Below are 54905 nucleotides of genomic sequence, written 5' to 3'. Positions count from 1 at the left end.
TACGTCACGGTCGGCTGATAGGTGACCTGCGGCGCGCACGGCGCGGCGTAGCCGCACGGGCCGCAGGCGGTGGCGCCGCAGGCCGCGGCCGGCGCGCTGCCGGCGACGGCGAGGCCGGCAATGGCGACAAGTCCTGAAACTACTCCACGCATAACTCTCTCCTGTTGATCTGTTCTTGCTTGGTCTGGCTGTTGATGGTGAGTTGCTGGCTAGCGGCGGTAGGCCGGCGGCCGATTGGGATAGCCGCGAGGATCACCATCGGGCGGAGCCAGGATGACGGCAGGCGGATACATCGGCACCGCCGGCTCCGGCGGCTGCATCTGGGATTGGGCGCCCCACGAGCGGGAATAGCTCTCGGCCGGCTTCGGCAGCTTGCGATCGGCCGGCGGCTCGATCTCCATCCGGCCATAGCCGGGCCTTGCTCCGAGGGTTGGATAGTAATGGCCAACATATGGCTCGGGCTCGACCGGCCGGCCGCCATAGATCGTCGGCTGCATGTAGTTGCCCCTGCCAAGACCGTACTGGCCTTCGACGACGGCGTAGGACGCATCGATGCCGTTGATGACGACGGGCACGCCGGGCCGCTGCGGAATGACGATCTCGAAGCCTTCGCTGGCGAGCGCGGCGGAAGACGCTCCAATCAGAATCACAAGAGCCGTTGTAGTACGCATGAATTCACGCCCCGGTTGTCATCCTACCAATACCGCAACGCGCGCCCCGATGGGTTAAACGCGCACATCAATCTGCTGGTAAGACTAACGCGGGAGCCACCATTCCGGGTTAAAGCCCGGGTGGGGTTCGAGTGCGAGGGTTAATGGCTGATCATCAGCCGATGAGCGACAATATTGCCAGCATCAACCCCGCTGCCCTGTCCGCAAGACTAACAGCCTTCGGGTCGGAGCAAGCCGGACCGCAACCGCGGCTCCGGCCTCCGAAGGCACCGGGCCTCATGTCGTTCCAAAACATTCCCGTCGCGGCGGGAACGACGGGGCCGGCTTGCGCTTAGCAGGTGGGGCGCAACGATGGAGTATTCCATGACACGATTTGCTATTCTCGGGGCTGCGGTACTCGCAACGGCGCTCGCCGGCCCGGCCATGGCGCGCGACGTGCACCACCGGCATATGAACCACCAGCAGGAAGGAATGATGCAGCACCGGCACATGGCCCGCCAGGACGGGGCCATGATGCAGCAGCGCACCGATACCGGATGGAACAACAACGGCTGGGATCGCCGCAACAGCGATCGCCGCAACAGCGGCTTCTGGCCGGCTGACGTCGCCGCTGGAGCGGTCGGCACCGCTGCCGGCATCGCAGGCGCAGCCATCGGAACCGCCGGCGCCATCGCGACCGCGCCGTTCCGCACCGCGGATGCCTATGCGTACAGTCCCGGCCCCTCTTACGGCCAACCGAGCTATGATCGCGGCCCGAACGGCTATTATGGCGACTGGAACAGTTACGCGACCCGCAACGGCCTGGTCTGCCGCCCCGGCACCATGTTCAAGGGCAGCGACGGGCTGATGCACATCTGCCAGTAAAGATCGAGCCGGAGCGGCTTCGACGATCGGCTCCGACAGGGGCGGCCCAACGGCCGCCCTTTTTGCTGGGCTGATGGCAGAAGCGGCGCTCACGCGGGGAGTAGCCGGACTGCATCAACTCTGGTAGGAACACCGCGCTTCGCGAGACCTCGTCGCAAACTGACGACGAGATCTCCGCCACCAGCATTCGCCGGCTTAGCTCAGCGGTAGAGCAGCGGTTTTGTAAACCGAAGGTCGGGGGTTCAATCCCCTCAGCCGGCACCAGCTTCCGTGAAGTTGGGATTTGCTGCGGCAATGGCTGTCACCGGCTTTAGGCGTCAATTCGCCCTCGTCCTGACCGCGGGTCTGGCGATGCCGGTCGCCGACGGCGGCCTGGGCGCAGTCCACTCTGGATCCGGCAACGGCCCGCCGCCCTCGCCGGTCGCTCCGATGAGTTGGCCGGGCACCTGATCCGTGACCAGCACCCAGCCTTGCGTCGCGCAGAACAGCCCGAGCAGACAGCCCTTGACCGCCAGCATCTTCGGGCCCTCGCGCCAGATCGAGACGGCATAGGTCTTGCCGTCCTCGGCGTTGTAGACCTCGCCGCTGTGGCGGCCGTCGGCGTTCAGCTTCAGGCCGAGCAGCATCTGGTGGCCCAGCAGCAGACGGCCGCGCCTGGCCGGATCGGGATTCAGCCGGTCGCGGAACGGCTGCCCCTTGGCATCCGCCGTCTCCTTCATCCACACGATGTAGCCGCAGACGCGGTCGGCCATCGCGCCACAGCGCTCGACGCGGACGCGGGCGCGGCCGTCCTCGGTCAACCATGTGCCGAACGGATCGCCGACGGGAGCGGCGTGACCGCGGCCCTCCGCCATCGACAGCAGCAGGCCGACGACGATGCGTAAGCCGACGCGCAGAACGAATCTCAATGTCATGTCCAGGGACCTCACTGTCTCCATGGCCTCGAGCCACGCGCTCGTACGGCCGGGTTGACGTCGCCGCTGACTGCCCGAGATCTGGCCGTGCCCTCGATGCCAAAGCGCGCACACGAAGGCGCCCCGATGCGGGGCCATCTGCCCGCGCGACGCGATCGTTCGCACGGCCCGCTCACTGGAGCTGCGCGACCAGGGCCTCGGCGCCCTTGCCGATTCCGGCCTCGGCGGCCGCGAGCGCACCAACGCTGGCCTTGATGTCGTAGGGCGAGGGATATTGCTTGCTGACGAAGGCGCTCAGCAGTCGCCCGCTCGCGGCATCGAAGATCTCGGCCGCGTAGAATACCGAGCCGGTCAGCAGTCCCTCACCGTCGCGTGCACTCTGCACGCCGTTGTAGAAGGCTCCCGCGAGATCAAAGCGCGAGGCGGTGCCGAGCACCGGCGTGTTGGCGACGGCGCCGGTCAGGGTGAGCCGCACGCGCAGCGTATTCGGCCCCCGCTGATGGACGATCTGGAAGCGCGCCGAGAGACTTTCCAGGAAACGCCGCTGCATGTAGGCGGCGAGCGCAGCCTTGTCCCGGTCGGACATGTCGCCGAACTGATGATCCGCGCCGCGATAGATCACGACCGGATCGAGCGTCACCTTGTCGTAGCTGCGCCAGTCGGTGGCAGTCCCGTAGCGGTAAGGCACCCGGCCCGATGGATCGGATGTGTTGGGCGCCAGATAGCGCGCCGACGCCACCCCGGAATAGGCCACCGGCGTCACCGTGTTGCATCCGGCACAGAGGCTCGCGGCGATCGCCGCGAAGCCAGACATCGGAAATCGACTCCTCATCCCCTCCTCCACGATTGCGGCGCCGTTGCCAGCGCGTCCACATGGCCACCTCAATAAACCGACCAGACGGTTTGTAAATACGAAATCGAATGAAAAGAATTGTTCACACGTCGATGCGGTCGGCACGGGACCTCCAGGAGGCATCGGCGGACGGAAGTCGGACGGCAAGCCAGCCCGACTTCGCTCAGATCGAACCGTCCAATGATGGAGATGGCGCCGAGCTCGAGCGTGTCATCGCTCCCCGGTCGTCCCGACCTGCCGGAATGTGGTCCATTGTTGGTCGTCGAGCAGGCGGGCAAACAGACGGTCCAGATCCGGCTGCTCCAGCGGCGAGACGCGCAGCATCGTCATCAAGGCAAGCCCACGTGCCGCCGCCCATCGCAGGACCGCGAGATCAGCGTCATCGGCCTCGCCGCGGATCTCGGCTACTCTCTCGGCATCCTTGGCACGGGCATCGGCCAGCAATCCCGGCTCCTGGGCGAGCGCCCCGAGCATGGCCTGAGCCACCGAATATTGCTGGGCGATCAGCTCCCGCGAGATCGCGATCTGCGTCGCGAGTTCGGGCTGATCAGCCGCTTTGCCGGCTCCAGCCCTGTACCTGCTGGCGAATTCGTCGAAATGCAGGAATTGCTGTTCCAGCAGAGCCTTGAGCACCGCTTCCTTGTTGGGAAACTGGTGCATCAGGCCGCCCTTGCTCAGCCCGCTCTCGCGGGCGATGGCGTCGAGCGTCAGCCGCCCCGGACCATCGCGGGCGATGATGGTGAGGGCGGCGGTGAGCGCGGCCTTGCGCGACCGCTCGGAGCGTGAAGGGTTGTCCATCGAAGTCTGCGAAGTGCCCGGACAGTGCACGAAGGTTGCGAGCAGATGATGCCCCGAAGACCGGGGCGGCTCGGCCATAGGGGCGAGCCGCGCTCCTCTGTCAAGAAGAGCTCCGGAAAAACGCCGCTTAGGAACCATCTGTGCGGGATTGGATTTCCGGTATCGCCTTTCGCGGGTGGGGGACGAAACGAGTTCAGACTGTGGCAACATTGTTGTCACATCTCACCTAGAACTCCTGCTTATCCCCAGAAGTCACTGGTCTTCAACTTGATTTCGTCAGCCGCTTTTGTTGCAATTGAGGCATCGGGGGACAAGCGTCATGACGTGGAAGGAAGAGCGTGATGCGCTGATCGCGCAGACCATGGCCTTTGTGCAGTCTGTGACCGGCAAGCCGGCCGACTTCGCCCAGTTCGAGCTGCCTACCGTTCCGGTCGGCACCCCCGTCACACCGCAGCAGGCCGGGGCCGGTCGCCCGACGCACGCCGCTGTCGAGCACGTGATCGCCAACACCGTTGAAACCGAGGCACGTCGCGGCGGCAACGTGCAAGTCGCAATCCCCAATGCCGTGGGGGAGCCTGCAAGGCCGAGAGCGCCCGACGCCATTGCATCCGAGGCTTCGTTCGCCGCCCCGAGCCCGGTCCCTGCGGAGCGTTTCACCAGCATCGCCTCGCAGCTCGATCTCCAGCGCGACATGCAGGCGGAGATTCGCGCCCGCGTCGCGCGCTTCCGGGCCCATCAGGAGCGCTTCAATCGGGAGCGTCAGGAATATTTCAGCGCGACACTCGCGCGCCTGAAAGCATCGGCCGGACGGAGCGCCCTCCCTGAGGACTAAAGGCGACCGCGCCGAGGATCTATGGCCGAGGGTACACAAACATATCCGCAATCGACACGCCGGCTCACAGCCAGGCGCACAGCAGCGCCACATTGGCGACGAAGGCGAGCAGCAGCCCAAAGGCGAGCGTCAGCTGGATCCGCCCGCAGAAGATGTGGAGATCGGTTCCCATGGGCTTAACCATCTGGCGATTCTAGCCCCGGAGTCCCACGGATTCTTTTTTCAAAAATTTAGGACTCGTTTACGACTCGGCCGCCCGAAAAGGCCCCTTTCCTGCCCCAGGCGCGCCAGTGTCTCGCTGCACGTGCCGTTCATTCTCGGTTCATCCTTCGCTTCTCTGGAGCTGTTTGGAATGCCCTACGCGCTGTTTTGCAACGACGCCAAGTTGAGCAAGGCCTATCCGACCGAGGGGGATGTCTGGCGGCTGGCGCGGCAGAGCGGGCTGGTGGTGGACGTGATGATCAATGCGCGATCGACCGCGCATCTGCAGCTCGACAATGATTACGAGATCCGGCCCTGCGCCGCCGAGCCCGAGGAAGATCCCTGGCAGAACCGTGCCGAAGCCGAGCAGGAGTTCAACATCCCGTTCGCATCCTGAGCGGCTGCGGCGGAAGCGCGCCGCGGGTGATACTTCTCGGGTGATACTTATAGTCTCCGTGCGCTGCTGTCCCCGAGCCTCGCCGTGCCTGGACGGAAGCCGCCGGCAGAAGACATTCACGTCTTCATGCCAGTCCGGTCCCGCGGACGACTTGCCTTCATCAAGGATTTTTCGACAGACAGACCCGCGATCAGCGGGCAGCCGGAGCTGCCCGCTGGAAGGTCGCCATGAAGCCCGTTCTCAGGGCGTCGCCGTCGCCAGCGATGCCGTTTCGGCCGGAAGGGCGACACAGGCACGCTTGCGGCTGACACCGCGGATCGCACCGGTCACCTTCAGCACCTTGCCCGACGGGCAGGACGCGGTTTGCACCAGCGCCACCTCGTAGGGGGCCAGCATCAACGGTTCGGTCTTCAGAACGGTCTGGGCGGAGCACGGCAAAACAGCCGCCGACAACAACAGCACGGACACCAAGATACGCATGTGGGATGATCCATCAAACCGGCGCACCGATAATATCAACTGATGGCGAAAGTTTCACGAAGGTTTGAAAATTTTTTCGCACTGCGTGAGCGATCCCGAAACCATCGCCAGCCAACCACCGGACAGCAACACGCCCGCACCAGACGGCGCGGGCGTGTTGGAATTGAGGCGTGATCCGCTTCCAGCCGAACGCCGCCGGCCGCGGGCTCGGCGATCTCGCTTAGTACTTGCTGGCGGCTGGTCCGCCCCAGCCGAAGCGGTAATTCACGCCGACCTTGACCGTATGCTCGTCGCTGTTGAAGCGGCTGCCCACAACCGGAGCCGGCCCACCCGTGAAGGTCGTATTGCCGAAATTGTAGTACTGGTACTCAGCCTTGGCCGACCAGTTCGGCGCGAACATGTATTCGAGGCCGGCGCCGACGGTGTAGCCGTCCTTGCTATTGCCGGACGTGGTGAAGCCCGTCGGCACGCCGGCGACGCTCACCCCGAGATTGTTGCCGTCCCGCCAGGCATAACCGCCCTTGGCATAGAGCAACGCCGGTCCCCAGGTGTAGCCGAGACGGCCGGTGACCGAGCCGAGCTGGTTGGCGCCGGTCGAGGTCACGACCGCAGCCCCCGGGAAGCCGAAATTGGTCGTATTGCGATCCATCCAGCTGTACTGGGCTTCGATGCCGAGCACCCAGTTCGGGGCGAACTGGTAGTCGAAGCCGCCCTGCACGCCGCCCAGGAAGCGGCCGTTGTTGCCTTCCAGGCTGTTATTGCCCGCGAAGGCGCCGCCGAGGTGACCACCGAGATAGAAGCCGGTCCAGTTGTAGATCGCCTGAGGCGGCGTGTAGACCGGCGCCTTGGTGTAGGTGCGCGGAGGCATATCGGCGGCGAAAGCCGGGGCAGCCAATGTGGTCAAAGCCACTGCACTGAACAAAAACCGCTTCATGGGACGTCCCCGTTATTCGTTTGCGACATCTATCGAACATCATGGCCGCATTTGGGTTGCCCGGTGGCGGTGACGCAGCTGTGATTGCCGCTGCGGTGTCACCAGAGGGCAACAAAGGCCTTTTGTTCCATAGGCTTCCCGAATATTTCGTGAAGCTGACGCCTCGCCCGATATTTGGTCGCCGCGAGGCGACAAAGCGTTCGGTCCATCCCTGATTTGTGATCGGGCAAGCGGCTTGGCAAGGCGCTGCGACGACGTGGCAATCCTTCGAAAACGCCGGGACCTGAAAACGCCGCGGTCTAGCGCGTGAGGCCCGCCAGCTCCGGGAATGGCGCGTAAGTCGACCCGGCACAGAGCTCGCCGGCATCCTCGACCAGACGGTCGAACCGGCCGTCGACGAACACCGCCGCGCGCTCCTGCGCCGGACGGTAGCTGCCGTCGGACTCGCGCGCCGCATAACGGAGGCAGCTCACATAGCGCAGCCGGCCACCGACCGTCCGTTGCACCGGCTCCGCCATGACGCCGTCGCGCACCCCGACCGGATTGTTCAGGTAGGTCCTGAGATAGGACAGGATCTCGCTGCGGTGGTTGGCTGGAAACGGCTGGCTGCCGACACCACGATCGCCGGTGTAGGAGATGCCGCGATTGTCCTCGCTCATGAACGCGGCGGGACCTCCGCTGGCGCACCCCGCCAACAGCAGCGCCAGCGCGGTTGCTGGCCACCAGCTCATTCTCCCCATCCCCAGGCGCCCAACTCTTGAAAGCCAATCCCGCGGCCGTTCTAGCTCAAAGCCAGAGGCCGGGAAATCCGTCCCGGCTCACGCCTTCGTCAAGCCGCTGCCGCCGGAGCGCTCTGGCGCGCTCCGGCGGTCAACGACCAGATCGGCTCTGCGTGGCCTTGGCCGGATCAGCCGCGGCGGGTCGCCGGCGTCACGCGCTTGAAGCTCACCTTGTTGTGATGGCTGAGATGCGCCACGTGGCGATGCTTGTGGCGGACAAGCGAGGCATGCGGCTTGGTCTTCGTCTTGCCGACGGTGGGCTTCATCTCGTTCGCCTTGTCGCCGGCCTGCGTCGCGCCCGGCTTGGTGGCGTTGGTCTTGGCCGCATCGGTCTTGCTCACATCGGTCTTCGCGGTGCCAGTGGTCTGGCTGGACTTCGCGGACGTATCGGTTTTTGCAGCACCAGCAGCGAATGCGGGCGCAGTCAGGATCGACGCGGCGAGCAGCGCAACAGACATTGACTTCAGCATGGTCGTCTCCGTGATGTGAAGATCTGGAGGCACCATCCAGTCTGGATGGGCTCGTGATCATGGAGACGACGATAGGGAACCGGCACTGAACCCACCCTGAAGTAAAGCGCTGTTTTCGGTTCATGGACATGAAGGGATAGTCATCGAGGTGACTGGTCTGTCATCATGTCGTCCGTATAATGCACCGATCGCGGCGCAAAATCCGCGCAAATGGCCGGGAATATTTCGCAGCTGCGGGAGTTCTTCCCCGTACGCAGTCACCTGTTGGATCGACAACTCGGGAGATACGAATGAAAAAGTCTGCGCTCAGGATTGCCACGCTGGCTCTGTTCTCGATGGCCGTGGCCTCCGGGCCGCTGCTTCTGTCGAAGGCCTATGCCGCGGGCAGCGATACCCCGTCGTCGCCGCCGGCGTCGGATTCGGGCAAGAAGAAGAAGGACAAGAGCTCGAGCATCGAAGATCCGAAGTTCCTGGCGGCCTATCGCACGGCCTATACCTCGATCTATGATCGCGGCGACTACGCCACCGCGATCCAGCAGCTCAAGGCGCTGAACCGCGAGGACGTCGCCGACGTTGCCAATCTGATCGGCTACTCCTATCGCAAGCTCGGCAACTACCAGGCCTCCAAGCAGTACTACGAGCAGGCCCTGGCGGATGATCCGAACCACGTGCGCACCTGGCAGTACTACGGCCTGTGGCAGCTCGAACAGGGCAACCGCGAGCAGGCCAAGTACCACCTCGACAAGGTCGCGCAGCTCGCCGGCACCAACAGCCCCGAATATCGCTCGCTGGCCGACGCGCTCGAGAAGCAGCCGGGCACCGGCCTCGTCTACTGACGACGCGATCGGACCAGCTCCGATCTCGACAGTGGCGCGACCCGAAAGGGTTGCGCCATTTTCGTTTGTCCGCTGTCGTTGATCCGTTATGGATGAAACCTCGTGCAGACCATTTTCATCAGATTTTTGAATGGGAGATTGCCTCGTGGAGTCCTGGCTTGGCGCAGCACTCGATTACATCAGGGATTGGCTGGCCTTTCAGGTCGCGGTCTCCGAGCAACCCGGCTGCATTATTGCGATCGCCCATCGCGGTGAGATCGTCCTGGAGGCGGCCTTCGGGCACGCCAATCTCGACAGCGGCGAGAAGCTGACGCCGCGGCACCGCTTCCGCATCGCTTCGCACACCAAGGCGTTCACCGCCGCCGCCATCATGCGCCTGCGCGAGCAGAAGCGGTTGAAGCTCGACGACACCGTCGGACAGTACGTCAAGGATCTGCATCCGGATGTCGCCGCGGCCACACTGAACCAGCTGCTGTCGCACACGGCAGGCCTGATCCGTGACGGCAAGGATTCCGGCCAGTTCACGGATGGCCGGTCCTATCTCGACAAGGACGAACTGCTGGCCGAGCTGAAGCAGCCGCCGGCGATCGACCCCAACAGCCGGTTCAAATATTCCAACCATGGCTACGGCCTGCTCGGCCTGGTCATCGAGGCGATCGCCGGCGAGTCGTACCCGGCCTGGCTCCAGCGCGAGGTCATGACGCCGCTGGCCTTGCGAGAAAGCGCGCCCGACATGACGCTGCTCGGCAAGAGTGTCCCGTTCGCGCGCGGCCATTCACGCGTCGTCCCCGTGGGCCGCCGCGTCGTGATTCCCGGCGACAATCCGACCAACGCGATCATGCCGGCAGCGGGCATCGTCGCGACCGCGGCCGACACCGCCCGCTTCTTCGCCCAGCTTGCCCCGAACGCGAAGAAGAGCCTGCTGTCGGTCGCGAGCCGGCGCGAGATGGTGCGCCGGCAATGGCGCGTGCCCCAGGACGTCGAAGAGGCCTATTACGGCCTGGCGCTCATGAGCGGGACAACGGCCGGCTTCGACTGGTTCGGCCATGGCGGCGGCTTCCAGGGCTACATCTCGCGGACGTCGGTCATTCCCGCCCGCGACATCACGATCACCGTGCTGACCAATGCCGTCGACGGCTGGGCACCCGGCTGGGCCAATGGCGTCAAGTTCATCCTGCAGGCCTTCGCCACCCACGGCGCGCCGTCGCGCAAGACGCGCGACTGGACCGGCCGCTGGTGGACGCTGTGGGGCGCCGTCGATCTCGTCCCGTTTGGTGACAAGGTCATGGTCGCCAATCCGGTATTCATCAACCCGTTCCTCGATGCCGCTCGCATCGACGTGACCGGGCGCGACACCGGACGCATCGTGCACGCCGCCGGCTATGCCAGCCATGGTGAGGCGGTGCGGCGCGTGCGCACCAAGTCCGGCGTCAGCGAGATCTGGCTGGCCGGCGCGCGGGTGCGGCCGGAGCGCGTGGTGAAGGCCGAGATGGAGCGGAAATATCCCAAGGGCCGGCGCAAGAAAGACTCATAGCCCGGGTGTCGCTGCACTCATCGGGCCTCCTCCCTGCCCTCCTTCATCAACGCCTCGGCCTCGCCGCGGAAGGCTTTGCGCGCATCGTCGCGGGAATAGAACATGTGGCCGCCCGGATAGACCACGAGCTTGACCCGCGGCGGCCGCGCGAAGGCCGGCAATTGGTCGAGCAGGATCTTCGAGCCGTAATATGGCGTGGCGAGATCGAACAGGCCGTGGCCGACCAGGAGTTTGAGCTTGGGATCGAGCGCGAGGATCTGCCGGAGCTCGCCGGTGGACTCCGGCGGGTTGGTGCCCTTTCCGAAATCCCATGACCGGTTCACCGCCCCGCTCAACAGCTCATAGGAGCCGTCGGGGTGCCAGTTCAGCTTGCGTGTCGTCAGCTCGACCGCGGCGCTGGTCAACGGCGCGGTGAGCACGTCCCCGGATGGATCGGAGCTGCGCGAGCGGCTCGAATCCGGATAGGGATCGATGCCCAGCACCGAGCCGTCATAGCGCCCGGTGATGCGGCCGTTCTTGCGGTCGAACTCACGGCGAAACTCCGAGACGTCGAAGCGGCCGGCCAGCCTGCGGCTGACCACCTGGTCGATGCCGGTCAGGGTCGCGACCCTGTCGGCGAGCCGATTGGTGGCTTCCGTATCGGCCTCGCCCTTGACGAGATCGAGCAGGAAGTCGCCGCTGGCGTAACGCTCGACGTCGGCAAGATCGGCGCGGGTCACCGGCCCCTTCATCTGCTTCGCGACGGCCGCATAGCTCGGCAGGCTCGCGACATATTGCATCAGGCTCGAGCCGGAATAGTCGCGAAAGTCCATCAGCGGCGACAGCAGGATCAGGCCGCTGATGCCGATGCCCTGGTCATGCTGCAGGTTGTTGACGATCTTCGGACCGCGAATGCCGCCATAGCTCTCGGCCGTGATGAATTTGGGCGATGCGAGACGGTCGTGCTTCTCCAGCCAGCGACGCACCACGAGCGACAGCGAACGCACGTCGCCGTCGACCGAGAAGAACCGTTTGCGCACCTCGTCGCCGGTTGCGACGAAACGGCTGTAGCCGGTCCCGACGGGATCGATGAACACAAGATCGGTAAAGTCGAGCCAGGTGTCTGCATTCGGCATCAGCTCCAGCTTCGACGACGGCGTCACGCTGGCCGCATCGATTCCGATCCGCCACGGACCGGCATTGCCGAGCTGCAGATAGGCGGACGAGGCACCCGGCCCGCCGTTGAAGAAGAAGGTCACCGGGCGGCTGGCGCGGTCGGCGCCATCGAGCTGATACGAAGTGTAGGCGATGTCGGCCTGCGGCTCGCTCTTGTCGTCGAACAGGCGGACCGAACCGGCAGTCGCCGTGAACGACAGCGTGCGGCCGGGCAGTTCGAGCTTCTGTGTCGTGGTAGAGTCCGGCGGCAGCTTGTGCTGCTCGGCGGTCGATGCTGAGCCGGGCGGGCTGGCGGCGCGATTTCCGGCCGAGCCGGTGCGATGCGAGCCCGGCGCTGCCGCGTCGTGCGCCGCCGGTGGCGCATCCTCGGCGTGCAGGGCCGGGCCGGCGAGCAGTGCCGTCACGGCGAAAGCCATCAGTCTCGGCCACGCGACGGATGATCTCATCCCTGCCATCAGCTCACTCCCCTAGGCGCTTGGCGCAACACGCCACCTCTGCAAGGGCATGAACCGCGGCTTGGAAGCAAGCTCAAGCAACTCTTCCGTGATCCAAGTCACATCCGCACCAGTGCCTGTTCCCCTCAGGTGTGTTATGGGCTCGAACCTCTCCATCGCCTCCGACGTCCCATCACTGGGACACCCAGCAGGTTTGGGGCAAGAGGCCGCCGCCGATTGCGATCACGGAGTTCATCATGAAGTTGCCGACGCTCATCATCGCAGCCCTCTCCGGGCTCGCCGGACCGGCCGTGATCGGATCGCCGGCAGCCTGGGCCGGTCCGCCGGCGGCGCTGGTCGAGGACGTCCAGGGTGATGTGGCCGGCGCCGAGCTGATGGACTATGTCGCGCCCGGCCAGGTGATCAAGCTCGGCCCGGATGGCGCCGTGGTGATGAGCTACCTCAAATCGTGCCGGCGCGAGACGGTCAACGGCGCCGGCAGTGTCACCGTCGGCCCCGGCGAAAGCACGGTCGACGGCGCGACGCTCAAGAGCGACATCGTCAATTGCGACGCCAGCCATGCACAGGCCACCTCGCGCGAGACCAGCGAGGTCGCGGCCACGATCGTGCGCAGCGTTGGACCGGACAGCGCGCCGGTGGCGCAGGCGATCATCTACAGCGCGTCACCCATCTTCGAGGCCAAAGGGCGCGGCACGCTGACCGTCGAACGCCTCGACCAGCCCGGCGAGCGCCAGCAGGTCGAGCTCTCGGGCCGGCAATACAAGGGACGATTCTACGATTTCGCCGGCACCAGTCACCCGCTCACGCCCGGCGGCACCTATGTCGCGAGCTTCAGCAACTTGCGCATCGTGTTCAAGGTCGACGCACAGGCCAAGGCGGGCCCCGGCCCGGCGGTCGGGCGATTGATCCGGTTCAACTGAGACCGAAGGCTCTCGTCGGTGGCGATCGGACGCCGGACGCGCGACGCGCTTGCCGTCATCGCCATCGCGCTGGCGTGCGCGGGCCTGTTCGTGTCGCCCCTCTTCGAGCGCGGCCGCGGCCTGTCGCTGGATGCGCTGACATGGCTGCGCTTCGAGACCTTCGGCAACCGTCACGATGCAGCAGCGAGTCCGGCGGTGGTGATCGCGGTCGACGAGGAGAGCTATCAGGCGCCCCCCTTCAAGGGCGCGCCGCTGTTGACCTGGACCGGCGAGATCGGGCGCGTGCTGACGGCCGTCCTCGACGGCGGCGCCAAGGTGGTCGGTTTCGACATCGTGTTCCAGACTTCGATCGAGCAGTCGGAGATTCCGCTCGGCGACAGCACTCTCGGCGAGAAGACGCGCGGCTTCGATCGCGACTTCCTGCGTGCGCTCGCGGCCGCGGCCGCCGGCGGCAAGGTGGTGCTGGGCGAGATCTTTGCCGAGCCGCCGATCCTGCCCGCGCCCGGCCAGCGCATCGCGGTGCGTCAGCAGCAGAACCTTCGTCCGCTCAACACCTATACCGACAACGACGATGTCGTCCGCCGCCATCCGCTGACGCTGTCGGTCGACGGCAAGGCCGTTCCGAGCATGGCGCTGGAATTGGCGGGGCGCGCAACCGGCACCGCGCCGGTCATTGTCGCCGATGGCGTCACACTCGGTGCGTACAAGGTGCCCGGCAGCGTGCCGAGCACCATGACCCTGAATTTCGCCGGCGGCGCCCAGGACATTCCGACCTATTCGTTTGCCGACTTGCGCGCCTGCGCGCTCAAGGGCGACAAGGACTATTTTCGCCGCGAGTTCGCCGGCAAGGTCGTCCTGCTCGGCACCGTCGGGATCGAGGATCGGCGGCTCACCTCGAAGCGCTTCGCAACCCGCGCCGAGGGCGCGCGGCGGCCGCGCTGCGTTCTGGACGAGCGCAGGATCTCCGAGACGTTCGCCCGCAGCACCATTGCCGGCGTCTACATCCACGCCACGGCGGTGAACAATCTGGTTCGGCAGGACGCGGTCACCGAGCTCGGACGCCCAGCGATCTTCGCCATCGCCGCAACCATCGCCCTGCTGGCTGCGCTGCTCGCCCGATTGCTGCGCCCCGCCTCTGCAGCGGCAATCCTGGCAGGGCTCGCGCTGCTCTACACCGCGCTCGCCACCATCCTCTTCGACCATGCCTACGGGCTGCCCTTGACGGAGCCGCTCGCAGCCGGTGTGCTCGCGCTGGCTGCGACCACCGGCTATCGTTTCATGGTCACCGACAAGGACCGCAGGCTGCTGCAGAAGAGCTTTGCCTATTACCTCGCACCGCACGAGATCGACCGCATGCTCGCCTCGCGCCGGCTGCCGCAGCTCGGCGGCGAGACCCGCGAGGTCACCGTGTTCTTCTCCGACATCGAGGGCTTCTCGTGCCTCGCCGAGCAGATGACGCCGGAGCAGCTCATGGCGCTCACCAACGAATATCTCTCGGCCATGACCGACGTCATCGAAAGCCACGACGGCTATGTCGACAAATACATCGGCGACTCCGTGGTCGCCGTGTTCGGCGCTCCGCTCGACGATCCCGACCATGCGCGCAGCGCGGCGCGTGCGGCGCTCGACTGCAAGGCGAAGCTCGCCGAGCTCAACCATTCGTCGACGGCGTTCCAGGGCATCAAGGTGGCACAGCGCATCGGCATCAACAGCGGCGCCGCGCTGGTCGGCAATTTCGGCTCGCAACGCCGCTTCAACTACTCCGTCATGAGCGACGCCGTGAACGTGGCCTCGCGGCTGGAGGGCGCCAACAAATTCTACGGCACCACGATCATCGCCTCCGAGAGCACGGTGGCGCTGGCCGGCACCGAGTTTGCCTGGCGCGAGCTCGACACCATCCGGGTCAAGGGCCGCGAGCAGTCACTGAAGATCTACGAGCTGCATGGCCGCGCAGCCGAGCTCACGCCGGAGGAACAGGCCCTCCTCACCAGCTATGCCACAGGCCTTGCGCATTGGCGCGCCGGCGAGCTGCCGCAAGCGGTCGACTGCTTCGCGCAAAGCGCACTGAGCGATCGGCCAAGCCACTTCTTCGCCGAGCGCGTGAAAGCAAGCTTGGCGACCGGGTCCCTGGCCTGGGACCCCGTGCGCAGCCTGCAGGAAAAATGACGCCACGATGACTTCCGTGCGTGCGCGCACGTCCGGGCCATATCAGCCTCATCCCGGCCCCATTGCCCCAGGATACCGGCCGCGATGGACAAGCACGGGCAAGGTCGGCTAGACGACACGGCGCCTGTCACCGGCCAACTGACCAGCGAGCCCTGCGACGCATGACCACGTCCAAGCGATATGAGCGGATCGCCTTCGTCGCGAGTCCGAGTGCCGAAGCCCAGGCCGCCCTGACGCAGCTCTCCGCGCTGTACGGCAACTCCGATCCGGACCTGGCGGACGTCGTGGTCGCGCTCGGCGGCGATGGCCTGATGCTGCAGACGCTGCACGACCACATGCGCTCGGGCAAGCCGATCTACGGCATGCATCGCGGCACGGTCGGCTTCCTGATGAACGAGTTCAGCACGATCGATCTGCACGGACGGCTCGAAGCGGCCCAGGAATCGGTGATCCATCCGCTGCTGATGCGGGCGACCGATGCCGCGGGCGTCGTTCACATCCACCACGCCATCAACGAGGTCTACCTGTTCCGCCAGACGGCACAGACGGCGCGGCTGCGCATCCTGATCGATGAGCGCGAGCGCATGCCGGAGCTGATCGCCGACGGCGTGCTCGTCGCCACGCCCGCAGGCTCCACCGCCTATAACCTCTCGGTGCAGGGCCCGATCCTGCCGATCAACGCCGCGCTGCTGGCGCTGACGCCGATCAGCGCGTTCCGGCCGCGTCGCTGGCGCGGCGCCCTGCTGCCGAACACGGCCTATGTGATCATCGAGGTGCTCGAAGGCGACAAGCGGCCGGTCGCGGCGGTGGCCGACCATGACGAGGTCCGCAACGTCCAGCGGGTCGAGGTGCTCTCCGACAAGACGATCTCGATGCGGATGCTGTTCGACGCCGGCCACAGCCTGGAAGAGCGGATCCTGAGCGAGCAGTTCGGCTACTGACATCGGGCGGTTTTCCGCGCCTTTTTGCTCCGTGGCCGCCCTGGGCAACGCTTTGTTAACCCGCGGCTCCGTATGGTTAATGTGGGTATACCGCCATCACCGGTGATCCCTTCGGGCCGGCCAAATGTACCGCATCGACTTCAACAAGCTGCGCTTTCTCGTCTGCGACGACAACCCGCACATGCGCCGCATCCTGCGCACGCTGCTGCATTCGTTCGGCGCCCGTGAGGTCAACGAGGCCGAGGACGGCGCGACCGCGCTCGAGATGTACACTCATTTCTCGCCAGATATCGTCATCACCGACTGGGCAATGCCGATCTTCGACGGCCTCGAGCTCGCGCAGATGATCCGGCAGCCGGAAGCCAAGGGCAATCCCTACGCGCCGATCATCATGCTGACGGGACATTCGGAGAAGCGCCGCGTCACCGTCGCGCGCGACGCCGGCGTCACGGAATTCCTCGCCAAGCCGATCTCGGCCAAGGGCCTGTATCAGCGCATCCTCAACGTGGTCGCCAATCCGCGGCCCTTCATCAAGACCAAGACCTATTTCGGCCCGGACCGGCGCCGCAACACCAACACCGCCTATATCGGGCCGGAGCGCCGGATCGGCGGCGAGGCGGAGATCTTCCAGCAGCCGTCACTTCTGGATAAAGCGCGCTCCGCAGTTTAGGGGCGCGGCAGTGAGCCCGCGTTAACGCAATCGGGGGATCGGCGCCCAGCGCGCCAAGGTCCTCGGCTATGAATCGGGGAAGTGAGTCGATTGCGTTGGTCGGCATCATCAGGGGATATCGAGATGGCGAAAGACAAGGCCCCGGCGGTCCAGGTCAAGACCTACGCCTCGCATCACGTCATCACCCAGCCCAATCCGCTGAAGAAGGTGCTGCGCCGCGCCGAGGAGAAGGATCTCGACGATCCGATCGCACGCGCGGAAGCCGCGCTGGCCGGACTGTCCGGCGAGTTCAAATCGTGGATGGACACCGAGGCCAATCGTCTGACCAAGGCCTATGCAGCAGTGCTCAAGACCGGCTTCGACGACGACGCCTGCGAGGAGATGTTTCGCGCCGCCCACGACATCAAGGGCGACGCAGCGACCTTCGGCTATCCCGCCGCTGCCGAGGTTGCCGATAGCCTGTGCCGGATCATCGAGCACGCGCCCGACCTCGAAAAGGTCCCCGCCGAGCTGTTCGAGCATCACGTCAACGCCATCCAGGCGATCGTGCATGATCATACGAAGTATGACAGCGCGACGGTCGCAGGCGAATTGAGCCGCCGGCTGCGCCGCGTGGCGGACGACTATCTGATCCAGGTCAACCGCAACCGGCCTGAGCATCTCGAAGCGATCCTGGCGCCGAGCCTCGTGCCGAGCGATCAGCCATAGGCCGGCAGGCCGCTCACTATCCATGCATTCCATCGCAGGATCGTTGGCCACCATCCATCCTGGCGTCATTCCGGGGCATCGCGCAGCGATGAGCCCGGAATCCATCGCCATAAAATGGAATGTGAGGCGCGCGAGCGGTGACAGCTTGCCTCGGCACGTTGCCCTGTGGTTATGGATTCCGGGCTCGCGCTTCGCGCGCCCCGGAATGACGGGCGGAGAGATGTCGGCCTTGATCTGCTGAGGAATCCGCGGGCGAACAGGCGAGCTGCGCTAGGCCGCGATCAGTCCGAACTCCAGCCCGGCGACGAAATCCTCGGCCATCACCTCGTCGCAGAACTCGCGGGCCTCGTCGCGTGCGGATTCGGTGGCGAAGCGGCGCAGCAGGATCAAGAGCGGCGCGGCCGCGTCGCGGTCGGTGGCGCAATGGGTGAGCACGCGCTCCACCATCTTGCGACGCAGAATCGCTGCTCCGCTCAGGGTGTCGGCAAAGCCGTTCTCGCGGCAGACTTCGAGCGCGATGCTGAACGCGTCGAAGGTAGTGTCGGGAATGCCGGCCTTGCGCAGCAGCCCCTGCAGGCTGGCGCGACCGCGATCGTTGAGCAGCGCCGACACCCGCGCCCGCGGCATGTCGGCGAGCTCCGATAGCGCGATCTCGAACAATTCGACGTTGCCGGAGAGAAGCGCGCGCAGGATCAGGCCCGCGGTGAGTTGCGAGGTTGCGCGCAGATGCTGGACCAGCCCGCGCAGCTCCTCGCCGCGCGAGCGCGCCGCGATGGTGATGGTCGAGCGGTCGCGCGCCTCATTGGTGATGCGCCCTGCCCTGTCGGCGCTGAGCCAGTTCCTGGCGACTACGAACTGCGCCAGTGTCTCGGAGAGCTTGTCGACCAGCGCCGCCCGCGTCGCGGCCGGCAGATCGTCCAGCACCAGCATCGCTTCGCGGATGGCGGCGAGGTGGCCATGGCGCTCGACGATGCGGTCCCAGGAGAACGGCGCGAGCTCGGCATAGGCATTCTCGATCAGCTCGAGCGCGGCGGCGGCGCTGCCGACCTCGGCGATCGCGGCGCACACCGGCGCGGGCAGGCCGACGCGGCGCGCGATCGCGCATTGCGTGTCGGAGTTGCCGGTCGCGACGATGTCGACGAGGTCGGCGTCGATCAAGAGCGGCGAATGTTCGAGGATGATGGCGGCCACGGAAGCCTGGTCGGTGGCGAGCGCCTGGACGATGGCGGCCGGCGCCTCCTCCGAGCGGGCGAACACCTCCGCCATCGCCTGCCGCACCAGCGGCGACGGATCGTCCAGCAGCATGAGGAGCGCGCCCTCCGCGGCGCCGCGATCCTCATCGCAAAGATCCGACAACAGCCACGCCCGCGCGAGCGCCCTGGTGGCCTCTGCCCGCTCACCGGCGGGTGCGGTTCTGACCCAACTGAGAAACTGCCGAACGATCATGGTCTTTCCGGCTTACGCAACTTGCAGACAAAGGCCACGAGGGCCTCAACAGCACCGAAAATAAACCACGACGCTTAACAAAGCGTTCACCATAAGTGGCTGGTTTTGTTGATGTTTTGTTAAGGCGGCAGGTTGTTTACATACTATGGCACCACTCAACGCCGCATTTGGCCGTAATCCGACGGGGGAAATGCGGCCGCCGCCAGCGGCGCGAGCCGCGGCGGGACTTCAAAATAGTTCTTTTTGATCAATGGTTCAGCGACGAGCGCGACCGCCTTCGCCGGCGCATCAGCCCGAGAAGGTGCCGTGCGGATCGCTGAACAGGTCGAGCCTGCGCTGACCATTGCCGCTGGCATCGATACTGCCGCTCTCCGACGGGGTCGCGCTGGCAACCGATGAATGGCCCCACAACTCGCGCACGGTCGGCGAGACCGCCTGGCTCGACTGGCCGTCAACCTGGAATAGCGAACGAAACATCGGATCTGCCGGCCGGTTGACCGCCGACGCATCGGCCGTCGTCGAGGAGCCGGACCGGGATGAACCGCGCGCATCCGGAAACATCGACAGGAAGGTTGCGGTGTCGGTGGTCGGCAGCGCGCCGCCGCCGGCCGCATTGGCTGCGACATTCGTCCCACCATAGAGTGCAAGCGCGCCCCGGGTGGCCGAGGAATTGGCGGCGCCTGCATAGCGCGTGTTCAGGACCGCATAGACCTGGGACACGCTGCGGGCTTGTCCGTCGCGATCGTAGAAGATCGGCCGGTTGGCCGCGGCGGCGCTGGGAAACATCCGCGCAGCCGACGCATTCGGCGTCTCCTGGGTGCTGGTGATCAGCTTCGCGGCGCCGCCGACACCCATGAAGTGCGCCATGTAGAGCTCGGCATCGGTGGGCCGACGGCCGATCTTGCCGGCGAGCTGGAAGCTGTTCGATTGCGTGAGCGCAGCGGCCATCGCGGACGACGCCTGCGGGTCGTCGCGCAGCTTCATGATCGCCTGCCGCATGGCGGGATCGCTGACGGTGTAGTCGCCCGCCGGTGTCCGGGTGATTGCGTCGGCATATTGGCCATAGCCGAGATCAGCGCCGGCTTCCTTCACCGTGCCGAGCCAGGTCTGGTCGATGAACTGGTAGAGCCCGCGCGCTGATGACGTCGAGGCGCCGGCGGTCGGATTGAAGTCGGACTCCATCTTGGCGGTCGACAGCAGATATTCGAAGCTGGTGCCGACGCTGTCAGCGGCCTGCTTGATCGCGCCGGCGACCTTCGCCCGGACGCCATCGAGGAAACCGGTGGACGAGGAGTTGGATGCGTCGACCGACATGGGAAGACCCGCTGTTTGCAGATTCGCTGGCAGACGAACGCGCCGGAAACGTCCGGCAAAATGCGGCGGGTATGGTTAATGGCGAGTTAATTCGCTGGGTCCGGCCGGGCCAATGAACGACCGGACAGACCCGGAGGCAGGTCGCTGGCCTACTTGCGATAGACCTCGGCCGGATCGAACAGCCGGTCAGCATCGACGAAGACGAGCCGCGCACCGCTGCCGTCATCCGATCGCTCGACCTTGCGATAGAAGCAGGAATGGCGGCCGGTGTGGCACGCCGCGCCGGCCTGCTCGACGCGCAGCCAGACCGCGTCCTGGTCGCAATCGGTGCGCATCTCGACCACGCGCTGGGTCTGGCCCGAGCTCTCCCCCTTGCGCCACAACGCATTGCGCGAGCGGCTGAAATACCAGGCTTCGCCGGTCGCCACCGTCTTGCGCAGGGCCTCCTCGTTCATGTGGGCGACCATCAGCACGTCGCCGCTCACGGCATCGGTCGTCACACAGGTGACGAGGCCGGCCGCGTCGAACTTGGGCAGGAAGGCCAAGCCCTCCTCGCGCTCAACTGAGGATGAAGACACGAAACTCTCTGCTCAACGGGTTGGCAGGCCTACCGTTGCGGCGACCGCACCATGGACAGGAAGCGCGACTGCTCGGCCGGATTGTCCCTGAACATGCCGGTGAAGCGGCTGGTGAAGGTGATGGCGCCGTGCTTGGCGACGCCCCGCACCGACATGCAGGTGTGCTCGGCCTCGATCATGACGGCGACTCCGCGCGGCTTCAGCACCTCGTCGATCGCAGCCGCGATCTGGGCGGTGAGATGCTCCTGGGTCTGCAGGCGGCGGGCGAAGATGTCGGTCAGGCGCGCCAGCTTGGACAGGCCGACCACCCGCTCGACCGGCGTATAGGCGATATGCGCGCGGCCGTAGAAGGGCATCATGTGATGCTCGCATTGCGACGTGAACTCGATGTCGCGAATCAGCACGAAGTCGTCATAGCCGGCGGTCTCGCCGAAGGTGCGGTCGAGCACCTCGGCCGGGCACTGGTGATAGCCCTGGTACAATTCATCATAGGCCTCGACGACCCGGCGCGGCGTGTCGACCAGCCCCTCGCGGGTCGGATCCTCGCCGATGTAATTCAGGAGCGTGTAAACCGCGGCCTCGGCTTCCGCGCGCGACGGCCGTGGCCGATCCGGCCGCACGGCGGCGGCGAGAAAATCGGCAGGATCGAGCTCTGCAGCGCGGGGGTCAGTCAGCTTGGCGTCTAACGGCTTGCCCTCGGGCTTGTTCGCGCGCAACGTCTTGATCAAAGTGTCCATCTCAACTCCGTTCGACCGGTCGGCGGTCCGACCGGAGTGTCACCGGCACAGCATCACCTTGAGGGCGTCACCTGCAGAGGTGCCACACGCAGGCTGGCGCCTCTCGCGCCGGACGCCTGTGGATGTGGCTGGAATTCCTGCCAATCGTTTCCATATACTCGCAATATAGGGCGATGAAACCCGGCCGCCAAGGCCGCCACGCCGGTAATTCCGGGACGTCAGGCACATGCTGAACGACATCTACAACAAGCGCATCATCGAGCTGGCCGGCAACATTCCGCGGCTCGGACGGCTGGACCGCCCGGACGCCACCGCCACCGCCCATTCCAAGCTGTGCGGCTCGACCGTCAAGGTCGACCTCAAGATGGACGGGCCCGTGGTGACCGACTTCGCCCACGACGTGAAGGCCTGCGCCCTCGGCCAGGCCTCCTCCTCGATCATGGCCCGCCACGTCATCGGTTCCAGCGCCGCGGAGCTGCGCGAGCTGCGGGAGACGGTGAGAAGGATGCTGAAGGAGAACGGTGCGCCGCCGGAAGGCAAATGGGCCGACATCGCCCTGCTCGAGCCGGTGCGCGACTACAAGGCCCGCCACGCCTCCACGATGCTGACGTTCGATGCCGTGGTGGACGCGATCGGCCAGATCGAGGCCAAAGCCAACGGCGAGCAGCCGGCCGCGGCCCAGGGCTGAGGCGGCATCATTCCCCCGCACGTCGAAATCACATAGCCAGCTCGCACGAGGGTGACGGCACCGGTCGCCCCTTTCGGACGCTGGCGCCGGTTCGCCAGCGACGTCGCTGCCTATTGCGGCGGCGTCGCCGCCACCGTCGCCGCCGGAAGCGCTTCGGCGGTGCGGGAGAGTTGCTTGTCGAGCGCGGCCGGGAAGCGGTCCTGCTGCTTGTCCCTGGCCTGCGGCTTCGGCGCGAGCTCGGCGACGGGCACCGCCCCCTTTGGCGGCAGCACCTCGGCGACCAGATCCGTGGTCACGATATTGGTGAGGCGCAGCTCGGCGCGCGACAGCTCATGCAGGTCCTCCCAGGGCGGCACGTTCAGCGCCAGCGACAGCAGATCGCCCGCTCCGCCCATGTCGAAGGTGTATTTGGCGAGACGCCCGATGTCGCGCTCGACGATCATCAGGTCCTGCGCCGTATAGCTCGCCGCCTTGGCGTCGTCCGCTCGGTCTCCCATCCAGATCTGGTGAACGCGGACATGGGCGGTGTCCGGAACATAACGCGTGGTTCCAGCCAGCAGCAGGAACACGCACATCGACTCGCAATAGGCCTCGGGCACCACGCGCGGCCGGTCACCCGCGCGGCTCGGACGCTGGGTCATGCCGACCGTGGTGCGCATCTTCAGCCCACGGAACCGGCGACCCAGGGTTATGGCGTCGTTGACCGAACCACCGCTGGAGTCGAGCACCAGGGTGGCGCCCGTCAGGTCCCGATCCCTCGCGAAATCCTCGAAATCCTTCGGCGTGTCGCCGGTAACGATCCCGACCACGCTGACCCAGCCGCAATTCGGCTCGCAGGCGACCCAACCGAACCGCATCGGGAGTTTGCGCTCTTCGAGCGCGCCGCCGGCGCGCGCCGTGTTGGACATAACGGTGATCGCCCCACCGACCACCAAACCAAGCGCTGCCACACCGAGTAGCATCCAGCGCAATTCATGCGACCGCAGCAATCTCACGCGCAATCCGTCCCCCTCGTATAGCTCGGTACGCAGTTCCTCGGTTTTCTTGCGGAAAGACCTGACAAGCTGGCCTCAAATCCGTTATTAGTCTGTCACATCCTTGTCGGGAAACGTATCCGGGCAATCACCGACCGTCCAGCTGCGGCGTGCTGCGGCGCCGCTGAAAACTGGCCATTGTTGCATCACATCACCACAAATGAACGAGAGCAGGGTTCCCTGCCGAGGAACCGGTCAGAAGCTCGCACATCCATCTGGCATTTCGCTCATGAAGCACTCATGCTCCGACATCGGCTGCCATTCTGCGCACATCGGGTCGCTGCTGGGGCGACTCCCGCGCCGCGCGGCTCACGCGCTGATCTGGCTTTATCGCCACACATTGTCGCCGCTGGTCGGCTACAATTGCCGGCACCTGCCGACGTGCTCGGTCTATGCTGATGAAGCCATCGAGCGCTTCGGGCTCTGGGCAGGCGGCTGGATGACGCTCGCCCGGCTGCTGCGCTGCCAGCCCTTTGGCACCTCCGGCATCGACAACGTCCCAACGACGGCTCCTGCGCGCGCCCGCTGGTACCTGCCTTGGCGCTATGCGCGATGGCGCGGCGTCAACGGGCCGAACTGAGGTGCAGCGCAACAAGCACCGAATCGATCGATCGACCTCGCAGATGGCGCTGGCGAAATCCCACGCCAGGACTATGCTTCTGCAATGCGACGGCGCTGTCAGCAGGAACCGCGCCGCTTGGACTGGCATTGATGTGACGCTTCCTTCGGGAGGAAACAACGATGCGCTGGACAATCAGCCCCAGAAGCCACCGAGCGCGCAAGAGTGTCGGTCCCGATCATGCCGGCCATCATGACGCACGCCAGGTGGACCTGCTCTGCATCATCGCTTTGTTGATCGTCATTGTCGGTGCCTGGCGCTATCTCACGGACAGCACCGCCCTGCCCCCGCCGACGACGTCCTACATCGTGCCCAGCCAGAGCGTGCACTGGTGAGATTCGCCCCTACCATCTCGGCCAGAAGATGAAATCGTCGCGCCGCGGCGGCGGATAGAGAGGAACCGGCTCCGGCGCCCGCGGCACGCGCCGGGCGCGCGGCGGCGGCTGGTAATCCGTCTCTGGAAGGACGCTCGCTTCGGCCGAGACTGTCGCGTCGGCCGGAGGCGATCTCACCGCGAGCAGGACATTCGATTCACGCGTGCGCCAGCGATAGCCGATCCCGAACTCCAGCGGCTGCGCGCGCTCGAACAGCTTCGCATAGCTCCTCTGATACATGTCCGGAAACTTGTCGATCGGCCCGGCGTAGCGTCCGAACGGCAGGAAACGCCAAGCCCGCGCTTCGTAGCTTGCGAGCGGGATGCCGGAATCGTCCTGGATGATGGTGGCGCTGTTCTTCAGCAGCCAGCTACGGACCCGCCCGAAGCCGTTCTCATGCAACAGATAGGACGCGCTCTTCAGGAGACTGTCGCCCGGCCCCAGCGGCTCGCAGAACTTGAGCAACCCGCTCGCCTTCACGCCGGAATCGGAGAGATCGCTGGAGAAGTAGTAGAGCGTCTTGGCGACCCCGTCGGCGCCGGCAAACAGGATGCGCGCGCCCTTGGTCGCATTGCGCGTCGGCGCCTCGTCGTTGCCGTGCAATCCGCCGTTCTCGTCCAACCAGATCAGACTGGCCTCGCGGATCGTCTTGCCGGTGCGCGCCAGGAAGACGTAGAGGATCGGCAAGGTCCCTTCGAGCTCGCCTTCGCGCAAGTCGACCTTCATGTCCTTGGTGATGAAGAAGGAGAAGCTCAGGACCGATTGCAACGAGCGTTCGACATAGGACAGCGCCGGGCCGATGCTGCCTCGGGGCAATCTGGTCAGGTCCGGGATCGGGCCCGTCGGCTCGAGTGCCGCCAGGACATAGGTCGTTGCCTTCGGATGAAAGGCATCGGCATAGAGAAAATCCGGCCCCGAGAAGAAATAGAACATCGACGGCCGCGGCGCGGCCAGATTGGCATCCGCCCAGGCCCTGATCTTCGACAATTGTCGCTGCTCGAGCTGATTGAAGGCGTTGTCGAAGAACGCCGCGTGCCGCCGCCACGCCGGATCCTGCACGAAGGGCAGGAGCGGCGAGCCCGCTGCTGGCGGCATGCCCGCCAGCACCCGCGCCGTATCGTCCGGCGTGGTGGTCTGAGCCCGAGCCTCGAAGCTCATGGCAAGGATCAGACATGCGACGGCGAACCAGACTCTCGAGACCAACAGCATTTCAATCCGAACCCGATGCGAGCGTTGCGGCGATACGGCGCGATCGCGCGTGAGCGAACCAATAGATCACCAATCCCGACGCCATTGCGCCTGCGCCGAGCCCTGCCTGCAAGGGCCGCGTCGTGATGAGATAGTACATCATGAAGAAGGTCACGCTGAGGAAGATCAACGGCGTGACCGGATAGCCCCAAGCGCGGTAGGGTCGCGTGAGTTCGGGCTGCGCGATGCGCAGCTTGATCAGTCCGAGCACAGCGAGAAACGAGCAGGACAACAGCGAGAACTGGACGACGTCCAGCACCGCCTCGAAGCTTTCCGTGAACAGCATCAGGGTGGCGACCGTGAGCTGGAACAGCACGGCATAGGCCGGCGCCCCATTACGCGAGCGCCGCGCAAACACCGACAGCGCCGGAATGTCCTCGCCCATCGTCATCAGCACGCGCGGGCCGATCCACATCATCGCGGCAATGGAAGGAACCAGTCCGACGCAGATCATCGCGGCCACGAAGCGCCCGCCGGTCTCGCCGAAGATATGACTGCCCGCGATGCTCGCGACCTGGAGCTGGCCTGCGAGCGCGTCCATCGGTGCAGCCCGCAGGAAAACAGCGTTGAGCGCGATGTAGAGTACCAGAACGATCACCGTGCCCAGCAGCAGCGCGCGCGGCAAGGTCCGCTCCGGCGCATGCAGTTCGCCGATGATGTAGGTCGCCGCGTTCCAGCCGGAAAACGCGTACATCACGAACACCAGTCCGGTTGCGAACGCCGCACTCGTCACGTGGCCGATATCGGCCGCGGTCGGCAGGAAAGTGACCGACTGCGGGGCGGCAATGGTGTAGCCTGCGATGAGAAAGGCGGTGATGAGCGCGAGCTTCAGCATGGTCGACAACAGCTGGAAGCGGCTCGACTGCCTGATGCCGCCGAGCTGCACCGCTGTCACGAGCCAGACTGCACCCGTGGCGAGCAGCATCGGCGGAGCACTGGTGATGACGGCCCGACCATATTCGCCGAACGCCATGGCCGCGAGCGCCACCGGCGCCGCGAAGCCCACCGTCGCCGAGACCCACCCGGCCATGAAGCCGATCGCCGGATGGAACGCCCGTGTGAGGAAATTGTATTCGCCGCTCGAGCGCGGAAACATCGTGCCGAGTTCGGCATAGGACAGCGCCCCGCAGATCGACACCAGTCCCCCGACCGCCCACAGCGCCAGAATGGAGAAGCCGGACGGGATGTCCCGGACCTGGAAGCCGAGGCTGGTGAAGACGCCGACTCCGATCATGTCGGCGATGACGATCGCGGTCGCGACCGGCAAGGACACGGATGGAACCCGGTCGCCGTCTGTCCGGCCCCGGCCGGGATCGTCCGCCTCGGATGCAGCCATCTCGTCGAGGGACGCCCGGCGCCCCTTCCTCTGCCTCAGCCCAGGTTCCCGCCGAAGCATTCAAACATCGTTAACGGGCGTTAAATATGACCTTCCTCAAGGGTATTTTTGAACCGATTTCGGCCGGGCTGGGCTGCGGCATTGCATCGGGCCGCCGGCCGTCCCACAATCGCGACACGTTCGCGTGGTGTGTCCCGGTACGCCCGGGGTCGACCGGACACGATCCTTAACGCGACCTCAATTTCGGCGGCGCAGGTTGAACGAAATCCGCTGGTTGAAGAGCCGTGTTGCGGCTCGAACGCGTCTTTGGGGACGGATGATCGGGGAAGACGAGAAAGTGGTGACGTCTGTGCGCAGGGGCTCGTGCCTCTGGTGGCGCGCGGCATCGGCGCTGGCAATCTGCCTTTCCTTCACGCATTGCGGCAAGGCGCCCAATCCCGAGGCGTTGGCCGCCAACGCATCGACGGCCCAGGGGCTGACCTTCGACGATCGTTTTCCGGCACCTGAATTCAGCGACCGCTTCCCGTCCGCGCAGGAGAGCTTCCGGCTTCACACGCCCTCCGACTTCGCTCCGAAGCCGGCGCCCTCACAGATCGCATCGCTGGAGCCGCAACGGTCGGAACGGCGGCAGCGTGAGGATCTGACGACCCTCGTCAGCATGCAGTCGTCGGCCTTTCCCTATTTCGGTAACAATCCGGCATCCGACGCGCCATTCCTGAACGTCAGCAACGGTGAGCGCCGCGGCCACCGCAGCTTGTCCGGCCGCGTCTACTGGCAGGACCAGACCTACAACGACAGCCGTGTGCTGGTGCACGTCCCCGAACAATTCGATGTGCGCAAGCCGGGCGTGATCGTCGTGTTCTTCCACGGCAACGGCGCCACGCTGGAGCGCGACGTGCGCGACCGCCAGTTGGTGCCGCAGCAGATCACCGCGGCCGGCGTCAACGCGGTGCTGCTCGCGCCGCAGATGGCCGTCGACGCCGCCGATTCGAGCGCCGGCAAGTTCTGGCAGCCCGGCGGCTTCAAGCGCTTCATGGACGAGGCTGCGGCCAGCCTCGCCCGCCTGACCGGCAATCCGGCCGCCGCGAAGACGTTCGCCGGCATGCCCATCGTGATCGTCGGCTACAGCGGTGGCTTTCTCCCCACGGCCTGGAGCCTCGAGGTCGGCGGCATCGGCGACCGCGTGCGCGGCGTCGTGTTGCTCGATGCGGTCTACGGCCAGCTCGACAAGTTCGCCAACTGGGTCGAGCGCAACCGCTCCGGCTTTTTCATCAGCTCCTACACGCGCTACACTGCGCGGCATGATCAGGAACTGATGGCGATGCTGCGCAATCGCGGCATCGAAGTCTCCGAGGACATGGACCGGCCGCTGCGCCCGGGCAGCGTCGTCTTCGTCGAGACCGACGAGGGCATCACCCATCGCGACTACGTCACGCAGGCATGGACCCGCAACCCGATCAAGGATGTGCTGGTCAAGATGGCGGCCGCCCAGCCGCCGATCCGGATCGCGGCCGGAGCCCAGGACATGTCGAACCGCGTGTCGAGCCGCTGAGACAGAGGCCGCCGCAATGCCTCAGGACTTCGGAAGCTTCTCGACGAAGCCGTTGAAGCAGGCGAGCCGCTCATCCTCTTCCTTGGTGAACTTGCAGTCGCCGACCACCTTGGCCTTCATCGCCTTCGGCTTGGCTGCCGGCGGAATGACGGCGTCGTAGCAGTTCAGGCGCTCCTTGGTTCCGTCGTCGATCTCCAGGCAGGCCTGGAGCTTGGCGGCCGCCGATTGCGGCTTGGCCGGCGCGGCGGCGGCGGTCTTCGTCCCCTTCGGCTTGACCTGCACCAGCGGACGGTCACCGACCATCGGCGCGCTCTGGGCCAGCGCAGGGGTGCACAGCAGCACTGCGGCCAGGCTCAACATCATCTTCTTCATGCCATATCTCTCTCATCCGACCCGTGGGCACGCGAGGACGTCCGTCGATGCTACTCGCCGGCCGTGGCAGAATCCACGCCCCAGCAGCCCCCCACGACATCGGCCTTTAATCCGGTCGGGCCGGCTTTGCCAAGCGCCAACCCGCTGCTCAGGCCGGAACCGCGGTCCGCGCGCGCTGGCGGCTGACCAGAATTGCCAGCAACGCCAGGGTCAGGAACATCAGTGCGACGTAGCCGGAGGCTCCGAGCAGGTCGCGTGCAAACAGGCTGCCGCCGATCGCGGAGCCGATGGCCTGGCCGATATAGAGCACGGAGGTGTTGAGCGACACCGAGGCCGAGGCAAGCGGCGGCGCGGCTGCCACCAGCCGAACCTGCTGCATCGAATTGGTGGACGCAAACCCCAACCCCCAGATGGCGACCGCCACCGCCATGAGGCCGTAGGTGCCCGCCGCCAGCGTCCAGGCCGACACACCGGCGAACATCAGGCAGGTGAACAAGAGCGATGTCCGGTAGGCCCCCCAGCCATCGACGATCCGGGTTGCGATGACGACGCCGAGAAAGCCGCAGGCGCCGTAGATCGCGAACACCAGCCCGATCTGGTTGGAGTCCGCGCCAGTCAGGCGCTTCAACAGCGGTCCCATGAAGGTGAAGATCACGAACTGCCCCGACATCTGCAGGGTCGTGACCAGGAGCAGCAGAACCACCAGACGGTTACGGCCGAGCTCGGTCCAGGTCTTCAACGCAACCGGCGCGCCCTTCAGGCCGGATGGCAGGCGCCATGTCAGCAGAACAAAGCTGACCGCGCCGGCCGCACCGACGGCGAGATAGGCAGCCCGCCAACCAGAATGACTGCCGATGAAGGTGATCATGGGCAGCCCCACGGCGGCCGCCAGCGACCAGCCCAGGAAGACATAGGCGATGGTGCTGCCGCGTCTCTCGACCGGGCTGATCAGCGCCGCCGTCCCGGCGGCCTGCGGTGTATAGAGCGCGCCGACCGCGAGCATCACCAAGCGCAGCACCAGCAGGCTCGCATAATCGGGCGCAAACGCCGAGGCGAGATTGCCGAGCGTGAGGACCATGAGCGTCGCTGCGAGCAGACGGCGGCGATCGAAGCGGCTCGTCAGCCAGGCGGTCAAGGGCGAGCAGATGCAGAGCACCACCGCGCCGAAGGTGATCAGGAGTCCCGCCGTCTGAACGCCGACAGCGAGATCCGCGGCGAGCTCGGACAGCAGGCCGGCGGGCGCGAGCACCGAGCAGCCGGTGACGAGATTGCCGAGCATGAGCGCGGTCGGCGCAAAGCGCCCGGAAGCGAAAGTGGATGTCATCGCGCCTCAATAGCAGAGAATTTCATGCATTTGCATGAAAATGTCTCATGCCGCCCATGACTTTCTCTCGTCCTCCCTCCTTCGTCCTGGCCGCCCTTCTCGTCAGGGCGCGGGGGCGGACTGCGCCGCCGAGGCCTGCGGCGAGGGAATCTGCGTCCACGGAACCGGCGTACTCGTCGGACGGGCGATGGCCTTGGACGGCGGGCAGCTCTCGGTCAGCATCTTCAGAGCAGATTGCAGGCCTTCGCTGCTCACCGGAAATGTCGAGACATTGCGGCGCGCGACATTCAACAGGGAATCGCTCAGCTCGGCCGACGGCATCGAGGACAGCGTTTTCACCTGGCTTGCATTCAGGAACACGCCCCAGGTCTCGCGATCGCCCGACCGCCGCGGCGGCGAGAGGAAATTGAGCCGCATATCTCCGCTCGCCATCGCCAGCGGACCCGGCGGCGAGCCGGCCGGCGCGATGCGCTCGACGTCGAGCTCGAAGCGGTCCTGATCGAAGCAGACCATCTGCAAGCGCGTGGTCTGGAACGTGCTCTCACCGTCCTTGCGTGCGAGAATGGTCTTGTAGGCAATCCCACGGCTGGCGGTCTCGAACATCCAGGAGCTTTCGACCCGCTGCCGCCTGTCGAGCGCAAACCGCGCGATCTCCTCCCGCGTCAGGATGCGCATGCTCTCGAACGGAACGGACCGCGCCACCGTGAGCAGAGCGGGATCCGCGCCGAGCTTGGTGATGTAGTCGAGCACCATCTTGTCGGCCCGCGCCATCGCCTGCTGCATCGCCTGCGCCCGCATCTCGCGGGTCGGCACGCCGCCGGTGAAATTCAGGATGACGCGCGGCGAATGCACCGCGAGCGTCGCATCCGCTGCGATGTCACGCGTGGGCGCGCCGAGCAGCATGTAGGGACAGGCCGAATTGCACATCGCCCCCCGCGTCCAGACCTCGCCATGCAGCTCGCGCCCGGACAGCTTCAGCTTGGTACAAGCTTCGCCCTCCTGAGGCTCGAAGCCACACTCGCGCAAGGTGGTGCGTCCCACCCGCACGGCGGCCTTGCGCTCGCGCAGCATGTCGCCGATGGCGAGCGCCTGCTGCAGATTGCCGCCTGGAGAATTGAAGTAGATCGGCAGTCTGCGCTCCCCGATCTGCTTCATGAACTTGCGAAAGCGCGCCGCGGCGCCGCCATCGATCTTGCCTTCGGCGGCGATCCAGCTGTCACAACCATGTCCACAGGCGTCCGAGGAGCCCTTGACGAGAGCGAACGCAATCGGCGTCGAGCCGTCGGCCACCCGCGGCGACGCGGCGCGGCGCGCGGCCGGCCTGGACTCCGTTGCAGGCCTGGCCGGGGCAGCCGGCCTCGCATGTGCCGCGGGCTTTGGCTGGGTCGCCGGCTTTGGCATCGCCGGAACGGCCGCGAGCGACGACAGGCTCGACAACACGAACACGATCAGCGCGGCCCCAACATGAATGCCGCCGCGCCGACACACAGACAGCGGCGCCTCTCCTGCAGACTCCATCGCCAAACGCGTCCCCACGCCCCGAACACTTGAAGTTGTATCATACCGGCCCGCGGCGGCAATCTCCGCATCGCCGCACCAGCCGCAATTGGGCGGTTTTCCCGTCCCTCTCCCGGTTGCAGCCTGAAAATCCCCTGCTATACCCCTTGCTCCCGCTTACCTGCGCTCGTTCGCAGGAGTGAGCTCAAGGAGTGACCCATGTCCGATCCGAAATCGCCTGATTCCAAGTCCGACCAGCAAAAGTCCAATTTCCAATACAGCCTCAGCAACCTGAAGCCCGCCGCCCCGGTCGAGAAGATCACCATCAGCTTCCCCGACGGCGCCCGGCGTGAATATCCCCGGGGCACCACCGGCTTCGACATCGCCAAGGGCATCTCGCCCTCGCTCGCCAAGCGCACCGTCGCCATGGCGCTGAACGGCGATCTCGTCGACCTCAACGATCCGATCAATGAGGACGCCAGGCTCGAGCTCGTCGACCGCGACGATCCGCGCGCGCTGGAATTGATCCGGCACGATTGCGCGCATGTGCTGGCCGAGGCCGTGCAGGCGCTGTGGCCGGGCACCCAGGTCACCATCGGCCCTGTCATCGAGAACGGCTTCTACTACGACTTCTTCCGCAACGAGCCGTTCACGCCCGAAGACTTCGCCGCGATCGAGAAGAAGATGCGCGAGATCATCGGCCGCGACAAACCCTTCACCAAGGAGGTGTGGGACCGCGAGAAGACCAAGCAGGTGTTCCGCGACAAGGGCGAGGCCTTCAAAGTCGAGCTGGTCGACGCCATTCCCGGCGAGGAGCCGATCAAGATCTACTACCAGGGCGACTGGTTCGACCTCTGCCGTGGCCCGCACATGACCTCGACCGGCAAGATCGGCAACGCCTTCAAGCTGATGAAGGTGGCGGGCGCGTATTGGCGCGGTGACTCCAACAATCCGATGCTGACCCGCATCTACGGCACGGCGTTCGCCAAGCAGGAGCAGCTCGACGCCTACCTCAAGCAGATCGAGGAGGCCGAAAAGCGCGACCACCGCAAGCTCGGCCGCGAGCTCGACCTGTTCCACTTCCAGGAGGAAGGCCCGGGCGTCGTGTTCTGGCATCCGAAAGGCTGGAGCATCTTCCAGGCGCTGATCGCCTACATGCGCCGGCGCCTCGCCGGCGACTATGACGAGGTGAACGCGCCGCAGATCCTCGACAAGTCGCTGTGGGAGACCTCCGGCCACTGGAACTGGTATCGCGAGAACATGTTCGCGGCGCAGTCCGCCGGCGACGAGGCCGAGGACAAGCGCTGGTTCGCGCTGAAGCCGATGAACTGTCCGGGTCACGTACAGATCTTCAAGCATGGCCTGAAGAGCTACCGCGACCTGCCGCTGCGGCTCGCCGAATTCGGCGTCGTGCACCGCTACGAGGCCTCCGGCGCGATGCACGGCCTGATGCGCGTGCGCGGCTTCACCCAGGACGACGCGCATGTGTTCTGCACCGAGGACCAGCTCGCCGACGAGTGCCTGAAGATCAACGACCTGATTCTGTCGACCTACTCGGATTTCGGCTTCGAGGGTGAACTGACGGTGAAGCTCTCGACCCGCCCGGAGAAGCGCGTCGGCACCGACGAGATGTGGGATCACGCCGAGCGCGTGATGGCGACCGTGCTGAACGAGATCAAGGCGCAGAGCAACCACATCCGCACCGAGATCAATCCGGGCGAAGGCGCGTTCTACGGGCCGAAGTTCGAATATGTGCTGCGCGATGCCATCGGCCGCGACTGGCAGTGCGGCACCACGCAGGTCGACTTCAACCTGCCGGAGCGGTTCGGCGCGTTCTACATCGACGCCGACGGCGCCAAGAAGGCGCCGGTGATGGTCCATCGCGCGATCTGCGGCTCGATGGAGCGCTTCATCGGCATCCTGATCGAGCACTATGCCGGCAGCTTCCCGCTGTGGCTGGCGCCGACCCAGGTCGTCGTCACCACCATCACCTCGGAAGGCGACGAATACGCCAAGCAGGTGCTGGCGGCGCTGCGCCGCGCCGGGCTCAGATGCGAGATCGACCTGCGCAACGAGAAAATCAACTACAAGGTCCGCGAGCACTCGCTGCAGAAGATCCCGGCCCTGCTCGTCGTCGGCAAAAAGGAGGCCGAGACGCATTCGGTCTCCGTTCGCCGGCTCGGCCGCGACGGCCAGACGGTGATGCCGACCGCGGAGGCCATCGCCGCCCTGGTCGACGAGGCGACGCCGCCGGACGTGCGGCGCCGTCAGCGCGAGGCGGCGTGACGTCGTAGCGCGTGGCCCGCACGAGCGCAGCGACATGCGGTGTCGCCGCGACAGCGCGTGAGATCCCGGATGTCGCTCCCGCCGTCGCCCTAACGGGCTCCGGCGCGCGCTCATCCGGGCTACGCGGCTACGCCGATAGACTGGCGACAGCATCCGCCGAACCTCTGTCTCGACCCGCGGCCTGCAGCGCCACGTCGGCGCATTCGGCCATGTAGAGAAACATCGTCGCGAGCATCCGCTCGATCGCCTCGCGCCCCAGCGGCAGAATGGTGATGGCGTCGGTGCTGCGGATGAGCAGGCGCTTCTCCTCTGCGTCTCGCAGCAGCGTCAGCACGTGCTTGCGCGACACCGAAAAGCGGGTCGCCAGACCGTTGATTGAGAACGGCACGGGGCCGTCGGGCGGGAATGGCTGGTCCGGCCCGGCGCCTTGGGCCAGGCTGAACAGGATCACCATGCCCGCGGTCCGTTCGGCAAACGGCTCGAGCTCCGGCGCTCCGTCGAGGATCCGGACGCCGGCGATGAAGCGACGGCCGAGCTCGAGCACGAAGCTCTTCACGAAGGCCGGATCGTTCAACGCAGCCCGGTAACCCACGGCGGCCGGCAGCACCGCTCTCATGGCGTCGAACTGTACGCCCCAGCGCTCGCGATGCAGCGCGATCAGCTTGTCGGTCGGGACCAGCGGCCGCCGCCGGCGGTCCAGATTCGAGGCCGACGCCACCAGCCCGGTCGCCCGCATCAGCGCCAGCATGGCCTCGCAGCGGCCGCCGCTGCACAGGTCGAGCCTGGCACACATCTCCTTCATGGCGCCGACGGTGAGACCGAGCTCGCCGTCGCGCTGCTCGGCAAAATGCAGATACAGCGCGACGTGCGGAAACAGCGCCCGCGCCCGGTCGCTCAGCAGCGCATTGAGGATGCGATCGCCCCGATACAGCCTGATCGCCGATGCCGTCGACGCGCGCATCGCCCGTGCGAAACCAGCCGTCCCGCGCAGCCGCGCGACGGCGTCAGGTGACGGAATCAGTGCGGTCATCGGCACGTCAGATCTTGCACTCGAGGCAACTCCCGGCGGATCTCTTAGCACTATGTTTTTACCGGCCCGCCCAAGGTTCGACAATTCGCTGGGAATATCGTGCTTAGGACAGATGGCCGCATCGGATATGCCCGATCCGCGTCGTCCCGCGCGAAGTCTTCGCCGAAACCCGCAAAGGCTGCAGCACCGGGTGCCGTAGAACCGATCAAAACGCCGTGCCGTGGTCTCGTTGCAGGCGGAGGCGCATGCTATCTGTCGCGCGTGCAACGAACGAGACCCACCGACGTGACCGACGCGATTGAACTGCTGAAGACCCGCCGCTCCGTGAAGCCGCGCGAGATGAGCGGCCCCGGCCCCTCGCCCGCCGAGCTCGACACCATCCTGACCATCGGCGCCCGCGTGCCGGACCACGGCAAGCTCGCGCCATGGCGCTTCATCGTGTTCGAGGGCGACGGCCGCCGCCGCGCCGGCGAGGTCATCGCGGCCGTGTTCGCCAGGAAGAACCCGCAGGCGAGCGCCGCCGAGCTGGAGGTCGAGAAGAATCGCCTCATGGGGGCGCCGCTGGTGATCGGCCTCGTCAGCTTCACCCGGCCGCATCCCAAGGTGCCGGCCTATGAGCAGGAGCTCTCCGCCGGCGCGAGCGCGATGAACATCCTGACCGCGGCCACCGCACTTGGCTATGGCGGCTGCTGGCTGTCCGGCTGGTTCATGTTCGACCGCGACGTGATGGACGGTCTCGGCCTCAAGCCGGAGGAGAAGCTCGCCGGGCTCATTCATATCGGCAAGCCGACCAAGCCGAGCGAGGACCGGCCGCGTCCGGCGCTCGCGGACATCGTGACGCGGTTCTGACGAAGGCACGCGCGAGACCGGCGCGACCTTCAGGACCAAACGCCCGGCGATCGCTCGGCTCATTGGCGCGCCACGCTCCATCCGCCAAACATTGCGAGCGCAAACAATCCAGGATTCCTCCGCGGAGGCCGTCTGGATTGCTTCGCTGCGCCGCGCAATGACGCGCGGCGATGCCTCAGCCCCCAACTAATTGGCACTCCGAAGCCGCGTGCAACATTCCGTAGGCTTCCCTCTAATCCTCACGCCGCCTGCGATGATCTCGTGCCGAACTGCGCCAGCAGGCCCGCGATCTCCGAGGCCGGCTTGGCCGCGCTGAACAGAAAGCCCTGGACCTGGTTGCAGCCCTCGGCGCGCAGCCACTCGAGCTGATCCGATGTCTCGACGCCCTCGGCGGTGGTGATGATGTTGAGGCTCTTGCCGAGGCCAGAGATGGCGCGGACGATGGCGAGGCAGTCGGAGCGCTGCGCGAGATCCTTCACGAAGGAGCGGTCGATCTTGATCTTGTCGAACGGGAAGCTGCGCAGATAGCTGAGGCTGGAATAGCCGGTGCCGAAATCATCCATCGAGATGCGGATGCCGAGCTGGCGAAGCTGATGCAGCGTCGCCAGATTGGCCTCGGTCTCGGCCAGCAGGATAGACTCGGTGATCTCCAGCTCGAGCCGCTCCGGCGCCAGCGCCGACTGCGCCAGCGCCTGGACCACGACCTGCACGAGGTTGCGGCTGCGGAACTGCACCGCAGAGAGATTCACCGCGACCTTGATGCCGTCGGGCCATCGCGCCGCCTCGTGACAGGCCTCGCGCAGTACCCACTCGCCGAGCGGCACGATCAGGCCGATGTCCTCGGCCACGGGAATGAAATCGGCGGGCGAGATCATGCCCTTGTCGGGATGACGCCAGCGCAGCAGGCATTCGAATGCGGAGATCGCGCCTGTCGCGACGTCGACCAGCGGCTGGTAGTGCAGCTCGAACTCGCCCTGGGCGAAGGCACGGCGCAGATCGTGCTCCATGTCGCGGCGCTTCTGCGCCTGGCGGTCCATCTCCTTTTCGAAGAACCGATGCACGCGGCCGCCGTCCTGCTTGGCGCGGTACAGCGCCATGTCGGCGTTCTTCATCAGCTCCTCGCAGCTCGCGCCGTCGCCCGGCGACAGCGCGATGCCGATGGAGGCACCGATCACGAGCTCGTTGCCGTCGATGTCATAGGGCGCGCTGAGCGCCGCGATCAGGCGGGCGGCACACTCGCTGGCGTCGTTGGCGCCGCAGCTCTGACTGATGATCACCGCGAACTCGTCGCCGCCCAGCCGCGCCGCCAGCTTGCCGCCATGCATCTGCTGTGTCAGGCGGCCCGCGACCGCCTGTAGCAGCCGGTCGCCCATCGGATGACCGAAGGAGTCGTTGACCGTCTTGAACAGATCGAGGTCGATGCACATCACCGCGATGCGGCGGTCGGCCGCCCCGGCGCCGTCGAGCTCCTGCGCGAGGCGCTGCTGGAAGAATTCGCGGTTCGGCAGGCCGGTCAGCCCGTCGTGGTGCGCCATGTAGGCGATGCGCGCCTCGGCGCGACGACGCTCGGTGATGTCGACGATCGCGACCAGCACGCCGTCGCGGCCATCGAAGGTGATCTCGCGGCCGTAGGTCAGCACCTCGATCTCGCTGCCATCGGCCTTGCGATGGCGCCAGTCGCGGTGAAACAGATCACCGTCGGCCAGCCGCAGCAGCGCGTCATCGAGGCTTTCCCATTCGCCCGGCGGCCAGAGATCCCAGACATTCATGCACAGCAGATCCGCCCGGCCGTAGCCATAGTGTCCGACCATCGCATCGTTGACATTGAGGATCTGCGCGGTCTTCGCATCGAGGATGCACATCGGCACCGGGTTGGCGTCGAACAGCAGCCGGAACGAGGCCTCGCGCCGCTTCAGCGCGGTCACGTCGGCAATGGTCAATGAAATGATGTCGCCAAAGGCGTGGGCGCCGAGCCTGAGACTGCGCGCCTCGCTGTCGAGCTCGAACTGGTCGCTCCGCGCGTGCGTGACGACATCGAACAGCCGCGCCATCACCTCGGGCGTGCACAGCATGTTGCCGCCCTGCTTCAGCCGATGCCATTGCAGCGTCGCCGACGGCAGCCTGAGCAGGTCGGCCGCCGCGCGATTGTGATGAACCACCTGAAAATCGCAGGGCATGCCGACGCTGTCGCGGATGGTCGCGAGCGAGACCACGCCGTCATCCGTCGTCGAGAAGATCGCATCGAGCAGATTATATTGCGCGTCGCGCTCGTTGACGTAGGTCCCGACCAGCGTACTGCCCCACCGCGAGTTGGTCGGCAGCGCCAGCACGTCATAGCTGCGGACCATGCCGTCGCGGACGCAATGCGCATGAGCGAGATAGGGCTGGCCGCTGGCGAGCGCGCAATTGGCCGCCTCCACCAGCACGGTGGCGCAATCCGGCGACACGGCTTCGACCGCGACGTCCCAGCGCTCGTCCTGCAGCCATTGCTGGACGTAGCGGCCGCTGCGCGAAATCTGCAGGCCACCGTCCTCGTTGTTGAGCACCGCGATATGATCGGCGAGACGGCCGAGGCTGCCCAGCATGACGTCCTCGTAGCGCGGCAGGCGCTGGCCCGGCTTCAATGCCGCCTGCCATTTGCGCCTGAGCACCGGGATGTCGTCAAACAGATCGCTGCTGATCGTAGTCAGCGCCTTGGTCGTCGCGGCACGCATCATTCCCACTCAATCGCCACCCTGTCGGTCCCGACGGTATCTGAAGCAGACACGGCTTTAACGAGCTGTAAATGCATTGGCTTCGCGCCTTGCGCGCAGCGATTGTGACAGTTTTAAGTGGTTCCATGGTTATCGCGCATTAGCGACTGTGACACCGGTCGTGAGGTCGACGGCGATCGTCCGATGATGTTGCTCGCCCGCTGTAGTGTCGCTCTCGTCGTCCCCTGCACATGATGCGACCTCGCGATCCCGCGGCGGAATCCGCCCGGGTTGATGCATCGTTCTCTACCCTCGATGATGTGAGGGCGCAGGGAAGGCCGGACCTCGACCGAGGCCCGTGGCCCGCCTGCGAAAAAAATGCAGGCGGCAGGTACCACAGGTCAGCCGGAAACCCGGCCCTCCCTGCGCGATGGCTGAACGGCTGCTTCGCGTTCTCCCTGGTGCGCCGGGCTTTCTGGCCACCATCCCCACGCGAAGCGAAGCCTCAACGTGAGTTGACATCAGCATCGGGATATCAGGACCGCGCGACTTGACCGTGCGTAAAGGATCGTTCGTCGGCGCGAGCAACCCGCGCTGCAATCCACCACGCCCACCGCTCCCCGCCTCGCGTTTCGTGACGACCGCGATACGCCCCTCATCTCGAGGCGGGATGCGCGGAAAGATCGACCTGATTTGCCCGACGACACAAGAACTAATAACTGCGACAAAGTAACCCGACGGGCAGATGTGCACGACTTAGCGAGTCGTGTCGCGCACCACTGCTTCGACAATCACCGCTGTCGTCCCGGCCTTGAGCCGGGACCCATAGCCACCGGCCGCGGTGATGCGGGCCACTGACAGCTACGTCCCCCGATAGCATCCGCGGTATGGGTCCCGGCGTCCGCCGGGACGACACCCGTGGTCAGGCGCGCTCCTGCCAAAAACGCTTTTCTTGCATCAGTCCTCCTCCAGACGGATGCCTGCGTCGCTGAGCGCCCGCATGATCCGCTCGATGTCCTCCGGCTCGACCGTGCTGCCCGGGCAAAGCGCGTTGAGTTCATCGAACGTGATCCAGCCCTTGCGCTCGCCGATGGCGATGGCATTGCGGATGCTGTCGGATATCTTCATGCGGCTCTCCCCGGAGATTGGCTCTCATGGATGGTGGGGAGAGTCGGTTTGCCCCTGCGAACTTTCGCGCGTCCTACCGCGCGAGCACCTCGACCTCGCCGTCGACGCCGTTGACGACGCTGAAGGAGCGTTCGAACACCTTGCCTTCGTTCTTGGCGATCGCGCGGTAGTCGCCTTCGGACAGCACGACCTTGGGGAAGGCGCCGATCGATTCCTTGATCACGTCGCCGCCGGGGTTGATGACCGACCAGGCGGTGTTGGCGAGCGCCTCGCCGCCCTTGTCGGAGACGAGCTTCAAGGTGATGACCGCGGCGCGGTGCGTCACCGTGACGTCGGTGAGCTTGCCAGCCTGGACGCGGATGTCGGAGCGCACCACCGAGTTGGCGTCGCCATAGTTGGAGACGATGTAATAGGTGCCCTCCGGCAGCATCAGCATGTCGCCGGCGGCGACGTTCGGCACCAGCGGCGCCCGCTCGCGGCCGTCGAACTGGCTGCCCTTGTAGATGGCAAACGAGATCTGGTTCTGCGGGATCTTGCTGGTGCCGACCCTGCCCTCGAGGCGCAGGCCCCCGGCCGGCAGCACGAAAGATTCGCGATCGGTCTCCGTCTTCAGGTTCACCGACCTGACCGCGCTGACGAGGCCGAGCGCGACATGCACGACATAGGTGCCGGGCGGCAGCACGATGTTCGGCGTCGGGCCGCGATCCTCGCGCAGCATCTTGAAGGCGCCGGATTCGTCCGGCCGGTCGGCGAACACGCGCCAGACCAGACCGCCATTGATGTTCGGCAGGTCCTTTCCGAACCGCGCCGACAGCGACAGCACGCCCTGATTGGGAGCCGCGGCGGGTGGAGCAGCAACCGGCGGGATCGCAGCCGGCGCGCCGGGTGGGATCGCGGCGACGGGCGGTCCCGGCAGCACCTGCGGGGCCGGTGGCGGAATGGGACCGGCGGCGGGGCCGGAGGGTGGCGCCAGGCTCACCGCCGCCCCGGGATCGGGCACCGAAGCCGGCGGAATCGGCGGTGGCCGGTCGCTGAACAGTTGCGCCGCGGCCGGCAGCGTCACGAGCCCGGTCAGCGGCCACGACAAGGCGAGCACAAGCCATAGCCGCCCGCTGCGCCGGAATCTGGTGAACCCGCGACCTGTCGTCATCGTCTTGCTTTTGAACAAAAACGCGGCAAATTCAAGCCTCTACTCAACTGTCCCGGAGGAACCCCGTAAGCAGCGCGCGACTTGGTCGCATTCTCCGGCGGAGAGTTCAAATCAGCGGCATCCGGCGCTCCCGTCGACCCGGCATAAAGGATGCTTCTGGTAGGCTGGTGCTAGGCTGTCATGCGTCATGAGTCCGTTGCCGACTCGTTGCACACAGTTTGCGTAGGCGTGGAGATCTCGGTGCTGGACATTCTGAAAGGACGCCGTGCGAACGGAACCGAAGGTTCCGATGTCGGTCTCGGCACGATCCGCAAGCCGGTCATCGGCCTTGCGCTTGGCGGCGGCGCGGCGCGCGGTTTTGCCCATATCGGCGTGATCCGGACCCTGATGGCGCACGGAATCGTGCCCGATGTCGTGGTCGGCACCTCGATCGGCGCCGTGGTCGGCGGCGCCTATGCGGCCGGCCAGCTCGATACGCTGGAGGAATGGGCGCGCAGCCTGCAGATGCGCAACATCCTCGGCTATCTCGACATCCGCCTCAACGGCTCCGGCCTGATCGGCGGCGAGAAGCTCGCCGCCCAACTCGAAGCCTCGCTCGGCCGCGTCACCATCGAGGAGCTGCCGATGAAGGTGGCGACGGTGGCGACGGAGATCCGCACCGGGCACGAGATCTGGCTGACCCATGGCAGCCTCGTCGACGCGATGCGCGCCTCCTACGCCCTGCCCGGCATCTTCGCGCCGGTCCTGATCGGCGACCGCTGGCTGGTCGACGGCGCCATGGTCAATCCGGTGCCGGTGTCGGCGGCGCGCGCGCTCGGCGCCGAGATCGTGATCGCCGCCAACCTGTCGAGCGACGTGTTCACGCATTCGACGACGATCTACTCGCATGGCCAGCCGGTCGAGGTGCCGGAGACAGTGATGGAGAGCGCGCCGCCGAAGCGGCGCTTCCGCAGGCTGTTCTCGCCGGAGCGCGCGGTGAAGCGGCAGTTCTTCGGCGAGGGTGGCCGGCCGGGCATCTCGTCGGTGATGGTCGACGCCTTCAACATCATGCAGGACCGCATCACCCGCGCGCGCCTCGCGGGCGATCCGCCGGACCTTCTGATCTCGCCGCGCGTCGGCCAGATCGGCTGGTTCGACTTTCATCGCGCGGCCGACCTCATCGCGTTCGGCACCAGGGCGGCCGAACGTGCGCTGGATTCCATCCAGGAAGCGATCGGCGCGGTGACGCCGACCGGCGGCGGAGCGACTACGCCGTCTTGATGTACTGGCGCAGTGCTTCCTGCTCGGCCTCGTATTCCTGGACGCGCCACTTCACGACGTCGCCGATCGAGATCAGGCCGGCCACGACGCCGCCCTCGATCACCGGCAGATGGCGGAACTTGCCGTTGGTCATCATTTCCATGATCGAGGCGACGGTATCCGCAGGCTTGCAGCTCACCACCCGCCGCGTCATCACGTTCGACACCGGCTCGGTCAGCGCGGCGGCGCCGCGCTCGCCGAGCGCGCGGACGATGTCGCGCTCCGAGAGGATGCCCTCCATCCGGGAACCCGACATCACCAGCACCGCGCCGATCTTGCGGTCGGCGAGCCGCTTGGCGGCTTCGGCGAGTGTGGTCTGGGACTCGACGCTCTCGACCTGATGGCCCTTGGTGTCGAGGATCGCACGTACTGTCATTGCTCGTCTCCTTGAGGGGCCGGTGTGCCTTCTTGAGCGAGGCGTCGTTGCGGCCGATGCTTCCAGCGATCGTCAGTCAAGCGAGTCTTCAATCAACAGTCTGACAATGCAACGGATCCAATCCTTCTGATCGCGCTTTGGTTGCATTGCACTCCGCAAGCTGGCCTGCGCGGCACAAATCGCCTGCTTTCGTTCATCCGGAATCGTGCCCCGGTTGCAGTGGACACAAATGATGAATGAAATCACCTGCGCTCGCAAGCGCAGGATCGCGGCACCTAACGGTCGACCACGTCGGACGGCAACGCAGGCGCAGCATCGTCACGCACATGCGGGGTGGGATCGAACAGCGCAAACAGGATCAGTCCGGCGATGAATCCGCCGATATGAGCCTGCCAGGCGACGTCGGCGCCCTCGGCGCCGGGCGTGATGCCGCCGATGCCGAACACGATGTTGACGCCGAACCACACTGCCAGAAAGCCGAGCACCCGCGGATTGCGCAGCGCACGCGTCAGCGACAGCGCCGGAACCCTGGCCGCCGCCTCGGCATCGCCGCGGGTGAACGACAGGAAGCTGCCGCTCACGAAGGCAAAGCGCATCGCCGCCGCCATGGTGCCGGACACCGAGGCCGAGGCGCCGATCATCGGCGCCAGCGCGTGCTCGTGGGTGAGCAGATGCGCCAGCGCACCGGCCGCCGCCGTCACCGCCATGAACAGATAGAACCTGACCGCACCGAAGCGGCGCGCGAGCGCGCTGCCGAACGGCAGCAGCCACAGCACGTTGAAACCGATATGCGCCAGATTGGCGTGCAGAAGCGAGTAGCTGAAAAAGGTCCAGATCTTGGCCGGCGTGCCGCCGGGAAACGCCCCGTCCATCAGGGTCTGGTCGTATCGTTTCGGGACGAAGGCGAACAGGTCGACGATCCAGCCGTTCCACTCGTCCGGCAGCAGCACACGCAGATGGATCACCGCGATCAGCAGGATGTAGGCGGTCAGTGCGCCCGGCAGATTGAGGATCGGCTCCCGCGCCTGCTGGAGCGGCGGATCCTGCGTGAGGTCTGACGAGGGGGAATCCAACGGAACGCACGCCTTCGACGAGAGGAACAGATCCGTCAGATAGGCGGCTTTGGCCGGCCTGTGCAAGCGCATGGCGGCAGAGTTGATGTGCAGCCCCGGGCCGCGGAGGCGAAAGGACAGCCGATCCGCCAAAAGAAAGAGGGAGGGTTCTGAGAAAACCCTCCCTCCGAGACCTGCCGGCCTTTGCCGCGTCCGGAGCGCCCGGGGTCGTTTTCCCCACCCCGCCCCGTCGCGACGACCAGACTTGTTTGACGCCGCCTGCGTGTAACTCACCGTATCGCGGCGGACCTTCCACCTTCCGGCCGCGATCTGATGAACGCATTGTTAACGATCGCTCGGCGGCCGCCAAGCTCATCGTTAATTTAACCTTAACGCGCGGAAGGCCGGGGGAAAGCCGGCACGATCGCACCATCGGCATGGACGCTGCACCACCCCTCCTGCGAAAACAAACCAGGGAGGCGCCTGGACGAAAGCGGGACAGCAATGTCCTCCGTGACGTCGAGGGCGCGAGGGATCACCGAGATGAAACATCCGTCCAATCGCGAGCTCTTCGCCTATTGGAACGACAGGCGCGGCCATGCCAAGGCGCCGGAGCGCTGCGACTTCGAGCCGTCGGCCGTGCGCGAGCTGCTCGGCGACATCTTCGTCTTGTCCTGCGATGCCGACAGCGGCTTTCCGTTCCGCATGGCGGGCACGCGGCTGTGCGCCCTGCTCGGCGGCGACGTCAAGGACAGGAGCTTTCCGGCGCAGTTCGCGCCCGCCAGCCGCCGCGAGATCGAGGAGATCACCGCGGTGGTCTGCGAAGAGACGCTGCCGGCGATCGCCGGCGTGACGGCGCAGGCGCCGGATCGCACGACCGCGCATTTCGAACTCCTGCTGCTGCCGTTCGCCGCCCGCGCGCATGAGCCGATCAGCCTGACCGGCCTGCTCGCCCCGTTCGAGACGCCGCAAGGCGCGCTCGGTCCGCTGGAGATGGTGTCATGGCGCTACATCCATCCGCCCGCCGGACCGATCGTGCCGCGCGCGTTGCGCAAGCTCGCGCTCGCCCGCGGCCTGATGGTGTATGAGGGACTGCGCTGAGTGCAGCGCCGATCTCGTGGCCCGGATGAGCGCCAGCCGGAGCCCGAAGGGCGCAGGCGAAAGCGACATCCGGGACAGACCATCCTTACATCGCGTGCCCGCGTCGAAGCTGTCGCACGCCGACGGTGAATCGCCGGCGGACAGACGTCCCCGCATGTCGCTGCGCTCATGCGGGCTACGGGATCTGGGCTGCCGTCCCGCCTCCTCAATGTGAGCCGGTCAGCGGCGTGATCGGACTGCCGTCGGGAGCAAACGCGGCGACCTGATCCGAGATGACGAACGACGTGAGATCGCGCCCGACCACGAGCGGGCCCTCATAGCTCGTCCGCGTGCGCGCGATCAGCGCCTCTTCGGGCACGTCCTGGACCGGCTTCACGGTGGCGAACACGATGTGCGAGTAGACCGCCAGCTTCGGCTTCGCCTCGGTGAAGATCTTGCCGGCCTCCTCCGGCGAGGTGTGGTGGTCCTCGATCGCACGATAGTTCGGATAGGTCTTGATCAGTTCGGGATCGATCACCGCCACCTCGTGGATCAGAAGATCGGCGCCCTCCGCCGCCTTCTCCACCCGCGGATCGGGCTTGGTGTCGCCGGACAGCACGACCTTCTTGCCGTCGAATTCGACGACATAGCCGAGCGCCGGCTTGATCTTCTCGCCGTGATTGACCTCGATGGCGCTCACCCTGACGCCGTTGCGCTCGTAGACGACGCCGGGCCCAATGTCGGCCGCGGCGAAGGCGACGCCTTCCGGCGGATAGTGCTCGTCATCGATGCGGATGCGGATGTCCTCGGAGAAGGCCTTGGTGAGATTCTCCGTCATCGCCACTGTCCCCTTCGGTCCGAACACGACCATCGGCCCCTTGCGCGAGGCCCAGGGCGTGCCGATCCAGCCGCTCAGCCACATGTCCGGCAGTCCCACCACGTGATCGGAATGCAGATGGGTGAGGAAATGCGCGGTGATGCTGCCGAGCGGGATGCTCTTCTGGAACAGGCGGATCGTGGAGCCGCGTCCGAGGTCGAACAGCAGCCGCTCAGGCCCGGCCTCGATCAGGGTCGAGGCGCTGAAGCTCGACAGCCGCGGCGTCGGCGTGCCTGTCCCGAGCAGGGTCACCTTCATCTCGGCTGCCGCGGCCGGCGGCGATCCAGCCACCACGCAGACCACGACCGCCACGACGGCTCCCAACAAGCTCCGCATGAACGTCTCTCCCATCTCCGTTGGCGTCATTGGCGCGATGTCGCGCCTGCCCATTCTATCAGCTCGTCATGGCCCGCGGCAGAGTGCTGCAGGAGCACAACGTAACGCTGAATTAACCGTGAAGGACTTAGTTTCAACACTGGATCATCCGGCACGCTAAGAGCCGGCTTTGAGTGGCGAAACATGGCGTTGCCGAACAAAAAACTCTCTCTTCCGGCCGCCGAGGAGCGCCGCCGTTTCCAGCGGGTCAAGGTCCACCTGCTCGGCCGCTACATGCTGCCCGACCGGCGCGAGTTTCCCTGCCAGGTGATCAACATGTCGCCGGGCGGGCTGGCGCTGCTCGCGCCCGGCATCGGCAATGTCGGCGACCGCGTGATCGCCTATCTCGACCATATCGGCCGCGTCGAGGGCAAGATCACCCGCATCATCGACAATGGCTTCGCCATGACGATCGGCGCCACCGCGCGCAAGCGCGACAAGCTCGCCGCGCAGCTGACCTGGCTCGCCAACCGCGACATCCTCAATCTGCCGGAGGATCGCCGCCACGACCGTATCATTCCGCGCAACCCGATCGCGGTGCTGACGCTCGAGGACGGCACCAAGATGACCTGCCGCATCATCGACATGTCGCTGTCGGGCGCGGCGATTGCGGCCGAGACCAGGCCGCCGCTGAAATCGCAGGTCATGCTCGGCCGCGTCCAGGCGCGCGTGGTGCGAAATCTCGAAGGCGGCTTCGCGATCGAGTTCACGCACGCCCAGCTCGCCGAAACGCTCGAAGACAGCGTTACCGCGCGGTAAAGCCGCAAGCCTCTGAAATCCCGCAACTTCACGGAGCACACGGCGTCCGCCACCACGGGCGCCGTGTGGCGTTCGGCCAGCGCACAGGTGATCCGGCGCAGTTAATAGTTGACGGGAAAAGCGCAGGGGACCCTGCAACGGCAGCGGTTCCCGGCTTAATGCAGCGCATTCGATTCAACCGCGAATGATTCAAATTTTAGCTAGATTCGATTCAAGTGAAAGTCGAATAAGCCCTTTGTTTTACTTGGATTTGCGTCAAATCCATCGTGGCGATTTAGCGGCAGCGAAAAATCTTTGTGAGACACATGGTCCCAACGAAAACGGGGGCCAAAATGGTCAAGCGGACGGGACAGGCAACGGGGTGGGCGGTCGCAGCCTTCCTGATGGCGATGGGCGGGATGGCGCATGCCGGTGATGACCGGGTGCTCTATGCGAGCCTGGGCGACACCGCACGGGCGCCGATCGGCTGGGTCGAGTTCTGCACCGAGGCGCCCGAGGAATGCCGCGGCGGCGCGTCGCAGCCCCGCGACATCGTGCTGTCCCAGACCGCCTGGCGCGATCTGCTAAAGGTCAATCGCTGGGTCAACGAGAACGTCAAGCCCATCACCGACATGGACCATTGGGGCGTGGTCGAGAAATGGTCGCTGCCGACGGACGGCTACGGCGACTGCGAGGATTACGTGCTGCTGAAGCGCAAGCTGCTGATCGATGCCGGCTGGCCCCGCGAGGCGCTGCTGATCACGGTGGTGCGCGACAAGAAGGGTGAAGGACACGCCGTCCTCACCGTGAAGACCGACAAGGGCGAGTACGTGCTCGACAATCAGAACGAGAGCGTCGTCGCCTGGACCGAGACCGGCTACCGCTTCGTCAAGCGGCAGTCGCAGAGCGACCCCAACGTCTGGGTCTCGCTCGGCGACGGCCGCCCGGCAGTGGCCACCGCCAGCGCCAGAGAACGCTAAGGCGTCCGCAAGCGCTGATCAGAGAGGCGAGACACGAATTCGAGTTACGCGACCCGGTCACATCCCCACCCCTCCCCGTCCCAGACCGGTTCGCGCGCGGCCAGGCCTCCCCCAAGGCCTGGCCGCAACTTTTTTTGGCCTTGCTTTGACGATATGTCACAGGCGGGGCGCGGCGACGGCCGGCCAACCTTGTTTTCCCTCGACCGTCGGGTTTAGGTTGTCGGCATGATGATGATCCTGCGAAGCGCGACCTTGCTGGCCGCGGCCCTGACCCTGGCGAACTGCTGCATGTCCGGCGCCGGCTGCTCGGGACCGTTGGCCGCGGCCGGCCCAGCCGCGCCGGCGATGGCCGCTACGCCCGCGGTGATTACCGCGCAGCCGACGAGCGCTGCGGCCGACTGGGACGGCCGTGTCGCCACCTCCGACGCCGACACCGAGATGGTGACGGAGCCGGACATCGGCACGTCGCGCAAAGGCGCGAAGCGCCATGGCGACTCGCGGGTCGACGTGATGTCCGCGCAGTCGAGCTCCGGCTATCGCGGCCGGATGAGCTGGGAGGAGGAACAGGCGGCCGACCTCGCCGACGAGGCCCGCCTCAAGCAGAAGCTCACGATCTGCCGGAACTGCAGCGCAACGCAGTAAGCATTTGTCCGGCCGCAGTTTTCGGCTGGTCGCGACCGCGCCCCGGAACCGGCGTGGTGCATGCGGCGGGCGCGCCATTTCGGGCTTGCAGGCCTCGCTTTTGTCGGATTTCCTAATCAAAAGCTGACGACTTGGTTCGTTCGCCAGATGCACGATTTGCGGGCTGGGCGGACAGCGTTCTCTGCTCGAGTTTTTCGCCTCTCCCAGTTTTCGGGAGGAGCATCCGAAGCTTTTTCAATTTGGGTGGTTTCGTGATGAATCCGGTGACGCGCGACACCAGACGCTACCCCGAGAAGCTCAGCCCGGCCCCCGTCAAGGGCGCCCAGCCGATCGCGCTCGCAGCCGCGACGCTCGTGGTGCTGATCGCGGGCATCGGCGGCATCATGTTGTGGCGTGCCTATGGCGGCGCGCCGGAAGCCGAGCGCGGCGCGGTGACGCGGCAGTTGCAGGCGCGCACGGTGCAGGCGTCCGAGCAGTTGGTGGAGAAGACCAAGGGCCTGGAGGCCACCCAGCAGGAATCGATCGACCAGTTGCAGATGATGCAGGAGCAGTTGCAGAGCATGCGCCGCCTGCTCGCGGCCCAGCAGGCCGACACCAAGCGCCTGTCGGACCAGGTCTCGACCCTGAAGGACTCCATCGATGGCCTGCGCCAGTCGTTCGCCAGCACGCAGAGCTCGGAGCAGGCCGCGCCTGCTCCACGCAACCGCAGCATCCGCGCCCGCGCCCATGCCAGCCGCGGCGGCCATCGGCATCGTCGTAACCGATCCTGAGACGGCCGGTCCCGACGCCTGCTCGTAGAAAGCCCGCCGAATATTCCCAGGATCCTGTGAAGTGCTTCACAGATTGAAACCGGGAGTCACGCCATCCTGCCTTCACCGGATGGCGAGCCAATTTCAGGATGGCACAGGGCCAATTTCAATATCCGGGGCTGGCAAGGTCGTTGGCGCCATACTGCGCCGACGGCCTTGTTTTTTGTGGCGGCGCGTTCGACCGCCCGGAACGGATCCGACGCCGCGGCTCTCCGGCTGGTGACTTGCTTTTCCCCGTCAATTCTCGGCTCAATGCGCCCGTAAGACGCAGAGGAGCCCCCATGTCCGCCGATCCAGCACTGACGTCCGATGTCATCGGGCTGACAAAAGTCGCCCCCTTCTCACGCCGCGGCTTCATGACCGCGTCCGCTGCCGTGACGGCCGGCTACACGCTGGCTGCCGGCCCGGTGCGGGCCGAGGTCATTACCACCGACACCAACGGCCTGAATGCCGGAGATGCGAAGATCAAGGTCGGCGACCGCGACATGCCGGCCTATTTCGCGCGCCCCGCCAGCGCCAGCAATCCGCCCGTCGTGCTGGTCGCGATGGAGATCTTCGGCCTGCATCAGTACATCAAGGACGTGACGCGCCGTCTCGCCAAGCTCGGTGCGCTCGCCGTGGCGCCGGACTACTACTTCCGCGGCGGGACCGACCTCACCAAGATCACCGAGATCAAGGACCTGCTGCCGATCGTGAATGCCAAGCCCGACGCGGAGCTGCTGTCGGACCTCGACGCGACGGTGGCCTGGGCCAAGTCGCAGGGCGGTGACACCTCGCGTCTCGGCATCGTCGGCTTCTGCCGCGGCGGCCGCACCGTGTGGGAATATGCGGCGCATAGTTCGGCGCTGAAGGCGGGCGTTGCGTTCTACGGCCCGCTGATCGATCCGCCCAATCCCGCCTGGCCGAAGAGCCCGACGCAGCTCGCACCCGAGATGAAGGCGCCCGTGCTCGGCCTCTACGGCGAAGCCGACACCGGCATTCCCGTCGCCAGCGTCGAAGCCATGAAGACCGCGCTCGCCGACAACAAGAAGACCGCTGAGTTCAAGATCTATCCCGGCGCGCCGCATGGCTTCCACGCCGATTATCGCCCCAGCTATCGCAAGGACGCCGCCGAGGACGGCTGGGCGCAGATGCAGGCGTGGTTCAAGAAATATGGCGTGCTGAGCTGACAGCCGCGGCCCGGGCGAGCGAACCCGTCAGACTGCGCCCGCGAGGCTTCCCGCATGTCGCTTGCCGCATGTCGCTTGCGTTCATGCGGGCGCCGGACCGTCGGCTGCTAGCGCAGGCGACGATCGTCGCGACGGATCTTCGCCAGCTGCCTGCCGCCCTGCTCGAGCTCCCAGGCCATCCAGACCAGCGCGGCGCCCAGGCTGACGACGACGCCCATGAAGACAAACGTGAGTTCAGGGGATGTGAGTGTGTTGATCATGCCTGGATCCCATGCAAGCGTTGCGCCAGCTACTTCTCCGCCGCCGCTCCGCCGATCGGAGCGGCAACAAATCGTCACGAGATGTCGTTAAGGCGAAGTGACCGGATCGGCCGGTCGCCTCACCCAAGCTTCATTCACACACCTCGACGTTGCGGAAGCGCCAGCCGCGCGCTGTCCGCACACGCTTGCGGGCGACGTAACAGCCGCCGAGGTCCTCGTAGGTGTACGGGTAGTAATAGGGATAGCCTCCGTATCCGTAGTAGCCGGGATAACCAAAACCCAAGCCAAACCCGAGTCCAAAACCCGGGCCAAAGCCACGATGGCCGAAGCCATGATGGAAACCGCCCGGCCCGTGCGCCGACGCCATGCCCGGAATCATTGCGGCCGCGATCACGGCGCCCGCCAGCAATCCCATCAATCTCTTGCGCATCGATCCGTCTCCAAATTCAACCGGCATGACAATGTCATTGCACTCGGTACTGTCCATCGAATGTCTCTAAGCCGGATTTGGAACGGCGCGCGGGCAACCCCGCTCACATCTGCGCGATCTCGATGTCGTTACGTGACGTCCGGAGCCGCGGGCAATATTCAGCAACCGCGGCAGATGCTCTTCACCTTCCGGTCGGCCGTCTTGTTCTCCTGCTGAACCTGCTCATCGGTATCACTGGCGCGGTTCGGTCCCGTCGCCGCGGTGCCTCCCGCCGCTCCACGACCCACGCCGGTCGTGACGCCGGAATTGCTCGACCCCACCCCGCTTGCGCCCGAGCCGGACGACTGCGCTGTGCCGAGGCTGTTAGTCCCGTTTGCAGCTGCCGCCCCCGGTTGCGACAGCCGCGAGGGATTGCTGCCGCTTCCGGCTTCGTTCTGCGCGTTGCCGAGACCGGCGATGTTCCCTGATCCTGCAGCGGTACCGGTCGTGCCGGTGCCGGCGGCTCCCGCGCTCGCCGCGCCACCGGCGCTCGCTCCACCGCCAGCGCCTCCGCCTTGCGCGAACACCGCAGTGGCCGTGCCGAGGCCTGCAATCACGATCAAGGTGCCCAATGAAAACCTGGCCATGGGACCGTCTCCCTTTACACTTCAACCCAGCCGGACGGACCGCGTTCCGGAACGAATGTTGATCGGAGAGGATTGATGGGGCGAGGAGAGCAAGGAGCCGTGCGCAAGCTGATCGCCTTCGACGAGGACACGTTCGACAAGCTCAAGCAGCTCGGCCGCGATCAGATGCTGAGTCTGCAGGACCTCGCCGACGAGGCGTTCATGGACCTGTTGGAAAAGCACGGCGTACCGGCGGATCTGAAGGACGCGCTGCGCAAGAGCGCTGCGGAGGATGGCGATGGCGCAGGCAAGCCTGCGCGCAAACGCAAGAACGAGCCCGACGACAAGTCCAGAAACCAGTCGAAGCACAAGCCGAAGCAGAGGAGCAGGACGTCAGCATGAGCACCGACCCCGATCCGTTCGAACAGGGCGAGCGCGCCGCGCGCGCGAACATTCCGGCCGAGGCCAATCCCTATCAGGACGGCAGCGAACAGCATGCGCTGTGGGCGAGCGGCCACGAACGTGTCGCCAGCGCAGCGGAGGCAGGCGAGTCCGAAGGGACGTGAAGAATCTCCGACTCCATCGGCCGTGACGTCAGCCGATCTTCTTCAGACCCTTGGTGTAGCGCGGTCCCTTGGCGACATAGGCCTTGGCCGCGATGCCCATGCGCTCGACCTGCGCCGGCTCCAGCGTGCGCACGACACGCGCGGGCGCGCCGATGATCAGCGAGTATTCCGGAAAATCCTTGCCCTCGGTGATGATGGCGCCGGCGCCAACGACGCTGCCACGGCGGATATGCGCGCCATTCATGATGATCGAGCCCATGCCGATCAGGGCATCATCCTCGACCGTGCAGCCGTGCAGGATCACGTTGTGGCCGACGGTGACGTTGCGGCCGACGCGCAGCGGGAAGCCAGGATCGACGTGACAGGTGGCGTTGTCCTGGATGTTGGAGCTCTCGCCGATCTCGATCCAGTCATTGTCGCCGCGGATCACCGCGCCAAACCAGACCGTGACCTCCTTGGCGAGCTTCACCCGGCCGATCACGGTGGCATTGTCGGCGATGTAGTAGTTGCCGTCCGCCGGCAGCTCGGGCGCCTGCCCGTCGAGTTCGTAGATGGCCATCGAGGTCTCCCGTTCGCAGGCGACCTTGGCACAGCCCCCGGAGCGATTTCAAGCAAGCGCCGCTGCGGCGCCCGGCACGGGAACTAGGCCAGCACGCCCGCGGCGCGCAGCGTCATCACCACGAAGGTGCCGCACATCATGCTCCAGAAGCCGGCGATCACGGTCGCCAGCATCACGAACTCGAAGCGACGGCGCTCGATGCGGGCGCCGCGCAGCGTGTTGCGCATGATGATGAAAGGCGCGGCGAACACCAGGAATGGCACCGCGGCGAACCGCCGGGGCGTGACGCCCTCCTGCAGCAGCTCGAATCCCGGCGGACGTTCGGCATAGGCCTGGTAGCCGCTCGCCAAGGCGCCGGCCAAGGCGAAACCGATGAGGAGCGAGAACAGGGAATTGAACGCCTCTGCCGACATCGTACGCACTCACACACTTGCAGAACTGACCGATGCTGGTTTGGCAAAAAGCGACCGCGCCCGCCACATTATCCTTAAGGAAGGGTTAATGGCGGCCGCGGCCGGTGCGCGGCTCCCTGCAGGTAAGTTTCTGCAGAATGCCGCATCGCCATGGCATAGTCGGCGCTGATTCGGTCCTTGAGATCCCCTGCCCGCCATGACGATGTTTTCGGTCCGCAGTGCCCGCCCTTCGAACGGACATGGCCATGCCGTGCCGATCATCCTGGGCTGCGTGCTGGCGGCGGCGGCAATCGCGCTGGTCGCCTACCTGCTCTGGCCGACCTGGCGCGCCGGCACCTTCAAGGGACCCGAGCGCCTGCCGGTCAGCATCGGCGGCACCGTGTTCAACGTGCCGGCGGCCGCCATCCGGGTGAAGATCCAGCGCCATACGGGGCCGCAGGAGCGCGTCGATCTCGGCTTCGAATATCCCTCGCTCACGCCGCCCGAGGCGCCGCATCACGTCAGCGCCGACCAGATCGATCAGGCGCCGCACCCGATCGATCGCATCTTCGTCTCGATATCGGCGCATCACGACGCGATGTCGCCCGAGATGCGACTGAAGACGATCTATCCGCGCTATCTCAATCCGACGGCCGTGCCGGTGCAGGACGGATTGAGCATGCGAAGCTTCCGCGCGGGCACAGCGTACGACATGGAGGATCTGTTCACGGCCGAGCAGCCTTTGCTGGTCGCCCGCTGCACGCGTGATGCCGCCACGCCGGGCATGTGCCTCAGCGAGCGCCGCGTCGAGGGCGCGGATCTCGTGTTTCGCTACCCCCGCAGCTGGCTGTCGCAATGGCAGGACGTGGCGAGCGCGATGGAGCGGCTGACTGCGCAGATGCACGCGGTGAAGTAGGTCGTAGGCAATCGTTGAAATCGTGGCCCGGATGAGCGCAGCCCGCGCACGGACGTCGAATGTGAGAGCTGCCAAACTCTCTCCGATCGTCATTCCGGGGCACGCGAAGCGTGAGCCCGGAATCCATACTCACGAGCGGATGTTGGGGCGACCACATGCGCCACGGCCATCGCGCGTCTCACGCCGTCCTGGGGCTATGGATTCCGGGCTCGCGCTTCGCGCGCCCCGGAATGACGGCGTGGATGGAAGCTGGGCTCATCCGCGGACGGATTGCGTGCTGACAGCGTGTGCGTAAGCACGCTGGAGCCGGTCTGCGGGAGCTGCTCTCTCAACCCGCGCGAGCGCGCCCCTGGGCGCGCCTGCACCACGATTCGTTCTGGCAACGCCGCCATCTTCGCAAGCGTCCCCGCATGCGCTTCGCGCTCATGCGGGCCGCTGCATCCGGCAACTACTCGACCAGATCGTCTTCCAGGATCGCCATCTGGAACTGGAACGAGCGGTCGTCGTCCTCGTCGTCGACGAACAGCACGCCGATGAACTCTTCGCCGATATAGACCTCGGCGGAGTCTTCCTTCTTCGGCCGCGGCACCACACGGATCTTGGGATTGCCGAACACGCGCTTCAGATACGCGTCGAGCTTCCTGACTTCCTGAACGTCCACGGTGATCTCCAATCGACAGCGAGGTTTGCAGATGATGCGGACGTTGCGGCGCGAACGTCCGTGTCCTTATGAGTTCGACATTCCAGCCCATCGATCGAGGCAAGACGAGCCGGCGATGTCGAACGACCTGAAAGGGACGCCGTGGATCTCACATTCACTCCGCCAAGACAAACGGCGGATCGTCAAATCCACAGACGCCAATGTGTTGGCACGAATTTCCCTGGATGAGAAGGTCTTGACTTCGCGGTCGCCGACGCGGTCGCGGCTCAGATCCCGATCGCGTTGA

General features: G+C 65.8%; 61 protein-coding genes and 1 tRNA gene (2 of these 62 only partly in view). 27 read left to right on the top strand and 35 right to left on the bottom strand.

Annotated elements, in window-relative coordinates; translation table 11 throughout:
* Together ACQR03_RS02090 and ACQR03_RS02085 are read right to left on the bottom strand one after the other, a co-directional pair.
* A protein-coding gene (locus ACQR03_RS02090) for a hypothetical protein (protein WP_315749495.1) crosses the window boundary here: on the bottom strand, positions 1–152 show its 5' end (the start). It extends 295 nt beyond the left edge of the window; only the first 152 of its 447 coding nucleotides appear in the window; its start codon is at positions 150–152; the stop codon falls past the left edge of the window.
* Positions 153–209: 57 nt separating this feature from the next.
* Entirely contained in the window at positions 210–671 is a 462-nt protein-coding gene (locus ACQR03_RS02085; protein ID WP_315714639.1) for a hypothetical protein, read from the bottom strand.
* 363 nt (positions 672–1034) lie between these two features.
* On the opposite strand from ACQR03_RS02085, the gene ACQR03_RS02080 reads away from it, so the two are divergent.
* Together ACQR03_RS02080 and ACQR03_RS02075 are read left to right on the top strand one after the other, a co-directional pair.
* Positions 1035–1535 carry a hypothetical protein gene (locus tag ACQR03_RS02080; protein WP_315749493.1) on the top strand — a complete coding sequence of 167 codons (501 nt, stop codon included), beginning with the start codon at positions 1035–1037 and terminating at the stop codon, positions 1533–1535.
* A gap of 189 nt (positions 1536–1724) precedes the next feature.
* A tRNA-Thr gene (locus ACQR03_RS02075) sits at positions 1725–1799 on the top strand.
* A gap of 53 nt (positions 1800–1852) precedes the next feature.
* Here the strand turns inward: ACQR03_RS02075 and ACQR03_RS02070 are convergent.
* The 3 genes from ACQR03_RS02070 to ACQR03_RS02060 form a co-directional block, all read right to left on the bottom strand.
* Complete coding sequence (locus ACQR03_RS02070; RefSeq protein ID WP_315749491.1) at positions 1853–2449, bottom strand: DUF2147 domain-containing protein; 597 nt, start codon at positions 2447–2449, stop codon at positions 1853–1855.
* Between the two features lie 172 nt (positions 2450–2621).
* The gene (locus ACQR03_RS02065) at positions 2622–3263 is read right to left on the bottom strand and encodes a DUF3313 domain-containing protein (protein ID WP_315749489.1); all 642 of its coding nucleotides are present in this window, start codon (positions 3261–3263) and stop codon (positions 2622–2624) included.
* Between the two features lie 249 nt (positions 3264–3512).
* Entirely contained in the window at positions 3513–4310 is a 798-nt protein-coding gene (locus ACQR03_RS02060; protein WP_315749487.1) for a TetR/AcrR family transcriptional regulator, read from the bottom strand.
* A gap of 109 nt (positions 4311–4419) precedes the next feature.
* Here ACQR03_RS02060 and ACQR03_RS02055 point away from each other — a divergent pair, with 109 nt between their 5' ends.
* Positions 4420–4932, top strand: coding sequence for a hypothetical protein (locus ACQR03_RS02055; protein WP_315749486.1), 513 nt, complete (start codon positions 4420–4422; stop codon positions 4930–4932).
* Positions 4933–4996: 64 nt separating this feature from the next.
* Here the strand turns inward: ACQR03_RS02055 and ACQR03_RS02050 are convergent, their stop codons facing one another.
* Positions 4997–5104 carry a hypothetical protein gene (locus tag ACQR03_RS02050; protein WP_041750859.1) on the bottom strand — a complete coding sequence of 36 codons (108 nt, stop codon included), beginning with the start codon at positions 5102–5104 and terminating at the stop codon, positions 4997–4999.
* Positions 5105–5284: 180 nt separating this feature from the next.
* On the opposite strand from ACQR03_RS02050, the gene ACQR03_RS02045 reads away from it, so the two are divergent.
* Complete coding sequence (locus ACQR03_RS02045) at positions 5285–5530, top strand: hypothetical protein (RefSeq protein WP_315714645.1); 246 nt, start codon at positions 5285–5287, stop codon at positions 5528–5530.
* Between the two features lie 240 nt (positions 5531–5770).
* Here ACQR03_RS02045 and ACQR03_RS02040 read toward each other — a convergent pair whose 3' ends face one another.
* The 4 genes from ACQR03_RS02040 to ACQR03_RS02025 form a co-directional block, all read right to left on the bottom strand.
* Positions 5771–6010: a DUF6719 family protein gene (locus ACQR03_RS02040; RefSeq protein WP_315714646.1), complete on the bottom strand. Its 240-nt coding sequence runs from the start codon at positions 6008–6010 to the stop codon at positions 5771–5773.
* A gap of 220 nt (positions 6011–6230) precedes the next feature.
* The gene (locus ACQR03_RS02035; protein WP_315749484.1) at positions 6231–6944 is read right to left on the bottom strand and encodes an outer membrane protein; all 714 of its coding nucleotides are present in this window, start codon (positions 6942–6944) and stop codon (positions 6231–6233) included.
* A gap of 299 nt (positions 6945–7243) precedes the next feature.
* Complete coding sequence (locus ACQR03_RS02030) at positions 7244–7675, bottom strand: hypothetical protein (protein ID WP_409998611.1); 432 nt, start codon at positions 7673–7675, stop codon at positions 7244–7246.
* 176 nt (positions 7676–7851) lie between these two features.
* The gene (locus ACQR03_RS02025) at positions 7852–8193 is read right to left on the bottom strand and encodes a hypothetical protein (RefSeq protein ID WP_315749482.1); all 342 of its coding nucleotides are present in this window, start codon (positions 8191–8193) and stop codon (positions 7852–7854) included.
* A gap of 290 nt (positions 8194–8483) precedes the next feature.
* Here ACQR03_RS02025 and ACQR03_RS02020 point away from each other — a divergent pair, with 290 nt between their 5' ends.
* Positions 8484–9029 carry a tetratricopeptide repeat protein gene (locus tag ACQR03_RS02020; RefSeq protein ID WP_315714649.1) on the top strand — a complete coding sequence of 182 codons (546 nt, stop codon included), beginning with the start codon at positions 8484–8486 and terminating at the stop codon, positions 9027–9029.
* A 145-nt stretch (positions 9030–9174) separates the two neighbouring features.
* Entirely contained in the window at positions 9175–10563 is a 1389-nt protein-coding gene (locus ACQR03_RS02015) for a serine hydrolase domain-containing protein (protein ID WP_315749480.1), read from the top strand.
* A gap of 17 nt (positions 10564–10580) precedes the next feature.
* Here ACQR03_RS02015 and ACQR03_RS02010 read toward each other — a convergent pair whose 3' ends face one another.
* Positions 10581–12173, bottom strand: coding sequence for a S10 family peptidase (locus ACQR03_RS02010; protein WP_315749478.1), 1593 nt, complete (start codon positions 12171–12173; stop codon positions 10581–10583).
* Between the two features lie 236 nt (positions 12174–12409).
* Between ACQR03_RS02010 and ACQR03_RS02005 the strand changes: the two genes are divergently transcribed.
* From ACQR03_RS02005 to ACQR03_RS01985, 5 genes are all read left to right on the top strand, one after another.
* Complete coding sequence (locus tag ACQR03_RS02005; RefSeq protein ID WP_315714652.1) at positions 12410–13093, top strand: hypothetical protein; 684 nt, start codon at positions 12410–12412, stop codon at positions 13091–13093.
* Between the two features lie 18 nt (positions 13094–13111).
* Positions 13112–15259 carry an adenylate/guanylate cyclase domain-containing protein gene (locus ACQR03_RS02000; protein ID WP_315749477.1) on the top strand — a complete coding sequence of 716 codons (2148 nt, stop codon included), beginning with the start codon at positions 13112–13114 and terminating at the stop codon, positions 15257–15259.
* A gap of 161 nt (positions 15260–15420) precedes the next feature.
* A complete protein-coding gene (locus ACQR03_RS01995; RefSeq protein WP_315714654.1) occupies positions 15421–16200 on the top strand; it encodes an NAD kinase in 780 nt (259 codons plus the stop codon).
* A gap of 124 nt (positions 16201–16324) precedes the next feature.
* On the top strand, positions 16325–16870 hold the full coding sequence (locus tag ACQR03_RS01990) for a response regulator (RefSeq protein WP_172107934.1): 546 nt from the start codon (positions 16325–16327) through the stop codon (positions 16868–16870).
* Positions 16871–16993: 123 nt separating this feature from the next.
* Positions 16994–17578 carry an Hpt domain-containing protein gene (locus tag ACQR03_RS01985; protein WP_315749476.1) on the top strand — a complete coding sequence of 195 codons (585 nt, stop codon included), beginning with the start codon at positions 16994–16996 and terminating at the stop codon, positions 17576–17578.
* Positions 17579–17848: 270 nt separating this feature from the next.
* On the opposite strand, the gene ACQR03_RS01980 is transcribed toward ACQR03_RS01985, so the two are convergent.
* From ACQR03_RS01980 to folE, 4 genes are all read right to left on the bottom strand, one after another.
* A complete protein-coding gene (locus ACQR03_RS01980) occupies positions 17849–19024 on the bottom strand; it encodes a DUF2336 domain-containing protein (protein ID WP_315714656.1) in 1176 nt (391 codons plus the stop codon).
* 288 nt (positions 19025–19312) lie between these two features.
* The gene (locus ACQR03_RS01975) at positions 19313–20338 is read right to left on the bottom strand and encodes a lytic transglycosylase domain-containing protein (RefSeq protein WP_315749474.1); all 1026 of its coding nucleotides are present in this window, start codon (positions 20336–20338) and stop codon (positions 19313–19315) included.
* Between the two features lie 149 nt (positions 20339–20487).
* Positions 20488–20916: a phosphoribosyl-AMP cyclohydrolase gene (gene hisI, locus ACQR03_RS01970; protein ID WP_315749472.1), complete on the bottom strand. Its 429-nt coding sequence runs from the start codon at positions 20914–20916 to the stop codon at positions 20488–20490.
* Between the two features lie 29 nt (positions 20917–20945).
* Positions 20946–21653 carry a GTP cyclohydrolase I FolE gene (folE, locus tag ACQR03_RS01965; RefSeq protein WP_315714660.1) on the bottom strand — a complete coding sequence of 236 codons (708 nt, stop codon included), beginning with the start codon at positions 21651–21653 and terminating at the stop codon, positions 20946–20948.
* 226 nt (positions 21654–21879) lie between these two features.
* Here folE and ACQR03_RS01960 point away from each other — a divergent pair, with 226 nt between their 5' ends.
* Positions 21880–22341, top strand: a complete 462-nt coding sequence (locus tag ACQR03_RS01960) for an iron-sulfur cluster assembly scaffold protein (protein WP_315714661.1) — start codon at positions 21880–21882, stop codon at positions 22339–22341.
* Between the two features lie 110 nt (positions 22342–22451).
* Here the strand turns inward: ACQR03_RS01960 and ACQR03_RS01955 are convergent, their stop codons facing one another.
* Positions 22452–23342, bottom strand: a complete 891-nt coding sequence (locus ACQR03_RS01955) for a hypothetical protein (protein WP_315749470.1) — start codon at positions 23340–23342, stop codon at positions 22452–22454.
* Between the two features lie 262 nt (positions 23343–23604).
* Between ACQR03_RS01955 and yidD the strand changes: the two genes are divergently transcribed.
* Together yidD and ACQR03_RS01945 are read left to right on the top strand one after the other, a co-directional pair.
* Positions 23605–23955: a membrane protein insertion efficiency factor YidD gene (gene yidD / locus ACQR03_RS01950; protein WP_315749469.1), complete on the top strand. Its 351-nt coding sequence runs from the start codon at positions 23605–23607 to the stop codon at positions 23953–23955.
* 161 nt (positions 23956–24116) lie between these two features.
* The gene (locus tag ACQR03_RS01945; protein ID WP_315714664.1) at positions 24117–24329 is read left to right on the top strand and encodes a hypothetical protein; all 213 of its coding nucleotides are present in this window, start codon (positions 24117–24119) and stop codon (positions 24327–24329) included.
* Between the two features lie 9 nt (positions 24330–24338).
* Here the strand turns inward: ACQR03_RS01945 and ACQR03_RS01940 are convergent, their stop codons facing one another.
* Together ACQR03_RS01940 and ACQR03_RS01935 are read right to left on the bottom strand one after the other, a co-directional pair.
* The gene (locus ACQR03_RS01940; RefSeq protein ID WP_409998610.1) at positions 24339–25577 is read right to left on the bottom strand and encodes a hypothetical protein; all 1239 of its coding nucleotides are present in this window, start codon (positions 25575–25577) and stop codon (positions 24339–24341) included.
* A 1-nt stretch (position 25578) separates the two neighbouring features.
* Positions 25579–26952: an APC family permease gene (locus ACQR03_RS01935; RefSeq protein WP_315749466.1), complete on the bottom strand. Its 1374-nt coding sequence runs from the start codon at positions 26950–26952 to the stop codon at positions 25579–25581.
* Between the two features lie 340 nt (positions 26953–27292).
* On the opposite strand from ACQR03_RS01935, the gene ACQR03_RS01930 reads away from it, so the two are divergent.
* On the top strand, positions 27293–28504 hold the full coding sequence (locus ACQR03_RS01930; RefSeq protein ID WP_409998609.1) for an alpha/beta hydrolase: 1212 nt from the start codon (positions 27293–27295) through the stop codon (positions 28502–28504).
* A 21-nt stretch (positions 28505–28525) separates the two neighbouring features.
* On the opposite strand, the gene ACQR03_RS01925 is transcribed toward ACQR03_RS01930, so the two are convergent.
* From ACQR03_RS01925 to ACQR03_RS01915, 3 genes are all read right to left on the bottom strand, one after another.
* Positions 28526–28876 carry a hypothetical protein gene (locus ACQR03_RS01925; RefSeq protein WP_315714667.1) on the bottom strand — a complete coding sequence of 117 codons (351 nt, stop codon included), beginning with the start codon at positions 28874–28876 and terminating at the stop codon, positions 28526–28528.
* Between the two features lie 148 nt (positions 28877–29024).
* Complete coding sequence (locus ACQR03_RS01920) at positions 29025–30200, bottom strand: MFS transporter (RefSeq protein WP_315749464.1); 1176 nt, start codon at positions 30198–30200, stop codon at positions 29025–29027.
* A 102-nt stretch (positions 30201–30302) separates the two neighbouring features.
* Positions 30303–31601, bottom strand: a complete 1299-nt coding sequence (locus ACQR03_RS01915) for a hypothetical protein (RefSeq protein ID WP_434841575.1) — start codon at positions 31599–31601, stop codon at positions 30303–30305.
* Between the two features lie 315 nt (positions 31602–31916).
* Between ACQR03_RS01915 and thrS the strand changes: the two genes are divergently transcribed.
* Positions 31917–33983 carry a threonine--tRNA ligase gene (gene thrS / locus ACQR03_RS01910; protein ID WP_315826215.1) on the top strand — a complete coding sequence of 689 codons (2067 nt, stop codon included), beginning with the start codon at positions 31917–31919 and terminating at the stop codon, positions 33981–33983.
* A gap of 127 nt (positions 33984–34110) precedes the next feature.
* Here the strand turns inward: thrS and ACQR03_RS01905 are convergent, their stop codons facing one another.
* Entirely contained in the window at positions 34111–35013 is a 903-nt protein-coding gene (locus ACQR03_RS01905) for a hypothetical protein (protein WP_409977893.1), read from the bottom strand.
* Between the two features lie 285 nt (positions 35014–35298).
* On the opposite strand from ACQR03_RS01905, the gene ACQR03_RS01900 reads away from it, so the two are divergent.
* Complete coding sequence (locus ACQR03_RS01900) at positions 35299–35862, top strand: nitroreductase family protein (protein WP_315826217.1); 564 nt, start codon at positions 35299–35301, stop codon at positions 35860–35862.
* Positions 35863–36101: 239 nt separating this feature from the next.
* On the opposite strand, the gene ACQR03_RS01895 is transcribed toward ACQR03_RS01900, so the two are convergent.
* From ACQR03_RS01895 to ACQR03_RS01885, 3 genes are all read right to left on the bottom strand, one after another.
* Entirely contained in the window at positions 36102–38576 is a 2475-nt protein-coding gene (locus ACQR03_RS01895) for a putative bifunctional diguanylate cyclase/phosphodiesterase (RefSeq protein WP_434841576.1), read from the bottom strand.
* 936 nt (positions 38577–39512) lie between these two features.
* Complete coding sequence (locus tag ACQR03_RS01890) at positions 39513–39683, bottom strand: RNA polymerase sigma factor region1.1 domain-containing protein (RefSeq protein ID WP_434841510.1); 171 nt, start codon at positions 39681–39683, stop codon at positions 39513–39515.
* Between the two features lie 73 nt (positions 39684–39756).
* Positions 39757–40833, bottom strand: coding sequence for a hypothetical protein (locus ACQR03_RS01885; protein ID WP_315826218.1), 1077 nt, complete (start codon positions 40831–40833; stop codon positions 39757–39759).
* 240 nt (positions 40834–41073) lie between these two features.
* Here ACQR03_RS01885 and ACQR03_RS01880 point away from each other — a divergent pair, with 240 nt between their 5' ends.
* A complete protein-coding gene (locus ACQR03_RS01880; protein ID WP_315714674.1) occupies positions 41074–42093 on the top strand; it encodes a patatin-like phospholipase family protein in 1020 nt (339 codons plus the stop codon).
* Here ACQR03_RS01880 and ACQR03_RS01875 read toward each other — a convergent pair.
* A complete protein-coding gene (locus ACQR03_RS01875) occupies positions 42080–42508 on the bottom strand; it encodes a CBS domain-containing protein (RefSeq protein ID WP_315714675.1) in 429 nt (142 codons plus the stop codon). The genes ACQR03_RS01880 and ACQR03_RS01875 overlap by 14 nt on opposite strands.
* 275 nt (positions 42509–42783) lie before the next feature.
* Positions 42784–43581, bottom strand: a complete 798-nt coding sequence (locus tag ACQR03_RS01870) for a rhomboid family intramembrane serine protease (protein ID WP_434841577.1) — start codon at positions 43579–43581, stop codon at positions 42784–42786.
* A 522-nt stretch (positions 43582–44103) separates the two neighbouring features.
* Here ACQR03_RS01870 and ACQR03_RS01865 point away from each other — a divergent pair.
* A complete protein-coding gene (locus ACQR03_RS01865; protein ID WP_315826219.1) occupies positions 44104–44661 on the top strand; it encodes a PAS domain-containing protein in 558 nt (185 codons plus the stop codon).
* 205 nt (positions 44662–44866) lie between these two features.
* Here the strand turns inward: ACQR03_RS01865 and ACQR03_RS01860 are convergent, their stop codons facing one another.
* Positions 44867–45853, bottom strand: coding sequence for an MBL fold metallo-hydrolase (locus ACQR03_RS01860; protein WP_316202842.1), 987 nt, complete (start codon positions 45851–45853; stop codon positions 44867–44869).
* A gap of 183 nt (positions 45854–46036) precedes the next feature.
* On the opposite strand from ACQR03_RS01860, the gene ACQR03_RS01855 reads away from it, so the two are divergent.
* The 5 genes from ACQR03_RS01855 to ACQR03_RS01835 all read left to right on the top strand — a co-directional run bounded on the left by ACQR03_RS01855 (position 46037) and on the right by ACQR03_RS01835 (position 50230).
* Positions 46037–46651, top strand: coding sequence for a PilZ domain-containing protein (locus ACQR03_RS01855; protein ID WP_315714678.1), 615 nt, complete (start codon positions 46037–46039; stop codon positions 46649–46651).
* A 332-nt stretch (positions 46652–46983) separates the two neighbouring features.
* Positions 46984–47610, top strand: coding sequence for a transglutaminase-like cysteine peptidase (locus ACQR03_RS01850; protein ID WP_315714679.1), 627 nt, complete (start codon positions 46984–46986; stop codon positions 47608–47610).
* Positions 47611–47835: 225 nt separating this feature from the next.
* On the top strand, positions 47836–48252 hold the full coding sequence (locus ACQR03_RS01845) for a hypothetical protein (RefSeq protein WP_316202843.1): 417 nt from the start codon (positions 47836–47838) through the stop codon (positions 48250–48252).
* A gap of 254 nt (positions 48253–48506) precedes the next feature.
* Positions 48507–49022 (top strand): hypothetical protein, encoded by a 516-nt coding sequence (locus ACQR03_RS01840; protein ID WP_315714681.1) that lies wholly within the window; start codon positions 48507–48509, stop codon positions 49020–49022.
* Between the two features lie 395 nt (positions 49023–49417).
* Positions 49418–50230 (top strand): dienelactone hydrolase family protein, encoded by an 813-nt coding sequence (locus ACQR03_RS01835; RefSeq protein WP_434841578.1) that lies wholly within the window; start codon positions 49418–49420, stop codon positions 50228–50230.
* A gap of 107 nt (positions 50231–50337) precedes the next feature.
* Here the strand turns inward: ACQR03_RS01835 and ACQR03_RS01830 are convergent, their stop codons facing one another.
* The 3 genes from ACQR03_RS01830 to ACQR03_RS01820 all read right to left on the bottom strand — a co-directional run bounded on the left by ACQR03_RS01830 (position 50338) and on the right by ACQR03_RS01820 (position 51546).
* Entirely contained in the window at positions 50338–50490 is a 153-nt protein-coding gene (locus ACQR03_RS01830; RefSeq protein ID WP_315715000.1) for a hypothetical protein, read from the bottom strand.
* 130 nt (positions 50491–50620) lie between these two features.
* Positions 50621–50920 carry a hypothetical protein gene (locus ACQR03_RS01825; RefSeq protein WP_315714683.1) on the bottom strand — a complete coding sequence of 100 codons (300 nt, stop codon included), beginning with the start codon at positions 50918–50920 and terminating at the stop codon, positions 50621–50623.
* A gap of 158 nt (positions 50921–51078) precedes the next feature.
* The gene (locus ACQR03_RS01820) at positions 51079–51546 is read right to left on the bottom strand and encodes a hypothetical protein (protein WP_434841511.1); all 468 of its coding nucleotides are present in this window, start codon (positions 51544–51546) and stop codon (positions 51079–51081) included.
* Positions 51547–51621: 75 nt separating this feature from the next.
* On the opposite strand from ACQR03_RS01820, the gene ACQR03_RS01815 reads away from it, so the two are divergent.
* Both ACQR03_RS01815 and ACQR03_RS01810 read left to right on the top strand, forming a co-directional pair.
* On the top strand, positions 51622–51927 hold the full coding sequence (locus tag ACQR03_RS01815) for a hypothetical protein (protein WP_315749454.1): 306 nt from the start codon (positions 51622–51624) through the stop codon (positions 51925–51927).
* On the top strand, positions 51924–52091 hold the full coding sequence (locus tag ACQR03_RS01810) for a hypothetical protein (RefSeq protein ID WP_434841512.1): 168 nt from the start codon (positions 51924–51926) through the stop codon (positions 52089–52091). Before ACQR03_RS01815 ends, ACQR03_RS01810 begins: the two co-directional genes overlap by 4 nt.
* A gap of 28 nt (positions 52092–52119) precedes the next feature.
* Here the strand turns inward: ACQR03_RS01810 and ACQR03_RS01805 are convergent, their stop codons facing one another.
* Both ACQR03_RS01805 and ACQR03_RS01800 read right to left on the bottom strand, forming a co-directional pair.
* Positions 52120–52650: a gamma carbonic anhydrase family protein gene (locus ACQR03_RS01805; protein WP_316170253.1), complete on the bottom strand. Its 531-nt coding sequence runs from the start codon at positions 52648–52650 to the stop codon at positions 52120–52122.
* An 83-nt stretch (positions 52651–52733) separates the two neighbouring features.
* Complete coding sequence (locus ACQR03_RS01800; protein WP_009027540.1) at positions 52734–53063, bottom strand: DUF6949 family protein; 330 nt, start codon at positions 53061–53063, stop codon at positions 52734–52736.
* Positions 53064–53259: 196 nt separating this feature from the next.
* On the opposite strand from ACQR03_RS01800, the gene ACQR03_RS01795 reads away from it, so the two are divergent.
* Positions 53260–53958 carry a hypothetical protein gene (locus ACQR03_RS01795; RefSeq protein ID WP_315714688.1) on the top strand — a complete coding sequence of 233 codons (699 nt, stop codon included), beginning with the start codon at positions 53260–53262 and terminating at the stop codon, positions 53956–53958.
* Positions 53959–54406: 448 nt separating this feature from the next.
* On the opposite strand, the gene ACQR03_RS01790 is transcribed toward ACQR03_RS01795, so the two are convergent.
* Both ACQR03_RS01790 and cysE read right to left on the bottom strand, forming a co-directional pair.
* Positions 54407–54619, bottom strand: coding sequence for a DUF3126 family protein (locus ACQR03_RS01790; RefSeq protein WP_006611186.1), 213 nt, complete (start codon positions 54617–54619; stop codon positions 54407–54409).
* A gap of 266 nt (positions 54620–54885) precedes the next feature.
* A protein-coding gene (cysE, locus tag ACQR03_RS01785) for a serine O-acetyltransferase (RefSeq protein WP_315714689.1) crosses the window boundary here: on the bottom strand, positions 54886–54905 show its 3' portion. Its footprint extends 811 nt past the window's final position; the window shows 20 of its 831 coding nt (coding positions 812–831); its start codon lies beyond the right edge, outside the window — the gene reads right to left on this strand; its stop codon occupies positions 54886–54888.

This window comes from Bradyrhizobium sp. HKCCYLS3070 (assembly GCF_051167575.1).
Classification (GTDB): domain Bacteria; phylum Pseudomonadota; class Alphaproteobacteria; order Rhizobiales; family Xanthobacteraceae; genus Bradyrhizobium.
The sequence above is the reverse complement of the archived record's forward strand: the minus strand, read 5'-3'. Positions and strand labels throughout refer to the sequence as shown.

Coding starts and splice junctions, on each gene's coding strand:
- ACQR03_RS02085 (WP_315714639.1), bottom strand. CDS start 671: ATGCGTACTACAACGGCTCTTGTGATTCTGATTGGAGCGTCTTCCGCC.
- ACQR03_RS02080 (WP_315749493.1), top strand. CDS start 1,035: ATGACACGATTTGCTATTCTCGGGGCTGCGGTACTCGCAACGGCGCTC.
- ACQR03_RS02070 (WP_315749491.1), bottom strand. CDS start 2,449: ATGACATTGAGATTCGTTCTGCGCGTCGGCTTACGCATCGTCGTCGGC.
- ACQR03_RS02065 (WP_315749489.1), bottom strand. CDS start 3,263: ATGTCTGGCTTCGCGGCGATCGCCGCGAGCCTCTGTGCCGGATGCAAC.
- ACQR03_RS02060 (WP_315749487.1), bottom strand. CDS start 4,310: ATGTTGCCACAGTCTGAACTCGTTTCGTCCCCCACCCGCGAAAGGCGA.
- ACQR03_RS02055 (WP_315749486.1), top strand. CDS start 4,420: ATGACGTGGAAGGAAGAGCGTGATGCGCTGATCGCGCAGACCATGGCC.
- ACQR03_RS02050 (WP_041750859.1), bottom strand. CDS start 5,104: ATGGGAACCGATCTCCACATCTTCTGCGGGCGGATCCAGCTGACGCTC.
- ACQR03_RS02045 (WP_315714645.1), top strand. CDS start 5,285: ATGCCCTACGCGCTGTTTTGCAACGACGCCAAGTTGAGCAAGGCCTAT.
- ACQR03_RS02040 (WP_315714646.1), bottom strand. CDS start 6,010: ATGCGTATCTTGGTGTCCGTGCTGTTGTTGTCGGCGGCTGTTTTGCCG.
- ACQR03_RS02035 (WP_315749484.1), bottom strand. CDS start 6,944: ATGAAGCGGTTTTTGTTCAGTGCAGTGGCTTTGACCACATTGGCTGCC.
- ACQR03_RS02030 (WP_409998611.1), bottom strand. CDS start 7,675: ATGAGCTGGTGGCCAGCAACCGCGCTGGCGCTGCTGTTGGCGGGGTGC.
- ACQR03_RS02025 (WP_315749482.1), bottom strand. CDS start 8,193: ATGCTGAAGTCAATGTCTGTTGCGCTGCTCGCCGCGTCGATCCTGACT.
- ACQR03_RS02020 (WP_315714649.1), top strand. CDS start 8,484: ATGAAAAAGTCTGCGCTCAGGATTGCCACGCTGGCTCTGTTCTCGATG.
- ACQR03_RS02010 (WP_315749478.1), bottom strand. CDS start 12,173: ATGGCAGGGATGAGATCATCCGTCGCGTGGCCGAGACTGATGGCTTTC.
- ACQR03_RS02005 (WP_315714652.1), top strand. CDS start 12,410: ATGAAGTTGCCGACGCTCATCATCGCAGCCCTCTCCGGGCTCGCCGGA.
- ACQR03_RS01995 (WP_315714654.1), top strand. CDS start 15,421: ATGACCACGTCCAAGCGATATGAGCGGATCGCCTTCGTCGCGAGTCCG.
- ACQR03_RS01990 (WP_172107934.1), top strand. CDS start 16,325: ATGTACCGCATCGACTTCAACAAGCTGCGCTTTCTCGTCTGCGACGAC.
- ACQR03_RS01985 (WP_315749476.1), top strand. CDS start 16,994: ATGGCGAAAGACAAGGCCCCGGCGGTCCAGGTCAAGACCTACGCCTCG.
- ACQR03_RS01980 (WP_315714656.1), bottom strand. CDS start 19,024: ATGATCGTTCGGCAGTTTCTCAGTTGGGTCAGAACCGCACCCGCCGGT.
- ACQR03_RS01975 (WP_315749474.1), bottom strand. CDS start 20,338: ATGTCGGTCGACGCATCCAACTCCTCGTCCACCGGTTTCCTCGATGGC.
- folE (WP_315714660.1), bottom strand. CDS start 21,653: ATGGACACTTTGATCAAGACGTTGCGCGCGAACAAGCCCGAGGGCAAG.
- ACQR03_RS01960 (WP_315714661.1), top strand. CDS start 21,880: ATGCTGAACGACATCTACAACAAGCGCATCATCGAGCTGGCCGGCAAC.
- yidD (WP_315749469.1), top strand. CDS start 23,605: ATGAAGCACTCATGCTCCGACATCGGCTGCCATTCTGCGCACATCGGG.
- ACQR03_RS01945 (WP_315714664.1), top strand. CDS start 24,117: ATGCGCTGGACAATCAGCCCCAGAAGCCACCGAGCGCGCAAGAGTGTC.
- ACQR03_RS01940 (WP_409998610.1), bottom strand. CDS start 25,577: ATGCTGTTGGTCTCGAGAGTCTGGTTCGCCGTCGCATGTCTGATCCTT.
- ACQR03_RS01935 (WP_315749466.1), bottom strand. CDS start 26,952: ATGGCTGCATCCGAGGCGGACGATCCCGGCCGGGGCCGGACAGACGGC.
- ACQR03_RS01925 (WP_315714667.1), bottom strand. CDS start 28,876: ATGAAGAAGATGATGTTGAGCCTGGCCGCAGTGCTGCTGTGCACCCCT.
- ACQR03_RS01920 (WP_315749464.1), bottom strand. CDS start 30,200: ATGACATCCACTTTCGCTTCCGGGCGCTTTGCGCCGACCGCGCTCATG.
- ACQR03_RS01915 (WP_434841575.1), bottom strand. CDS start 31,601: ATGCCAAAGCCGGCGACCCAGCCAAAGCCCGCGGCACATGCGAGGCCG.
- thrS (WP_315826215.1), top strand. CDS start 31,917: ATGTCCGATCCGAAATCGCCTGATTCCAAGTCCGACCAGCAAAAGTCC.
- ACQR03_RS01905 (WP_409977893.1), bottom strand. CDS start 35,013: ATGACCGCACTGATTCCGTCACCTGACGCCGTCGCGCGGCTGCGCGGG.
- ACQR03_RS01895 (WP_434841576.1), bottom strand. CDS start 38,576: ATGCGTGCCGCGACGACCAAGGCGCTGACTACGATCAGCAGCGATCTG.
- ACQR03_RS01890 (WP_434841510.1), bottom strand. CDS start 39,683: ATGAAGATATCCGACAGCATCCGCAATGCCATCGCCATCGGCGAGCGC.
- ACQR03_RS01885 (WP_315826218.1), bottom strand. CDS start 40,833: ATGACGACAGGTCGCGGGTTCACCAGATTCCGGCGCAGCGGGCGGCTA.
- ACQR03_RS01875 (WP_315714675.1), bottom strand. CDS start 42,508: ATGACAGTACGTGCGATCCTCGACACCAAGGGCCATCAGGTCGAGAGC.
- ACQR03_RS01865 (WP_315826219.1), top strand. CDS start 44,104: ATGAAACATCCGTCCAATCGCGAGCTCTTCGCCTATTGGAACGACAGG.
- ACQR03_RS01860 (WP_316202842.1), bottom strand. CDS start 45,853: ATGCGGAGCTTGTTGGGAGCCGTCGTGGCGGTCGTGGTCTGCGTGGTG.
- ACQR03_RS01855 (WP_315714678.1), top strand. CDS start 46,037: ATGGCGTTGCCGAACAAAAAACTCTCTCTTCCGGCCGCCGAGGAGCGC.
- ACQR03_RS01850 (WP_315714679.1), top strand. CDS start 46,984: ATGGTCAAGCGGACGGGACAGGCAACGGGGTGGGCGGTCGCAGCCTTC.
- ACQR03_RS01845 (WP_316202843.1), top strand. CDS start 47,836: ATGATGATGATCCTGCGAAGCGCGACCTTGCTGGCCGCGGCCCTGACC.
- ACQR03_RS01840 (WP_315714681.1), top strand. CDS start 48,507: ATGAATCCGGTGACGCGCGACACCAGACGCTACCCCGAGAAGCTCAGC.
- ACQR03_RS01835 (WP_434841578.1), top strand. CDS start 49,418: ATGACCGCGTCCGCTGCCGTGACGGCCGGCTACACGCTGGCTGCCGGC.
- ACQR03_RS01830 (WP_315715000.1), bottom strand. CDS start 50,490: ATGATCAACACACTCACATCCCCTGAACTCACGTTTGTCTTCATGGGC.
- ACQR03_RS01825 (WP_315714683.1), bottom strand. CDS start 50,920: ATGCGCAAGAGATTGATGGGATTGCTGGCGGGCGCCGTGATCGCGGCC.
- ACQR03_RS01820 (WP_434841511.1), bottom strand. CDS start 51,546: ATGGCCAGGTTTTCATTGGGCACCTTGATCGTGATTGCAGGCCTCGGC.
- ACQR03_RS01815 (WP_315749454.1), top strand. CDS start 51,622: ATGGGGCGAGGAGAGCAAGGAGCCGTGCGCAAGCTGATCGCCTTCGAC.
- ACQR03_RS01810 (WP_434841512.1), top strand. CDS start 51,924: ATGAGCACCGACCCCGATCCGTTCGAACAGGGCGAGCGCGCCGCGCGC.
- ACQR03_RS01805 (WP_316170253.1), bottom strand. CDS start 52,650: ATGGCCATCTACGAACTCGACGGGCAGGCGCCCGAGCTGCCGGCGGAC.
- ACQR03_RS01800 (WP_009027540.1), bottom strand. CDS start 53,063: ATGTCGGCAGAGGCGTTCAATTCCCTGTTCTCGCTCCTCATCGGTTTC.
- ACQR03_RS01795 (WP_315714688.1), top strand. CDS start 53,260: ATGACGATGTTTTCGGTCCGCAGTGCCCGCCCTTCGAACGGACATGGC.